57 protein-coding genes, 1 tRNA gene, 3 pseudogenes and 2 riboswitches (1 of these 63 cut by a window edge) are annotated in these 57,671 nt (G+C 26.5%); of the genes and pseudogenes, 10 read left to right on the forward strand and 51 right to left on the reverse strand.

Annotation, left to right across the window (positions count from 1 at the left end; all coding sequences use genetic code 11):
• On the reverse strand, positions 1 to 651 hold the 5' portion of the coding sequence (locus tag NG901_RS09180) for a ferredoxin-like domain-containing protein (RefSeq protein ID WP_252213837.1). The gene continues 216 nt to the left of window position 1, outside the view; only the first 651 of its 867 coding nucleotides appear in the window; its start codon is at positions 649 to 651; its stop codon lies beyond the left edge, outside the window.
• Between the two features lie 241 nt (positions 652 to 892).
• Here NG901_RS09180 and NG901_RS09185 point away from each other — a divergent pair, with 241 nt between their 5' ends.
• Together NG901_RS09185 and NG901_RS09190 are read left to right on the forward strand one after the other, a co-directional pair.
• Positions 893 to 1,534 carry an undecaprenyl diphosphate synthase family protein gene (locus NG901_RS09185; RefSeq protein WP_252213839.1) on the forward strand — a complete coding sequence of 214 codons (642 nt, stop codon included), beginning with the start codon at positions 893 to 895 and terminating at the stop codon, positions 1,532 to 1,534.
• A gap of 147 nt (positions 1,535 to 1,681) precedes the next feature.
• Positions 1,682 to 1,957: a DUF1294 domain-containing protein gene (locus tag NG901_RS09190; RefSeq protein WP_252213841.1), complete on the forward strand. Its 276-nt coding sequence runs from the start codon at positions 1,682 to 1,684 to the stop codon at positions 1,955 to 1,957.
• A 214-nt stretch (positions 1,958 to 2,171) separates the two neighbouring features.
• On the opposite strand, the gene NG901_RS09195 is transcribed toward NG901_RS09190, so the two are convergent.
• Together NG901_RS09195 and metA are read right to left on the reverse strand one after the other, a co-directional pair.
• Positions 2,172 to 3,524, reverse strand: a complete 1,353-nt coding sequence (locus tag NG901_RS09195) for a sodium-dependent transporter (RefSeq protein WP_252213843.1) — start codon at positions 3,522 to 3,524, stop codon at positions 2,172 to 2,174.
• Between the two features lie 357 nt (positions 3,525 to 3,881).
• A complete protein-coding gene (gene metA / locus NG901_RS09200) occupies positions 3,882 to 4,802 on the reverse strand; it encodes a homoserine O-acetyltransferase MetA (RefSeq protein WP_252213845.1) in 921 nt (306 codons plus the stop codon).
• 595 nt (positions 4,803 to 5,397) lie between these two features.
• On the opposite strand from metA, the gene NG901_RS09205 reads away from it, so the two are divergent.
• A complete protein-coding gene (locus NG901_RS09205) occupies positions 5,398 to 6,456 on the forward strand; it encodes a lactonase family protein (RefSeq protein ID WP_252213847.1) in 1,059 nt (352 codons plus the stop codon).
• 303 nt (positions 6,457 to 6,759) lie between these two features.
• Here NG901_RS09205 and yidA read toward each other — a convergent pair whose 3' ends face one another.
• Positions 6,760 to 7,563 carry a sugar-phosphatase gene (gene yidA / locus NG901_RS09210; RefSeq protein ID WP_252213849.1) on the reverse strand — a complete coding sequence of 268 codons (804 nt, stop codon included), beginning with the start codon at positions 7,561 to 7,563 and terminating at the stop codon, positions 6,760 to 6,762.
• Positions 7,564 to 8,038: 475 nt separating this feature from the next.
• On the opposite strand from yidA, the gene ytaF reads away from it, so the two are divergent.
• On the forward strand, positions 8,039 to 8,662 hold the full coding sequence (gene ytaF, locus NG901_RS09215) for a sporulation membrane protein YtaF (RefSeq protein ID WP_252213851.1): 624 nt from the start codon (positions 8,039 to 8,041) through the stop codon (positions 8,660 to 8,662).
• Positions 8,663 to 8,729: 67 nt separating this feature from the next.
• On the opposite strand, the gene NG901_RS09220 is transcribed toward ytaF, so the two are convergent.
• The 24 genes from NG901_RS09220 to NG901_RS09335 all read right to left on the reverse strand — a co-directional run bounded on the left by NG901_RS09220 (position 8,730) and on the right by NG901_RS09335 (position 30,942).
• On the reverse strand, positions 8,730 to 10,235 hold the full coding sequence (locus tag NG901_RS09220; RefSeq protein ID WP_252213853.1) for a cobyric acid synthase: 1,506 nt from the start codon (positions 10,233 to 10,235) through the stop codon (positions 8,730 to 8,732).
• 111 nt (positions 10,236 to 10,346) lie between these two features.
• On the reverse strand, positions 10,347 to 11,423 hold the full coding sequence (cobD, locus tag NG901_RS09225) for a threonine-phosphate decarboxylase CobD (RefSeq protein ID WP_252213855.1): 1,077 nt from the start codon (positions 11,421 to 11,423) through the stop codon (positions 10,347 to 10,349).
• Positions 11,416 to 12,366 (reverse strand): adenosylcobinamide-phosphate synthase CbiB, encoded by a 951-nt coding sequence (gene cbiB / locus NG901_RS09230; RefSeq protein WP_252213857.1) that lies wholly within the window; start codon positions 12,364 to 12,366, stop codon positions 11,416 to 11,418. The genes cobD and cbiB overlap by 8 nt, the downstream gene beginning before the upstream one ends.
• A gap of 35 nt (positions 12,367 to 12,401) precedes the next feature.
• A complete protein-coding gene (locus tag NG901_RS09235) occupies positions 12,402 to 13,010 on the reverse strand; it encodes a histidine phosphatase family protein (RefSeq protein WP_252213859.1) in 609 nt (202 codons plus the stop codon).
• Positions 13,003 to 13,383 (reverse strand): bifunctional adenosylcobinamide kinase/adenosylcobinamide-phosphate guanylyltransferase, encoded by a 381-nt coding sequence (locus NG901_RS09240; RefSeq protein ID WP_252213861.1) that lies wholly within the window; start codon positions 13,381 to 13,383, stop codon positions 13,003 to 13,005. The genes NG901_RS09235 and NG901_RS09240 overlap by 8 nt, the downstream gene beginning before the upstream one ends.
• 257 nt (positions 13,384 to 13,640) lie before the next feature.
• A complete protein-coding gene (locus NG901_RS09245; protein WP_252213863.1) occupies positions 13,641 to 14,399 on the reverse strand; it encodes an adenosylcobinamide-GDP ribazoletransferase in 759 nt (252 codons plus the stop codon).
• A gap of 8 nt (positions 14,400 to 14,407) precedes the next feature.
• Positions 14,408 to 14,962: a bifunctional adenosylcobinamide kinase/adenosylcobinamide-phosphate guanylyltransferase gene (locus NG901_RS09250; protein ID WP_252213865.1), complete on the reverse strand. Its 555-nt coding sequence runs from the start codon at positions 14,960 to 14,962 to the stop codon at positions 14,408 to 14,410.
• Position 14,963: 1 nt separating this feature from the next.
• Positions 14,964 to 15,494, reverse strand: coding sequence for a cob(I)yrinic acid a,c-diamide adenosyltransferase (locus NG901_RS09255; RefSeq protein WP_252213867.1), 531 nt, complete (start codon positions 15,492 to 15,494; stop codon positions 14,964 to 14,966).
• 291 nt (positions 15,495 to 15,785) lie between these two features.
• A complete protein-coding gene (locus tag NG901_RS09260) occupies positions 15,786 to 17,357 on the reverse strand; it encodes an ABC transporter permease/substrate-binding protein (protein ID WP_252213869.1) in 1,572 nt (523 codons plus the stop codon).
• 2 nt (positions 17,358 to 17,359) lie between these two features.
• Entirely contained in the window at positions 17,360 to 18,487 is a 1,128-nt protein-coding gene (locus NG901_RS09265) for an ABC transporter ATP-binding protein (protein ID WP_252213871.1), read from the reverse strand.
• A gap of 105 nt (positions 18,488 to 18,592) precedes the next feature.
• Positions 18,593 to 19,219, reverse strand: a complete 627-nt coding sequence (locus tag NG901_RS09270) for a GntR family transcriptional regulator (protein ID WP_252213873.1) — start codon at positions 19,217 to 19,219, stop codon at positions 18,593 to 18,595.
• 178 nt (positions 19,220 to 19,397) lie between these two features.
• Entirely contained in the window at positions 19,398 to 19,898 is a 501-nt protein-coding gene (locus NG901_RS09275; RefSeq protein WP_252213875.1) for a hypothetical protein, read from the reverse strand.
• Positions 19,899 to 20,074: 176 nt separating this feature from the next.
• Entirely contained in the window at positions 20,075 to 21,163 is a 1,089-nt protein-coding gene (cobT, locus tag NG901_RS09280; protein WP_252213877.1) for a nicotinate-nucleotide--dimethylbenzimidazole phosphoribosyltransferase, read from the reverse strand.
• Between the two features lie 146 nt (positions 21,164 to 21,309).
• Complete coding sequence (locus tag NG901_RS09285) at positions 21,310 to 22,074, reverse strand: cobalt-precorrin-6A reductase (protein ID WP_252213879.1); 765 nt, start codon at positions 22,072 to 22,074, stop codon at positions 21,310 to 21,312.
• On the reverse strand, positions 22,074 to 22,811 hold the full coding sequence (gene cobJ / locus NG901_RS09290; protein ID WP_252213881.1) for a precorrin-3B C(17)-methyltransferase: 738 nt from the start codon (positions 22,809 to 22,811) through the stop codon (positions 22,074 to 22,076). The genes NG901_RS09285 and cobJ overlap by 1 nt, the downstream gene beginning before the upstream one ends.
• 12 nt (positions 22,812 to 22,823) lie before the next feature.
• Positions 22,824 to 23,882: a cobalt-precorrin 5A hydrolase gene (gene cbiG / locus NG901_RS09295; protein WP_252213882.1), complete on the reverse strand. Its 1,059-nt coding sequence runs from the start codon at positions 23,880 to 23,882 to the stop codon at positions 22,824 to 22,826.
• Positions 23,879 to 24,637, reverse strand: a complete 759-nt coding sequence (gene cobM / locus NG901_RS09300; protein WP_252213884.1) for a precorrin-4 C(11)-methyltransferase — start codon at positions 24,635 to 24,637, stop codon at positions 23,879 to 23,881. Before cobM ends, cbiG begins: the two co-directional genes overlap by 4 nt.
• A 36-nt stretch (positions 24,638 to 24,673) precedes the next feature.
• The gene (locus tag NG901_RS09305; protein WP_252213885.1) at positions 24,674 to 25,336 is read right to left on the reverse strand and encodes a cobalt-factor II C(20)-methyltransferase; all 663 of its coding nucleotides are present in this window, start codon (positions 25,334 to 25,336) and stop codon (positions 24,674 to 24,676) included.
• Between the two features lies 1 nt (position 25,337).
• Positions 25,338 to 25,919, reverse strand: coding sequence for a precorrin-6Y C5,15-methyltransferase (decarboxylating) subunit CbiT (cbiT, locus tag NG901_RS09310; protein ID WP_252213887.1), 582 nt, complete (start codon positions 25,917 to 25,919; stop codon positions 25,338 to 25,340).
• A 56-nt stretch (positions 25,920 to 25,975) separates the two neighbouring features.
• A complete protein-coding gene (gene cbiE / locus NG901_RS09315) occupies positions 25,976 to 26,590 on the reverse strand; it encodes a precorrin-6y C5,15-methyltransferase (decarboxylating) subunit CbiE (RefSeq protein ID WP_252213889.1) in 615 nt (204 codons plus the stop codon).
• Positions 26,591 to 26,597: 7 nt separating this feature from the next.
• Complete coding sequence (cbiD, locus tag NG901_RS09320; protein WP_252213891.1) at positions 26,598 to 27,743, reverse strand: cobalt-precorrin-5B (C(1))-methyltransferase CbiD; 1,146 nt, start codon at positions 27,741 to 27,743, stop codon at positions 26,598 to 26,600.
• 119 nt (positions 27,744 to 27,862) lie between these two features.
• Positions 27,863 to 28,486, reverse strand: a complete 624-nt coding sequence (locus tag NG901_RS09325) for a precorrin-8X methylmutase (protein WP_252213893.1) — start codon at positions 28,484 to 28,486, stop codon at positions 27,863 to 27,865.
• A gap of 251 nt (positions 28,487 to 28,737) precedes the next feature.
• The gene (locus tag NG901_RS09330) at positions 28,738 to 30,051 is read right to left on the reverse strand and encodes a cobyrinic acid a,c-diamide synthase CobB (RefSeq protein ID WP_252213895.1); all 1,314 of its coding nucleotides are present in this window, start codon (positions 30,049 to 30,051) and stop codon (positions 28,738 to 28,740) included.
• Positions 30,052 to 30,105: 54 nt separating this feature from the next.
• Positions 30,106 to 30,942 carry a sirohydrochlorin cobaltochelatase gene (locus NG901_RS09335; RefSeq protein WP_252213896.1) on the reverse strand — a complete coding sequence of 279 codons (837 nt, stop codon included), beginning with the start codon at positions 30,940 to 30,942 and terminating at the stop codon, positions 30,106 to 30,108.
• Between the two features lie 370 nt (positions 30,943 to 31,312).
• A riboswitch (cobalamin riboswitch) is annotated at positions 31,313 to 31,478 on the reverse strand.
• Between the two features lie 126 nt (positions 31,479 to 31,604).
• Here NG901_RS09335 and NG901_RS09340 point away from each other — a divergent pair.
• The gene (locus tag NG901_RS09340; protein WP_252213898.1) at positions 31,605 to 32,177 is read left to right on the forward strand and encodes a hypothetical protein; all 573 of its coding nucleotides are present in this window, start codon (positions 31,605 to 31,607) and stop codon (positions 32,175 to 32,177) included.
• Between the two features lie 86 nt (positions 32,178 to 32,263).
• Here the strand turns inward: NG901_RS09340 and NG901_RS09345 are convergent, their stop codons facing one another.
• Entirely contained in the window at positions 32,264 to 33,577 is a 1,314-nt protein-coding gene (locus NG901_RS09345; protein ID WP_252213900.1) for a sodium-dependent transporter, read from the reverse strand.
• A gap of 266 nt (positions 33,578 to 33,843) precedes the next feature.
• Entirely contained in the window at positions 33,844 to 34,008 is a 165-nt protein-coding gene (locus NG901_RS09350; protein WP_252213901.1) for a hypothetical protein, read from the reverse strand.
• Between the two features lie 223 nt (positions 34,009 to 34,231).
• Here NG901_RS09350 and NG901_RS09355 point away from each other — a divergent pair.
• A tRNA-Glu gene (locus tag NG901_RS09355) sits at positions 34,232 to 34,306 on the forward strand.
• Positions 34,307 to 34,566: 260 nt separating this feature from the next.
• On the opposite strand, the gene NG901_RS09360 is transcribed toward NG901_RS09355, so the two are convergent.
• Complete coding sequence (locus NG901_RS09360) at positions 34,567 to 35,013, reverse strand: hypothetical protein (RefSeq protein ID WP_252213903.1); 447 nt, start codon at positions 35,011 to 35,013, stop codon at positions 34,567 to 34,569.
• A 282-nt stretch (positions 35,014 to 35,295) separates the two neighbouring features.
• Here NG901_RS09360 and NG901_RS09365 point away from each other — a divergent pair.
• Positions 35,296 to 35,529: pseudogene (locus NG901_RS09365) on the forward strand (hypothetical protein); the annotation flags it as partial.
• A gap of 56 nt (positions 35,530 to 35,585) precedes the next feature.
• Here the strand turns inward: NG901_RS09365 and NG901_RS09370 are convergent.
• The 3 genes from NG901_RS09370 to NG901_RS09380 are packed head-to-tail and all read right to left on the reverse strand — an operon-like array spanning position 35,586 to position 36,841.
• On the reverse strand, positions 35,586 to 35,774 hold the full coding sequence (locus NG901_RS09370) for a hypothetical protein (protein ID WP_252213904.1): 189 nt from the start codon (positions 35,772 to 35,774) through the stop codon (positions 35,586 to 35,588).
• A gap of 33 nt (positions 35,775 to 35,807) precedes the next feature.
• Positions 35,808 to 36,023: an RpnC/YadD family protein gene (locus NG901_RS09375; RefSeq protein WP_252214026.1), complete on the reverse strand. Its 216-nt coding sequence runs from the start codon at positions 36,021 to 36,023 to the stop codon at positions 35,808 to 35,810.
• Positions 36,024 to 36,034: 11 nt separating this feature from the next.
• The gene (locus NG901_RS09380; protein WP_252213906.1) at positions 36,035 to 36,841 is read right to left on the reverse strand and encodes an RpnC/YadD family protein; all 807 of its coding nucleotides are present in this window, start codon (positions 36,839 to 36,841) and stop codon (positions 36,035 to 36,037) included.
• 535 nt (positions 36,842 to 37,376) lie between these two features.
• Here NG901_RS09380 and NG901_RS09385 point away from each other — a divergent pair.
• The gene (locus NG901_RS09385) at positions 37,377 to 37,589 is read left to right on the forward strand and encodes a hypothetical protein (protein ID WP_252213908.1); all 213 of its coding nucleotides are present in this window, start codon (positions 37,377 to 37,379) and stop codon (positions 37,587 to 37,589) included.
• A gap of 852 nt (positions 37,590 to 38,441) precedes the next feature.
• On the opposite strand, the gene NG901_RS09390 is transcribed toward NG901_RS09385, so the two are convergent.
• From NG901_RS09390 to NG901_RS09405, 4 genes are all read right to left on the reverse strand, one after another.
• On the reverse strand, positions 38,442 to 38,885 hold the full coding sequence (locus tag NG901_RS09390) for a GNAT family N-acetyltransferase (protein ID WP_252213910.1): 444 nt from the start codon (positions 38,883 to 38,885) through the stop codon (positions 38,442 to 38,444).
• A 272-nt stretch (positions 38,886 to 39,157) separates the two neighbouring features.
• Positions 39,158 to 39,457 carry a hypothetical protein gene (locus NG901_RS09395; RefSeq protein WP_252213912.1) on the reverse strand — a complete coding sequence of 100 codons (300 nt, stop codon included), beginning with the start codon at positions 39,455 to 39,457 and terminating at the stop codon, positions 39,158 to 39,160.
• A 57-nt stretch (positions 39,458 to 39,514) separates the two neighbouring features.
• The gene (locus NG901_RS09400) at positions 39,515 to 39,871 is read right to left on the reverse strand and encodes a hypothetical protein (RefSeq protein ID WP_252213913.1); all 357 of its coding nucleotides are present in this window, start codon (positions 39,869 to 39,871) and stop codon (positions 39,515 to 39,517) included.
• Between the two features lie 93 nt (positions 39,872 to 39,964).
• Positions 39,965 to 40,636 carry a hypothetical protein gene (locus NG901_RS09405; protein ID WP_252213915.1) on the reverse strand — a complete coding sequence of 224 codons (672 nt, stop codon included), beginning with the start codon at positions 40,634 to 40,636 and terminating at the stop codon, positions 39,965 to 39,967.
• A 207-nt stretch (positions 40,637 to 40,843) separates the two neighbouring features.
• Between NG901_RS09405 and NG901_RS09410 the strand changes: the two genes are divergently transcribed.
• Positions 40,844 to 40,951, forward strand: a complete 108-nt coding sequence (locus NG901_RS09410; protein WP_252213916.1) for a DUF1659 domain-containing protein — start codon at positions 40,844 to 40,846, stop codon at positions 40,949 to 40,951.
• A gap of 369 nt (positions 40,952 to 41,320) precedes the next feature.
• On the opposite strand, the gene NG901_RS09415 is transcribed toward NG901_RS09410, so the two are convergent.
• The 7 genes and pseudogenes from NG901_RS09415 to NG901_RS09445 form a co-directional block, all read right to left on the reverse strand.
• A complete protein-coding gene (locus NG901_RS09415) occupies positions 41,321 to 42,226 on the reverse strand; it encodes a hypothetical protein (protein ID WP_252213918.1) in 906 nt (301 codons plus the stop codon).
• Positions 42,227 to 42,438: 212 nt separating this feature from the next.
• On the reverse strand, positions 42,439 to 43,713 hold the full coding sequence (locus NG901_RS09420; RefSeq protein ID WP_252213919.1) for a hypothetical protein: 1,275 nt from the start codon (positions 43,711 to 43,713) through the stop codon (positions 42,439 to 42,441).
• Positions 43,694 to 44,680, reverse strand: a complete 987-nt coding sequence (locus tag NG901_RS09425) for an AAA family ATPase (RefSeq protein WP_252213920.1) — start codon at positions 44,678 to 44,680, stop codon at positions 43,694 to 43,696. Before NG901_RS09425 ends, NG901_RS09420 begins: the two co-directional genes overlap by 20 nt.
• Before the next feature lie 29 nt (positions 44,681 to 44,709).
• On the reverse strand, positions 44,710 to 45,813 hold the full coding sequence (locus tag NG901_RS09430; protein ID WP_252213921.1) for a hypothetical protein: 1,104 nt from the start codon (positions 45,811 to 45,813) through the stop codon (positions 44,710 to 44,712).
• Positions 45,814 to 45,863: 50 nt separating this feature from the next.
• Positions 45,864 to 47,711, reverse strand: a complete 1,848-nt coding sequence (locus NG901_RS09435; protein WP_252213922.1) for an AAA family ATPase — start codon at positions 47,709 to 47,711, stop codon at positions 45,864 to 45,866.
• A 396-nt stretch (positions 47,712 to 48,107) separates the two neighbouring features.
• Positions 48,108 to 48,516: pseudogene (locus NG901_RS09440) on the reverse strand (DnaA ATPase domain-containing protein).
• 43 nt (positions 48,517 to 48,559) lie between these two features.
• Positions 48,560 to 48,748, reverse strand: a pseudogene (locus tag NG901_RS09445) (phage replisome organizer N-terminal domain-containing protein); the annotation flags it as partial.
• A 1,060-nt stretch (positions 48,749 to 49,808) separates the two neighbouring features.
• Positions 49,809 to 49,868: riboswitch (Fluoride riboswitch) on the forward strand.
• 148 nt (positions 49,869 to 50,016) lie between these two features.
• Here NG901_RS09445 and NG901_RS09450 point away from each other — a divergent pair.
• Complete coding sequence (locus NG901_RS09450; protein WP_252213924.1) at positions 50,017 to 51,360, forward strand: voltage-gated chloride channel family protein; 1,344 nt, start codon at positions 50,017 to 50,019, stop codon at positions 51,358 to 51,360.
• Positions 51,361 to 51,602: 242 nt separating this feature from the next.
• Here the strand turns inward: NG901_RS09450 and gshAB are convergent, their stop codons facing one another.
• From gshAB to NG901_RS17310, 6 genes are all read right to left on the reverse strand, one after another.
• Entirely contained in the window at positions 51,603 to 53,906 is a 2,304-nt protein-coding gene (gene gshAB / locus NG901_RS09455) for a bifunctional glutamate--cysteine ligase GshA/glutathione synthetase GshB (RefSeq protein ID WP_252214022.1), read from the reverse strand.
• Positions 53,890 to 55,218, reverse strand: a complete 1,329-nt coding sequence (locus tag NG901_RS09460) for an MATE family efflux transporter (RefSeq protein ID WP_252213925.1) — start codon at positions 55,216 to 55,218, stop codon at positions 53,890 to 53,892. Before NG901_RS09460 ends, gshAB begins: the two co-directional genes overlap by 17 nt.
• 19 nt (positions 55,219 to 55,237) lie before the next feature.
• Positions 55,238 to 55,951, reverse strand: a complete 714-nt coding sequence (locus tag NG901_RS09465; RefSeq protein WP_252213926.1) for a gamma-glutamyl-gamma-aminobutyrate hydrolase family protein — start codon at positions 55,949 to 55,951, stop codon at positions 55,238 to 55,240.
• Between the two features lie 201 nt (positions 55,952 to 56,152).
• On the reverse strand, positions 56,153 to 56,437 hold the full coding sequence (locus NG901_RS09470) for an ArsR/SmtB family transcription factor (RefSeq protein ID WP_252213927.1): 285 nt from the start codon (positions 56,435 to 56,437) through the stop codon (positions 56,153 to 56,155).
• A 299-nt stretch (positions 56,438 to 56,736) separates the two neighbouring features.
• Positions 56,737 to 57,255 (reverse strand): STAS domain-containing protein, encoded by a 519-nt coding sequence (locus NG901_RS09475; RefSeq protein WP_252213928.1) that lies wholly within the window; start codon positions 57,253 to 57,255, stop codon positions 56,737 to 56,739.
• Positions 57,255 to 57,464 carry a SulP family inorganic anion transporter gene (locus NG901_RS17310; protein WP_502800129.1) on the reverse strand — a complete coding sequence of 70 codons (210 nt, stop codon included), beginning with the start codon at positions 57,462 to 57,464 and terminating at the stop codon, positions 57,255 to 57,257. The genes NG901_RS09475 and NG901_RS17310 overlap by 1 nt, the downstream gene beginning before the upstream one ends.
• Between the last annotated feature and the right edge of the window lie 207 nt (positions 57,465 to 57,671).

The following is a 57,671-nucleotide window of genomic DNA, read 5'->3' on the forward strand; positions in this document are numbered from 1 at the left end:
ACCTTTTTCTTTTGCAACAGCTGCGCCTAATTTGCATTCTCTTACGCATCCACCACAATTAACACATAAATCTTTATTATGTATTATCTTTTTATCAACTACTTCTAAAGCTTTTTGTCTACAAGCCTTAACACATAGTCCACATCCAATACACTTTTCTAAAACAAACTCAGGTACTGTTCTTCCCATAATACCAATATCATTTATATTAGCCTTTGCACAATTGTTAGCACAACCAACTACTGCTAATTTACATTTATGAGGGGTATCTGTTCCAAAATACTTATCTTCTAATTGTCTACATATTTCTTGTGTATTAATATTTCCATGAAGACATACAGTACCTTTACAAGATACTAATGGTCTAAATTTTTGCCCTGTACCACCATGTCTTAAACCTAACTTCTTTGCTTCTTCAATAACTTTTTCTACATCTTCATCTTTTATCCAAGGCACTTCAATTTGAAGTCTTGTTGTCATTCCGCAATAATCTCTACCATACTTTTTAGAAATAACATTTATATTGTTTAATTCCTCTACTGTAAAATTACCTGCTCTACCTAAAAATCTTACTGCAAAATGTTCTTTGTCATTTTGTAATAAAAAACCTAAAGCTTTTAATTCCTTTTGTCTTTTTGCATTAACTGCCATATATATGTCCTCCCTAGAAATAAATATATTTATTTACGTTAATTTTATATAAATAAAATTTTTAATAAACTCTTCTATACTATCTTAATAAATAAATTAATTATACTCTAATACTTTTTAATATATATTTATCATAACTAAATACCTATATGTGTATTTTTAACTATATTGGATATACTTATATTTATAGATTAATATTTTTAAATCACATTAAAATTTTATTACATTAGGAGATAAAAAAATGAGAATTCCAAAACATATAGGCGTCATTCCAGATGGAAATAGACGTTGGGCTTTAGCTAACGGATTAACAAAAGATAAGGGGTATTCCTTCGGTATAAATCCTGGCCTTGAAGTTTTTAAATTGTGTCAAAAAGAAGGTATATCTGAAGTAACTTTTTATGGATTTACAGTAGATAATACAAAAAGACCTAGTGAGCAAAAAATAGCCTTCACTGACGCTTGCATTGAATCTGTTAAATTACTCACAAAAGAGAATTGTGAAATATTAGTTTTAGGAAATACAGATTCAAAATTATTTCCTAAAGAACTATTACCATTTTCAAAAAGAACTACTTTTGGAACTGGTGGAATTAAAGTTAATTTTTTGATGAACTATGGTTGGGAATGGGATTTAAATATCTTAAAAGAAAATGATTCATCTCATAAGGGGATTATACCTTATATACACTCTAAAGATATTTCCAGAATAGACCTGATTATAAGATGGGGTGGAAGAAGAAGACTTAGTGGTTTTTTGCCGGCTCAATGTGTTTATTCAGATTTTTATGTAATAGACTCATATTGGCCTGCATTTAAAGAGCATGAATTTTATGATGCATTAAATTGGTATAACCATCAAGATGTAACTCTTGGAGGCTAAATCAATTATTAAAACTTATAATATTCATATAAAAACTGATATTTATATAAAAAGCTATTTTATTTAATTGTGAAATAGCTTTTTTTTGAGTTCATACTTATGCTAAGATAAATAATATACTATATTATTTACACTGAGGTGAAAATTATGATTAAAATCTTTATTATATATTTACTATTTATAAATTTCATTGGTTTTTCTATTATGTTTATTGATAAAAATCGTGCAATACACAAAGAATGGCGAATTCCTGAAAAAACTCTAATTGTAATCTCCTTAATTGGTGGTTCTATTGGTATGCTTCATGGAATGTTTACTTTCAGACATAAAACTAAACATTTAAAATTTACACTAGGGGTCCCTACTATTCTAATATTTCAAATTGTATTTATTATATATTTATGTAATTACATTAAAATTTAATTAATTTCTTCTATAAATAAGAATAATTAAGTAGAACCAAATGAATGCTCCACGCTTTTTAGTTCAGAGTGAAGATATGAAAATTGAGAGTTAAAGAATAAAAAAATAAGGCTTTGCAATTATATCAAAGCCTTATTTTTGTTAATATTAAATATTTAACCAGTCGAGCTTAGTTGTGCATATTATAAAACACTACTAAAGCATTGACTTTAATTTAAATAAATGATTTTAAAAATACTACTATAATAAGTATTGGTGATATGTATTTAATAATAAAAATTAAAGCTTTTACTATTGCTTCATTCTTTAATATTCCATTATTACTTAATTGATCTATTAAATACTTTTTATTTATAAAGTATCCAGCTAATAAAATTATCAACAATCCATTTATAGGTAAAAATATCTTAGATACAAGCACATCACATAAATCAAAAAATGATAATCCCAATATTAGTTTATCACCTAAAACACCTTCTGCATTACCTGATAGTGCTGCTAACGATCCAATTCCTAATAATATTATTATATTTAATATTATTGCTCTCTTTCTTTCTATTTTTAATTCTTCTGTAAAAAATGCAATTAAAACTTCTAATAATGATAACATCGCCATTGTAGCTGCCATTGCAGTAAGAGCAAAGAACATAATTACCAAAATCCAACCGCCTGGCATTTTAGCAAATATTAATGGAACTGTATTAAATAATAATCCTGGACCACTACTTGGTTCTAATCCAAATGAAAAAACTGCTGGAAATATAGCAAGGCCTGCTATTAATGATACTAAAGTATCTGATATTGCTACCTTTCCTGCTGTACCAATCAAGTTATTATCATCAGTATAATAACTACTATATGTAATCATTGCTCCACTTCCAACTGATAGCTTAAAAAATGCTAATCCTAATGCTGAAAGTACAACTCCAATATGTACTTTTGAAAAATCAGGTTTAATTAAAAAATTCACACCTTCTATAGCATTTGATAATGTTAAACTTCTAAAAGCACATACTAAAAGAAGTAAAATTAAAACAGGCATTAAGGTTTTTGTTAACTTTTCAATGCCACCCTTAACCCCTAAAACTAATATTATTCCACCAACTGATAATGCAATTAACTGCCAAATAATTGGAGCTATAGGTCCTACACTTGTATTATAAAATATATTACTTGCAGATTCTAATGTTACTCCCTTTAATGACCCTGTTACCGCTTTAAATACATATGAATAAACCCATCCAACAACTACTGTATAGAAAAACAACATAAAATATGTTGCTAGTATTGCAAAAATACCTATAACTTTAAAGCCCTTTTTATCCGTAATCTTTGAAATTGCTCCATATACGTTTCTTCTAGTACCTCTACCTATTACAAATTCACTAATAAGTACAGGTAATCCTACTAAAGCAACACATATTAAATATATAATAATAAATGCTGCTCCACCATTTTCTCCTGTAATATAAGGAAACATCCATATATTACCTAAACCTACAGCGGAACTTAATGTTGCTAAAAAAACTGTTAAACTTGATGAAAATTTCTCTCTCTTCTGTTCCACACTAATCCTCCGTTTACTTTTTATAAATTAGACATTATAAATTAGACATTTGAAAATACTTATCAATGTGTCCTTTTAAAATCATTTATATTCTAACATTAAAAATTATCATTTGTAACATTTTTAGATAAAATACATTATTTTTTTTAATTTTATAAAGAATTGCCGAAAAAAACAAGCTTTTTTATTAATTTAATTAATTTTTTTAAACATCCTTAAATAATACTATTATTATAGTAACGATTTATTCGTTGAAAGTTGATAAGTGATAGTTAAAAATTATGTTTAAAAGTATAATATAGAATTTTTTATTTTTGTGTACATTGAAATAAGCTGTGTTTAAAAACACAGCTCTTATTACTTAGAGATATCATTGATGTTATACGGAGTATTTTGATATACACAATAATTTAACCAATTACCAAATATTATATTAGAACTACCTCTCCATGTAAATTTAGGAGTACTATTTATATCGTTATCTACAAAATAATTTTGTGGTATATCTATATTATCTCCCTTTTCCCTATCTCTCATATATTCTTCTTTTAATGTATTTCTATCATACTCAGGATGACCCATAAAGAATATTTTTCTTCTATCTTTAGTAGCTACAATAAAGATACCCGCCTCTTTGGATTCCGATAAAATTTCCAATTCTGAAATTTTACTTATATCTTCTTTTTTTACTTCTGTATGTCTAGAATGTGGTGCATAAAATATATCATCAAGTCCTCTTGTTAAATCGGCATTTTCATCATTTACCCAATGAGAAAATACTCCAAAAATTTTCTTTTCTAATTTATATTTTGGTATATTATAGTGATAATATAATCCTGCTTGAGCTCCCCAACATATGTGCAATGTTGAAAAAACATTGGATTTACTCCATTCCATTATTTGAGTTAATTCATTCCAATAAGTAATATCCTCAAATGGCATTTGCTCAACAGGTGCCCCAGTTATTATTAAGCCATCAAACTTTTCATCTCTTATATCATCAAAATAAGTATAAAACTTTTCCAAATGTTCTATTGGAGTATTTTGTGAAACATAACTTTTAGTTTGAATAAGCTTAACCTCAACTTGTAATGGTGTATTAGATAAGTGCCTCAATAATTGATTTTCTGCTAAAATTTTTTTTGGCATTAAATTAAGAATTGCAATTTTTAATGGTCTTATATCTTGAGTCTTAGCTCTATTATCATTCATGACAAAAATATTCTCGTTAGATAATACTTTAAATGCTGGTAATTCTGTTGGAATTTTTATAGGCACTAATAAAGCCCCCCTTCTTATTTGTGCTTTTATAAATTCTTTTAAAATTTTTGTTATTTACAAATTATTATACCAAAAAATTAATATTTATCAATAATTATAAAAATTTAATATTTAATTCTTAATATTAAAATAAATTACAATTTTAATAATTTATATTTATTTAAGGCTATGTTTTAAGTGAATGTTGATATTTTAGTATAAGGGCGAACTGGCATTGGAATTCGCTTTTTAGAACTCTTAATGAAGATTTGTACAATTAATTGCTTGTCAGCAATCTTTGATTGGGAGCATGCATTAATTGGACTAAGCTTTATTTTAGTGTTCTTAAAGTAAATTCCTCTGTCCATGAGCTTTATACTACAATATCAACACTGTTTTAAAACATAGCCTTATTTAAAAGTATTAAATTTATAATAATATTTTATTCAGTTTATTTTCATACACATACTTTTATTAATACTTAGATATTTATTTGTAATTATTTTACTAATATATTAATATTCCCAATATTTTTCATCTATTTTTTGGATATTTAATATATTTTATTTATGATATACTTATAATTATATAAACTAAAAGGGGGCACTACTTTATGATAGTAAATAAAGATATAATAATTGGCTTTATAGGAACTCATACAAATAATGATAGTAAAGGAATTTATAAGTTTAGTTTTAATTCATCATCTGGAAAAATAGATAGAATTAATTTAGCTTATGAAATTGATGATCCTAACTATTTAGCAATTGATAAAGAAAGAAATATTTTATATTCTACTTGTAGCATAGAAAAACAATCTGGGGTTTCTTCATTCAAATTTTTTGGAGAAAAAGACTATGTGGATTTAATTAATTATAATGTTGAAGATGGTAAAGAACCTTGTCATGTAAGCATAAGAAAAAATAAGCAACTTTTAATTTCTTCAAATTATAATGAAAATGAGATTAAGGTTTTTAATACTTTAGATGGAATAATTTTAACATCTCACGTAACTGTTAATAATGAAGATTGTGAAAAAGATTTAAACGATGAAAATTCTCATATAAATTGTTCTATCTTCTCACATGATGAAAAATATATTTTATCAGTTGATTCTGGAAAAGATGTTTTAATGTTATATACTTTTAATAATGATAAGTTGGTTGCGAAAAAACATTTAAGTTACTCTTTTCCAAAAAATTCAGCACCTAAACATATAACTTATTCAAAATCAAAACCATTTTATTATGTTTTAGCAGAAAAAAGCTGTGAAATTTTCACTTTAAAATACAACTCAAAAAAAGAAAATCCATTTGAAAAAGTTGAAGTAACTAGCATTTTTCCAAAAGATTATAAAGGAGAAAAATTAGCATCAGCTATACACATACACAAAAACAATAAATTTTTATATACTTCAGATATAAGAAATAACACTATAACTTTATTTTATATAAATGATGATAATGGAAAATTAGAATATGTTGATGTATTTGATTGTAAAGGCGAATGTCCTCGTGACTTCCAAATAGATCCTACTGGAAAGTATTTAATCTGTGGAAATGAACTATCTAACACATTATCTATCTTCTCAATTCAACAATCAAATGGAGCATTAAAATTTATAGGAACGGAAGACGTTCCATCACCAACATGTGTAAAATTCATTGAATAACAAAAAAATCCAACTAATTTTTAGTTGGATTTTTTATTCTTTAGGAAATTATATTATTAAATATGTGTTGATATATGAAATAGGTAAAGTGGCATTGTAATTGGACTTTGGGAATAGTTAATGAGTATTGTCACATTTATTGCTTGTCTCAATTTCATATTGAGAGCAAGCTAAAATGGGACTATAGTCATTTTTAGTATTCCTAAGTTCAATTACTTAGCCCACTTTACTTATGCATATATCAACACGCATATAAAGCAAATTCCTTAGTCCATGAAGCTTTATACTATAATATCAGCATGACTATAAAACAAATTTTTCTATTGCGTAAGCTACTCCATCTTCATCATTACTTTTAGTTATAAATTGTGCATTTTCTTTAACTTCATCAAATCCATTTTCCATAGCAACTCCAAGACCTGCATATTTAACCATTGATAAGTCATTTCCTGCATCCCCCATTGCTATTACCTCTTCTTGTTTTATTCCTAAAGTTTCTGCAAGTCTTTTTAAACCTTCACCTTTATCAACTTCATTGTTCATAAATTCTAAGAAGAAAGGTGTGCTTCTTAACACATTATATTTTTCATAAACTTCTTTAGGTAATTTTTTAATTGCTTCTTCTAATACTTCTTCTGGATCTATAATCATTATTTTTATTATATTTTCAGTGTCATCTATGTTATCAAAATCTACAATACTTATACCAATTCCGTTTATTTCTGCTTCAACTTCTGTATATTGGCTAATTTTAGGTGTTATCAATCCTAATTTTTCAGAAAATGCATGTATATTCACATTTAATTCTTTAGCTATGTTATTAATATATTTTAAATCTTTCCCTTTTAAAACAGTTCTTGATATTATTTCACCAGTTTTTGCATTTTGAGCTACTCCGCCATTAAAACTAAGAACATAATCATTCTCTTTTAATAATTCAAGTTCTTCTAAATATTGTCTTAATCCTTCACTAGGTCTTCCTGAAGCTAAAACTACTTTAACACCTTTTTTTTCAGCTGCTTTTATAGCTTGTTTATTTCTTTCAGAAACCTTTTTATCACTTGTAAGTAATGTTCCATCCATGTCTAATGCTATTAATTTGTACATATTCTTCCTCCAATTTGTTTAAAAATAATACTCTTTTTAATATAAATTATTACCATGTTTTATTTTATCATACTTGATTTATCATTAATAACATAAATGTTTTTAATTTTATTTTAAATAAAGGCTCTGTTTTAAATGTGTGTTGATATATGCAATAGGTAAAGTGGCATTGTAATTGGACTTTGAGAATTCTCAATGAGTATTGTCACATTTACTGCTTGTCTCAATTTTATATTGGGAGCAAGCTAAAATGGGACTATACTCATTTTAGCATTCCTAAGTTCAATTATTCCGCTCACTTTGCTTATGCATATATCAACACTCTGCTAAAACATAGCCTAAATAAAAAATACTAATCTTAGATAAATTTAATCATGTAATATTTATTACATTTCACTCACATTTTGTAACTAATATCGTATTTCTTCATAATATAAAATATATATAAGTATGTATTAGTTATCGAGGTATTACTATGCTTGAATCAATTTTATTAGTATCATCTATCTGTATAGATTCTTTTGTTGCAAGCATTGCTTATGGTACATCTAAAATTAAAATCCCGCCAATATCTGCTTTAATAATAAATTTGGTATCTACATGTACACTAGGTATTTCCTTATTACTTGGAGCTATCGTAAAAAAATTTTTACCAGGTAATCTGCCTATGTTGATAGGATTTGTTCTTTTAATGGGACTGGGTATATATCGTTTATTTGAATGCATATTTAAATCTTATATATCTAAGTGCTCTCAAATAGATACCCCTTTAACATTTAAATTATTTGATTTTAAATTTGTACTTGAGGTTTATGCTGATGAGACAAAAGCTGACTTTGATAAATCAAAAACTTTAAGTCCAAAAGAATCATTTTATCTAGCTCTTGCACTTTCATTAGATAGCTTAGCAGTTGGATTTGGTTCTAGTTTGACAAGTATAAATTATATTCAGGTCATAATTCTTAGTTTCATAATTGGCTTTTTAGCTGTATCAATTGGTGTTATAATTGGTAAAAAATTAGCTGACAATATAAACGTTGAACTCTCCTGGCTATCTGGTGTGCTTCTTATAATACTAGCTATTATAAAATTTCTATAAATCCTATCTATGAAAGAGCTATATCAAAATAATTCATAAAATTATTTTAATACAGCTCTTTTATATTTTAAATACCCATTATTTCTTTTATTTTGTTTACATCTATATTTTCTGAAAACACTTTTGCTAATTTTTCATATTGCTCATTTTTATAATCAGATATCTTATTTAATTCATCATCTTCTGATAAATTAAAATTGTTATTCTTCTTTAATGCATTAATAAATGCATTAGTAAATTCCTCCGAATCAAAAATTCCATGCAAGTAAGTTCCTGCAACAGATCCCTCTTTATCACAAACTCCAATGACTTTTCCTTTAGAATCCTTTATAAATGGTTTTACATTTTTTCCAACTTTACTTATCCCATTGTGTATTTCATATCCTACTAATGATTTATTTTCTATTTCATTAATATCTTTTAAATTTGATACTACTTGAGCCTCAACTTGCTTAGTTACTTTTCTTTCATTAAATCTAGTCTTTATATCAAGTAAACCTAATCCTTCTTCTTGAAAAGTATTTCCTTCTACACCCTGTTGATCAAGAAGTAACTTTCCTAGCATTTGATATCCGCCACAAATTCCCAATACTAATGTGCCATTATCATGCAATTTAATTATCTCATCTGCAAGTTTACTTTCCTTTAAGATTCTCAAATCTTCAATTGTATTTTTAGTTCCTGGTATAATAATCACATCTGGATCTTTTAAATACTTTGTACTTTCTACATACCTTATATTAACTCCATTTATTCTGTTAAGTACATTAAAATCTGTAAAATTAGACATATGAGAAAGTCTTATTATAGCTATATCTATATTTTTTCCTTCAGTAGATTCTTTATTACTTATCTTTTCTGTAACACTATCTTCATCCTCAATATCAAAGTATTCATATGGCATTACTCCAAGAACAGGTATTTTTATTATGTCTTCCAATTGTTTTACACCAGGTTCAAAGTATTCTTTCTTTCCTCTAAACTTGTTTATTATAACACCTTTAACTCTTTGTCTTTCATTTTCTGTTAGCAACTGAAGTGTACCAACTATTGTGGCAAACACTCCACCCCTGTCAATATCAGCAACTAATATAACTGGTGCATCAACACTTTCAGCCATATTCATATTAGCTATATCACTATCTTTTAAATTTATTTCAGCACAGCCTCCAGATCCTTCTAATACTATTAATTCATACTCATTATCTAGTTCATCATATGATTCTTTTACAATACCTTTTAACTTCTTGTTTAGTTCTTTATATTTATAAGGTTCTATATTATCATAAACTTTTCCATTTACTATAACTTGAGTATGTCCTCCACTTGGTTTTAATAATATAGGGTTCATTAAAGCACTAGGTTCTATTTTAGATGCTTCAGCTTGTACGACTTGAGCTCTTCCCATTTCCGCACCATCTTTGGTTACATAGGAATTCAACGAGATATTCATTGCTTTAAAAGGAGCCACTTTAAACTCTTCATTTTTTAGCACTCTACATAGTGCTGCTACTAAAGTACTCTTTCCTACTGAAGATGCTGTACCTAAAAACATTATATTTTTTTTATTCATACTACCCTCCAAAAACATCTTTTGCAGTTTTTAACATAATACTTTAACTGCTTATTTTATTATTAAATATCCATAGTTATCTAAAATCTACTTTTCTATTATTTAAAAATTCTATTCATTATTACCAAGTATATTTTTTATACAAGAAATTAATTTAGTATTATCTTCTCTACTTTTAACTGCTACTCTATAATAATATTCATTTAAACAATCGTAGTTACTACAACTTCTTATTAAAATATTGTGTTTTAGTAGTTCTGATTTTAAATTAATATCTAAATTGCTTTTAAAAAATATAAAATTCACACTAGGCTCATATACCTTTAAGCTTTTAAACGTCTTTAGACTATTATATAGGAAAGCTTTCTCTTTTTCCATATATTGTATTGTTTTTCTCATATAATTTTTATCTTGTAAAGAAACTCTCGTTGCTACATCTGCCAGTGTATTTATATTCCAAGCTGGAGTTATCTTATAAACTTCACTTGTAAAATCCTTATTTGAACATAAACCATATCCTATTCTCAATCCCGGTATAGCAAAAAATTTAGTAAGCGACTTTAGTATAATTAAATTATCAAAAGCCTCTATAGTATTAACCATTGAAAAATCTCCTATTGTAAAATCCATAAAAGATTCATCAATTAAAACTTTACTATTGTTCTCTTTAGACTTTATTAAAATTTTCATTAATAATTCTCTATTCGTTAATACTCCTGTTGGATTATTAGGATTACATATAAAAACCAAGTCAATTTCTTCTGTAATTTTATCTAAAATATCCTCACATATTTTAAAAGAATTATTTTCACTCATTTTATATAATTCAACTTTTGAATTTACACATTCTACAGCTTCTTTATATTCTGAAAAGGTTGGCACAGGTATTAATACTTTTTTAGGATTTAATGCTTTAACTATATTAAATAGCACTTCAGCAGCACCATTACCTAACATTAAATACGATTTATCAATTTGTTCATATTCAGATATTGATTTTTTTAATTCCATGTAACTTATATCAGGATATTTTTTAATATCATCCATTGAATCTATTATAGCTCTCTTTACTTCATTTGACATACCTAAAGGATTAATATTAGATGAAAAATCTATTATATTATTATAATCAATTCCCTTTTGTCTTGCTATTTCTTTTATATTTCCACCATGTCCTATATTAGCCATAGATATGTCCTCCAATAAAAATTAATATGATTGATAATATGTATGATAAAATAGTACTACAATAAAGTACTTTTGACGTTTTATCTACATCCAAAATCTCTATTTCCTTAATACTATCTCCTATAGTTTGTTTTTTGACTAATTTTCCAAAATAATAGTTTGCTCCCCCAAGTTGAATTCCTAATATGCCTGCCATTGCAGCTTCTGGATGAGCGCTATTAGGACTTGAATGATTATATCTATCTCTTTTATATATTTTAAAACTACGTTTATAATCATATCCTAAAATCATAGCTGATAATACTATTAAAATTCCTGTAATTCTTGCTGGAATATAATTAAATACATCATCTAATTTTGCAGAAAAGTATCCAAACTCCATATATTTATCATTTTTATATCCAAACATAGAATCTAAAGTATTTACTGATTTATATGCCATAGCTAATGGTGCGCCTCCAAGTCCTGCATAAAAAATTGGTGCTATAATCCCATCTGACATATTTTCTGCAATTGTCTCTATCACGGCTCTTATAATATCTTGTTTATCTAAATTTTCAGTGTCTCTTCCTACTATAAAGGCTAATTGCTTTCTAGCAGCATTAATATCATCTTTCCTTACTAATGAAATAACCCTATATCCTTCTGTCACTAATCCTTTAGCAGAAATACAGAAATATATTACTACTCCACCTAAAAGTATACCTAAATACTTATTAAAATCACTTACAATCTTTAATATAAAAAAGTTAAATAAAAATGTAGTACTTATAATTATTAACCAAGTAATAAGGCCACCTATCTTTAAATAATTCTTAAATAACTTTCTAGATATTTTTTCTAATTTACTAGCAAAATTTCCAATTATTCTAACGGGATGTATCGGATTTTCTGGATCTCCAATTATTAGATCCAAAATAAATCCAATAGTTAATTCTATCATTCTATAAACCACCCTTAATCTTTTGAATTTTAAAATTACATCTTAAAAATTTCTTTAACACTTGTTATTTCTACATCATTTTCTAGTGATATTATAAGTTTATATCCATCTCCACCTTGTGGTTGCCACTCTATAAAGCTTTTTTTATTGTCATATAATTCTTCTAATAACATTCCTATAGTGCCTCCATGCAAAACAGCTAATGCACTTTTAATATTTTCATTACTCAATTCACATATTAAATTAAAAAAGCCTTTTAATATTCTTTCTTTAAATTCTTTTTTACTCTCCCCATTAGGACATTTAACTTCTCCAACCTCATCCATAATCCATTCTTGATATTTAGGATTTTCTTTTAAATCTTCATAAGATTTTAACTCAAATTCACCAAAATTATATTCACACAATTCTGGTACTAAATAATATTCTTCATTTGGATATAAAATTTCAAAAGTTTCATTAGCTCTCTTTAAACCACTAGTAAAATATTTTTCACATAAAGGATATATATAGTTTTTCTTCTTATCTATAAGATCTATAATACCTTCATCACATAATGAGACATCTGTTTTGCCATAATATAATTTTTCTTTATTACAATATGTCTTTCCGTGTCTAATTAGGTACAATTCAATTTTACTCATCTTTTAATACTTCCTCCAGTCCAAAAAATATTCTACATACCTTATTTGAATTTTGTGATAAAAATTGTAGTACTTTTCCACATTCTTCTCTCCATAATCTATCTTCTCTATTTAAAGGTACGATTCCAGAGCCTATTTCATCGCATACAATTATCTTATCCTGAAGAATATCTAAATTTTCTTTTATTATCTCTAAAGTATCAATTTTTTTTAAAACACAATCTTTTATAAACATATGTAATCCCATTATAACTTTGTATGAAAAATCTAAATTCGAATTATTGCAATAAAATAAATCTTTATTTTCTAAGTTATATTTCTTTTTAACAAATTCATTTTTTCCATTATATGCTCCACCATAAATTAAAATCATATCTCCTATTTCCTTTCATTGATACCTTATATAAGTATTCACATAATGTTAGAACAAAGTGGCTGTACCAACCTTTTTTTAGTTAAGAGTGGATAATTGAAAGTTGAAAGTTTTTGTTGAAAGTCCTAAAGACTTTCTGAAAAAGTATTATATTTGAAAAATTCCATCAAAGAATTTTTTTCCTCAACTCTCCACTCTTCACTCTCAATTCTCAACTCTTATTTACTTTAACTTAGATTTTATCAGCTTTTCATTCTTTAAAAAAATATACATGCTGAAAACAGTCCTACTAATTCTCCAACAACAAGAGAAAATCCTGCTACATCACCAGATATTCCACCAAATTCATTAATGCATTTTTTCACACATAAGCTTATAGCCACTGCAACAATTAGTAAAATTGCTATTCCAGTATATCCAAGTATAATTCCAAACAATATACATACCAAGACTAACTCTAATATTAAAATAACCTTGTCTTTAATGTTTGTCCCTTTTGTAAAATAGCTTCCTAATGTACTTTCTTTAATTGTAATTATAGTAATAAAAAAATATGCTACTATATTTCTACTTATTATAGGTAAAAATATCAATATATATGGATTTTTATTATATTCTAAAAATGAATAAACTGCACCAAATTGTATAAAAAATAAAATAATAACAGATATAACTGAAAATGCTCCTGTTGTAGAATCTTTTAATATTCTTAATTTTTCTTCTTTATCTCTTCTTGATAAAATAGCATCACATACATCCATAAATCCATCTAAATGTAACATTCCAGTAATTATGAATGGTATTATCATTATTAATGCACTTTTTAAAACTATAGATATATTTAAATAATTTATTAATTTATATCCTAGAAACCATACGCATCCTACAATAAGGCCTATAATTGGATAACACTTCATCATGTTTTTAGCTCCATCTTCATCCCATTCTACATATGGCATTGGAATTATAGTAAACATACTTAAAGACATCATAAACCCTTTAAATAAATTTTTCATCTCTTTATTTATCCCTTCTTAGCTAATTCACTTAATAAATTATTTCCTTTATGTACTTTTACATTACTAAAGCTACATTCAATAACTGTATCACATATCTTAGCTAGTTCTTTATTTATTTTACCAAGTTCTCTCTTATAATTTTCACTTATCTCATCATATTCTATAGAATCATTAAATATGTAGTCTGATATAATTACAACATTTTTAACAGTATCTATTATTTCTTTAATATTACTTATTATTTTTAATGAAGGACATTTTATTATATCATTTTTTATAAACATTTCATTAGTTAAAAGTGAAGTTATACTATCAATTAAGATTGTATCTTTTTCATTTATATATTTTATTGTTTCATTTAAATCTCTAAATTGTTCTAAAGTAACAAAACCTAATCCAAATCTGCTAATAATATGTTTTTCTATTCTTTTTTTATCTTCATCATCATAAGGACTCATAGTAGCTATATATATAACCTTATCTTTATTTAAAGATAAAGCTATTTTTTCACCTGTGTTAGATTTGCCACTTTTAGATCCCCCTATTATTAAACAATTCATATTACTTTTCTATTCCTATTCTTGATTTAATACCTTTTTTATAAGGATGTTTTATTGCTTGAATTTCAGAAACATAATCTGCAAGTTCTATTAATTTTTCATTTGGATTTCTTCCTGTTAATACTACTTCAAGACCTTTAGGTTTACTCTTTAAAAAATCTATAACAATATTTAAAGGTATCAATTCTAAATTAGTGGCTGCAATAATTTCATCTAATATAAGAATATCAAAATTTTCTTCTATAGCTTTTAAAGTTAAATCTTTAAACCTTTTTTCATGTTCTAATTTTGTGTGTTTTTGTTCTTCCTCTGTCATAAATTTAAAAAACTTTTTAACAGGTTCTCCCTTTACTATTTGAAAATTTTGTCCAATTTTATCTATAGAAATTAATTCACCTGTATTATTATCTTTTAAAAACTGAGTAAGAAGTACTTTTTTATCTCTTCCTGCACCTCTCATACCGAGCCCCATAGCTGCTGTAGTTTTTCCTTTTCCATCTCCACAATAAATATGTATCAGTCCTAAATCCATTCTCTTCATTCCTCACTTTTTGTTATAAGTTTTAAGTACTTTATAATTTTAAGTTTTCTATATAATGAAAAGTTCTTATATCTAAAATAGTCTTTTAATAGAATTACCTAACTTTTAACTATACTCACTTAGCATTTATATATTAGATATCTTATCATTATATTATATAAATTATATGTATTAAATTCAAAATAATTATAACATAAGCCAATGATATATTAATTAATATCATTGGCTTATTTATCTTTTCCTTAATCATATTATTTTATTATATATGTCTTTATAAAAATTTTATAGCAAATTATTTTCTTTTAAAAACTCTATTGCAACATCTTTTGGATCTTTTCTTAACTCATCTACTTGATAATTTAAATCTATCATTACTTCATTAGTTAATAAAGGTGCTATCTCTTCAACTATAGGAGTTATTTCTGGATATTTTTCTAATGTTTCTCCTTTAACTAGTGGTATAGCATAGTATGGTGGAAAGAACTTTTTATCATCTTTTAAGACAGCTAAATCAAATTTCTTTAATAATCCATCAGTTAAAAATGCATCTATAACATCACTTTCATTATTCATTAATGCTGTATATTTGGGACTTCCATCAATTCCAATTTCATCTTTAAAGTTAAAATTATATGTTCTTTTTAATCCAATAATTCCATCTTCTCTATTAAGAAATTCTAGACTTGGAGATATTGTTAACTCATCTCCTACTTTTGCAATATCACTTATTGTTTTTAAATTATATTTTTCAGCAGTATCTTTCTTAACTGCTAAAGTGTAAGTATTATTAAATCCCATTTGGTTTAATACTTCAATATTAAACTTATCTTTAAAATCAGTTTTAACTGTGTCATAAACCTTTTCTACATCAGATATAGGTGTATATTTTAATGTATCTCCATAGCATGTACCACTATAATCCACATACATATCAATATCGCCACTTTTTAACGCAGAAAAACAAATTTGTGTGCCTCCAAGAGCACTTTTACGTTTAACAGAAATATCTGTATTTTTCTCTATAGCTTCAGAAAAAATATTACAAAGTATCTCTTGTTCTGTGTAATCCTTACTTCCAATTGTAATGGTCTTACCATTGCTTTTAGCTGATATATTAGTTACTATAAATATTCCTAATATTATACAAGCTGTAAGTGCAAGAATACTTTTTTGTCTTTTATTCTTTTTTACTTTGGAAATTCCTTGTTTAGAATTTCCCTTTTGAATACTTACAGGTGTAACTAAATTTTCAATTAATCCAAATAAAAAATCAACTGCTAATGCTAATATACACGCTGGAATTGCACCTGCTAAAATTTGATAATTATTAACTGTTCTTATTCCTGAAAATACTAAATATCCTAGTCCCCCTCCACCAATGAAGGCAGCCATTGTCATAAGACCCACTGCTGTAACAGCAGATATTCTAACCCCTGACATAATAACAGGTAAAGCTAACGGTAATTGAACTTTTACTAAAATTTGAAACTTTGTAAGTCCAATTCCTCTAGCTGCCTCTAGTGTCAGTGGATTTATACTTTTAATTCCTGTATTTGTATTCTTTATTATTGGCAAAAGTGAATATAAAACAACCATTACAATGGCTGGTGTTGTTCCTATCCCTAAAAACGGTATTGCAATCCCTAAAAGTGCCATGCTAGGAATTGCCTGAATTATATTAGCTATTGCTATAACAGGCTTGTTCATTTTCTTTATATAACTTATACATATACCTAATGGCATTGCAATTATAATTGCTAATCCTACAGATACTGAAGTAAGTTTTATATGCTCAATCAATAACATAAAAATTTGAGATTTAGCTTCCATTAAATAATTTAAAAATCCCATCATTTTTATTCCACCTCCTCAGTATCTAAAAATTGCTCACTTAGCGTTGTAACTAAGCTACTTTTCGTTATTATACCTTTTAAGCATCCACACTCATCAACAACTGGTAATCTTGATATTTTATTTTCTTTAACAAGTTCCAATATATCTATAATTGTATCCTCTGGAAATGCCTTTATAAAATCAGAATTCATTATATTTTCTACTGGTATACTTCTATCCATATTATTTTGTATTTGTTTAGCTGTAACAATTCCTAAAAGATGATTAAATTTATCAATTACCATTAAGCTATCAACTTTTGAACTCCTCATCTTTTCCATACACTTTAGTAATGATATATTTTTATAACAGGTAATAGGATTATCAATCATTATATCTTTTACCTTTATAAATTCTGGTGAAGACCATATTCTGTTTTTTCCAATAAATTCACTTACAAAATCATTGCATGGATTTTTAAGTATGTTTTCTGGAGTATCATATTGAATTATTCTTCCTCCATTCATTATACAAATTTTATCTGCTATTCTTATAGCTTCATCCATATCATGTGTAACAAAAACAATAGTTTTTCTTAATTTAGATTGTAAATCAATTAATTCATCTTGAAGCTGTAAACGTGTTATAGGATCTAATGCACTAAAAGGTTCATCCATTAATATTATTTCTGGATTTGTTGCAAATGCTCTTGCAACACCAATTCTTTGTTGCTGACCACCACTAAGTTCTGTTGGATAACGATCTAAATATTCCTCAGCATTCAATCCTACCATATCCATTAATTCATAAGTTTTCTTTTCAATATTAGCTTTTTTTACTTTTTCTAGACGCGGGATTATTTCAATATTTTCTCTAATAGTCATATGAGGAAACAATCCTGTTTGTTGAATAACATATCCCATATTTCGTCTTAATTTTATGACATCCTTGAATCCAATATTTTCACCATCAATTAAAATTTTACCTGAAGATGGTTTAATAAGGCTATTTATCATCTTTAAAGTGGTAGTTTTACCACAACCGCTTTCACCAATAATACTTACTAATTCTCCTTTATCTATTTTAAAAGATACATCCTTTAAAACAGTTTGATTTTTAAAAACTTTACTCACATTTTTAAATTCTATCACTGAAAAACCTCCTCTTTTTGCAAAGTAACAACTTTATTGTATCATAAAGTTGTTACTTTTGGCAAAAAAATAAAGACAACAGAATAATTGTCTTTATTAAAATCCTTATGGATACATAAAATTTTGTACTCTTTCATAACAGTCTTCATCACCCACGAAATAAAATATATCTCCTTCTCTAAAAATTGCATATGGCCCTGGAGACATCACTAAAGACTCCCCTCTCTTTATTGCAATTATAGTTGCAAAAGTATTATGCCAAAAATTAATTTCAGATATATTTTTTCCTATATATGGCGTATTTTTATTAATATTTATTTCAAATGGTATGAATGGATTTATAGATTTAAACCTATCTGTTTTATCTATTAAATCTAATAAATGTTCTTTGAGATATTTATTTTCTTGTGTTTGACGTTCTATACTTCCTAATATTTCTTTTTTTAAGTCATTCACTGTTTGAATATCTTCATATTGCTTTACAAATTTAATTGCATTTTGACATGATTTTATTGTAACTCCACTACCCTTAGCTGTATCTACAATTTCCATATCAGATAAAATACAAATAGCTCGTCTAGCCGTTTCTGATGAAACACTATATTGAGCTGCTAATGCTGAACGTGCATATATTTTTTCTCCAACTTTATAATGTCCATTTGCTATTTTTGAAGCAATATCTGCTGCTATTTGTTGATATACAGGGCTTACTATTTTTAAACTTCTTTTCATTTCCATATCCTCTTATTAAGTGTATTTAGCTATTAAATACACTTAATAAGAGATGTTGTATTTAATAACTTTTCAACATGTATTCTACCATAATAAATTTATTTATTCTATTTATAAAAGTATTTTGATTTATATTTTAATAATTTTTTAAAATTACATATCATAATATAACCTTATATTATGGAATAAATGTATAACGACTAATTAAAGCAGCAATAAATATCAATAAACTAGATATAAAACTATCATATGCTCTTGTAATTTCTTTTTTATCTTTGCTTGTAGATGATATTTTTTGAAATTGTTCCCAATTAATACATAAGAAAACTGCCGATGCATAAATATTTAACATGTTTGCATTCTTAGGATTGTCAGTTTTATCAAGAAGATTTTCAGCATAATTAGTACCATTTATTTTATCTATTAGTTTAGCTCTTTGCCAAAAAAGGAAATCCATATTTTGGAGTATAGCTATAATAATAACGAATAGTGCATTTATTGATAGATTAATAATCTTTAATTGTTCTAACAATTCAGGAATGTTAATATCTGAAGTTGTATCCTCAGTTTGATTTGTACTTGAATCATTATTATTTTCGTTATATTCATTTGTATGTTTAAATTTAATGTCAGATTTATTTATATTATTGGAATTTGTTTTCTTATTATTTCTGATCATTATCTCACCCACATTTAAATACTATTAATCCATTAGAATTTAATAATTAATCTATATTTTAAATGAATGATGATATTTTAAAACACAGACATCAATTAAATTTGGTACTATATTATTTAATGTATGTTTAAGTAATAAAAATGATTTTATTACTTAAACATATTTTTACACATATTTTAATTTAGTTTTCTTAACTCATCTAAATAACTATCATTAATTTTAGCTTCTTCAAATGTAGCCATATTATTCATCACAGCACATGAAGAGTCCATTATAGAAAAAGCTAAAGGACAACCACTTCCTTCGCCAAGTCCCATATCTAAATTTAATATAGCCTCTAATTCAAGTTCCTTCATTGCAATCTTAAAACCAATTTCTTTTGAATCATGAGAAGTAAACATATATTCTTTAGTTTTATGATTTAATCTAAATGCTACAAGTGCTGCAACTACTGATATAAATCCATCAATTACAACAGGTATTTTATAGTATGCCGCTCCTAAAAATACTCCCACCATTGCTGCTATATCAAATCCGCCAACTTTAGATAGTATATCTATAGGATCATCTTTTTTAGGCTTATTTATCTCTATTGATTTTTTTACTACCTCTATTTTCTTTTTATAAGCATTCTCTAAAAGTCCTCCTCCATAGCCTACAACATCTTCTACTTTGCAACCCGTTAATGATGATAAAACAGCACTACTTGTTGAAGTATTACCTATTCCCATCTCTCCAACTCCAAGTATTTTATAGCCTTCTTCTTTTGCATTTTTCACTGCTTCAATTCCAACTAATATTGCCTTAATAGCTTCTTCATAAGTCATTGCATTTCCTTTAGCTATATTATTAGTTGATTTCCTTATCTTCCTATTTAAAACTGATGAATGAGTAAAATCACTATTTATTCCTACATCAATGACTTTTAAATCTGTATTATTAGCCTTAGCAATTACTCCAACTCCTGTTAATCCTTTAGTAAAGTTAATTGTTTGGGCTAATGTCACATATTGTGGTGTAGATGCAACACCTTCTTCAACTACACCATTATCGGAACACATTATAATTATAGCTCTTTTATCCAAAGTATTTTTTATATATCCTGTTATTCCTGAAAGCCTTATTGACATTTCTTCCAGCTTTCCTAAACTATTTAATGGTTTTGCAAGAGAATTCATTCGTTCCTTTGCTTTTTCCATAACATTTTTATCTACACTATCTATATTCCTTATAATTTGTCTAAGAATTTCTTCCTTACTCTTCATAACTTTCCCCCCAATTTATTATAATGTTTCTTATAATTTACCATTCATTATTTTATTTATAATAAAATACAATGAGTTCCTATCTTCACTATAGATAATCTCTATTTGAAGCTAAGAACTCTAATTATATAGTAAAAACATAGCTTTTATTTTAATTCATTTACTAAAAAAGAAATCAAACTTTCTTCATCATTAAATTCTAATTCATATTTAAATTTTGGTTTTTCTATAACTATTAACTTTATATTATATTTCTGTACTGCTTTAAATTTTTCTAGTACGCCACCTTGCAAACCACTATCTTTTGTTATAATACCTTTAATATCATATTGCTTAATAAATGCTTCTTCTAATTGTGCTGATATTGGCCCTTGCATGCCAATTATATCTTTAATCTTAACTCCACCATCTATCATTTTTTTTAACACTTCATAAGATGGCAAAACCCTATGAATTATCCTATGATTAAAATCTAGATGTAAAAACTTAGAAAAGTTATTGCTACCTGTTGAATTTAATATATTTCCATTTAAATTACTGATTGCATCAATAGCTTCTTCATAGTTTTTAACTCTTATGATTTCACCAGCGTTTATATTCTCTAATGCACCTAATCTCTCATATCTTATATATTTTACATTAAGCTTCTCAGAACATTTCAATGCTGTTTTAGTAACTTCCTGTGCATAAGGATGTGATGCATCAACTAAAATATTTATACTATTTTCCTGAATCCAATTTAACATTTCTTCTTCATTTAATGGCTTTGTATTTAAACTTTTAATATCAAGTTCTTTTAAAAGTTCTCCACCGTATCTTGTTGCTGTACTAACTGCAATATCATTTGTATATTTGTTAATTAAAGATACTATATTTTTTCCTTCAGAAGTTCCTAATATAAAACCAATCATTACTTTGCTACATCTCTTTTCTTAGATGCATATCCTCTAGGTGTTATAAAACATCCATTTTTAATAAAACTTTTTGAGTTTCCTATAATAACAATAGACATCATATCAACAATTTCATAATCAAAATCTTTAAGTTCAACTAATGTATAGCTTTCATCATCTCTTAAAGCATTTCTGACTACTGCAATTGGTGTATTATCTTGTCTAAATTCTCTTATTATATCAATACATTCTTTTAAGTATTTATCTCTACCCTTACTTCTAGGATTATAAAGAGAAATTACAAAATCACCTTCCGCTGCTAAACTCACTCTTTTTTTAATATCTTCATAAGGCGTCATTAAATCACTTAAGCTTATATTACAGTTATCATGCATAAGAGGAGCTCCAACTACTGACCCTGCCGAACTTGAAGCTGTTATTCCCGGTATTACTTCAACGTCCTCATCACTTCTCATTTCAAGAATTAAACCAGCCATTCCATAAATTCCTGAATCTCCAGTACTTATTAATGCTACATTCTTGTCTTTTGAAAGTTCTAAAGCCTCTTTGCATCTAGCTTCTTCACCCATCATTCCAGTTGAATAAATTTCTTTATCCTTAACTAGATCTTTTACCATATCTATATATTTTGTATATCCTACAATTATATCGCTTTCTTCAATAGCTTTTTTAGCTCTTATACTCATATTGTCTATTGAACCTGGACCTATTCCTATAACTCTAAGTACTCCCAAAGTCTTTTCCTCCTAAAATTCATCTTTATTTATTCCGATGCATAACGTAATTCCATTATCTTTTATCTTATTTATTAGTATTTCAGCACCCTCTAGATATACACAAGGCTCACATACAGAAGTTACACCTACACTTTTTAATACAAAATTGCTACTTTCAAACTTATGTTGAACTTTTCTTATTTCATCACCTGAAAATGTATTAAAATCGCACTCTAATTTATTACTTAAATCAATTATTGCTTTTTCATCTTTTTTTACATCAATAGATACAATTTTCTTTACAGCCTTAATTTCTAAATTATTAAGTAAAAGATGTTTTCTCACACACTCTTCTAACTTTTCACTAGGTGTATCTCTTCTACAACCTATTCCAAGTATTAAATCCTTCTTTATTAACCTTAATATTTTTGAATAATCTAAATCTGGATTTTCTATTATCTTATTTGTTATCCATATAGAATTTTCTTCTAAGCTGTTTAGGTTTTTATATCCTTTATTAATATTTATCTTTTCATAATCATCTTTTAAACCAATAATTTTTTCATTCACTAAAATAGCTGATATATATTTAGCTTTTTTTAAATCCTCTATAATAAGATTGTTTTGCTTTGCTAATATATCAGGTGCTACTATTCCTAAATTATCAGTAGCTGTAGTTATTATAGGTATATTATTTAATATTTTAGATACCTCTAATGTTAGTTCATTTCCACCACCTAAATGACCTGATAATAAACTTATAGTATACTTATTAGCTAAATCTACAACCACAACACCTGGATCTTTATCTTTACTCTTAATAAATTGAGCTATGGCCCTTACTGCAATGCCAGTTGATGATATAAATATAATTTTATCGGAATATCCAACTGCATCTTTTGTTACATCATATAAATTGAATCTATCTGTTTTAAATATATTATTAACCAGTTTTACTTCACTATTGTTGTATAACTTTTTTGTATCTAGATTAGATTCTTCTTTTATGTATAAATTACATCCTAACTCTTCTTTAAGAGTATAAGCAATGCCCTTCCCCTTAGGTGATGGACATATTATACTTATCATTTTTGTGCCTCTGCATTTCTAAACATATGAGAGAAATTTTTATCATATAATAAACTTTTTTCAAATTCATTGCCTATAAAATCTCCCACTAATATTTGAGCACATTTAGTTATATTATTTTCCTTTACCTTCTCAACTATGTCATCTAGTGTTCCCATTAATATTCTTTCGTCATCCCAAGTTGCTCTTTCAACAACTGCTATTGGCACGTTCTTCTTATATCCTCTTCTTAACTTATCAACAACCTTATCAATCATAGATACTGATAAGAATATAGCCATAGAAGCACCTATTGATGCTAAAGCTTCAAGATCTTCTGTTTCAGGTACTGGTGTTCTTCCTTCAACTCTTGTTAAAATAACAGTTTGTGTAACACTTGGAAGTGTAAATTCTTTTTTTATTGATGATGCTGCTGCTGTAAATGAACTTACTCCTGGAACAACTTCATAATTTATATTTTCCTTATCAAGTTCAACCATTTGTTCTCTTATAGCACCATATATTGATGGATCTCCAGTATGTAATCTAACTATCACACTATTTTCACTTTCTTCTGTCTTAATTACTTCAATAACATCATCTAAAGTCATAGATGCTGAATTATAAAACTTAGCATCTTTTTTGCAGTATTTTAAATGCTCCTTTGATACTAAAGATCCTGCATATATAACAACATCTGCTTTTTCTAAAATATCTCTTCCTCTAACTGTAATTAAATCTACTGCTCCTGGTCCTGCTCCTATAAAATAAACCATATTTTACCTCTTTTCTTAATATTTGAATGTGCCTTATTATCTGCTTGCTATAACTAATGACATATAATCACAAAGCTTTAATATTTCTTCTCTGTCTTTTAATATAGTTTCTCCTTCTCTTCCAACTCTACTAATATAAGTATAGTCAAATCCCTTTTCTTCTAATACATCTAGAACCTCTTCTTCGTGCTTGTACATCTTCATAATTACTATGTATTTTTCATCTGTTATTTCTTTTATCTTGCTTGCAGGTAATATAACTAATTTTTCATCTCCAATTACTAATGTTCTATCTATTAAACTTGCTGCTGCACAAAATGAAGTTATTCCTGGTAGTGTCTTTACTTCAAATCCATGTTCTTTTACATGACTTAACATATGAATATAAGTACTATATACATATGGATCTCCAATAGTTAAGAATGCAACATTTTTACCTTCTGCTAATTTCTTTTCAATAAAGTCATAAGCTTCTCTTGATTTTTTTAATCTATCTTTTCCCCCCATAGGAAAATGCATAATTGCAACTTCAGCATCTTCTCTAACATATTCTCTTGCAGTTTCAAATGCGATACTTTCTCCACCTTCTGTAGCTGTTGGTGCAACTATAACATCACACATATTTATAGTTTTTGCTCCCTTTACTGTTATAAGTTCCTTATCCCCTGGTCCTACACCTATTCCATATAATACTGCCATTTTATTCTTCTTCTCCTCTTCTACATTTAATTATATATATTGGGTTAAGAGATATCATCATTAATGTATCTCCTTTATTTTTACTTACATTAACCATAGAAACTTCTACTTTATAATTTAATGATTTCATCTTTTCTATAGCTTTATAAGCATTATCTAAAGTGATAAAATTCATAACAATTGTTCCATCACTACTTAAAAGTTCATTACAAATTCTTATTATTTCCTCTAACTCTCCTGAACTTCCACCTATAAATATAGAATCAAACTCTAGTTCTTCATCAACTAATGTATATAATGCATTAGTTCCCTTTTTATTTAAAACCATAACGTTTTTACATTGAAATTTTTCCACATTACTTTTTGTAATATTATAAGCTTCCTCTTCTTTTTCTATAGCTAAAACTTTTCCGTGTTTCGCAATCTTAGATGCTTGAACTGTAATACTTCCAGTTCCACTTCCTATATCTAATACAAATGAGTCTTCTTTTAAATCCATCTTACTTATTGAAAGAACTCTGATCTCCTCCTTTGTCATTGGACATTTGCCTCTAATAAATTCATCATCTTTTATAAATATCATAATATAACACCTTTACTCTCTATTAATTACTTCGTCCGCCTTTGCTTATACATATATCAACACTTTGTTAAAACATGGCTAATTATTAAAATACTCAGTTCACTAAATTGTTTATTTATAAACTCTTCAGGTTTTCCTATATTTATAATTTCGTCCTCATAAGAAAGATTTTGACCTATAATTACATTACAATCAATAGATTTAGAATATAAAATTTCACATAATTTACTTGGATTGTTTTCTTTATCAGTGAGCCATACAGTCATATTATTTTCTTTTACAGTATTTAAAAACTCTTCATTTCTTCCATGTAAACTCCCTAAATGCGCATTATTCCAAGGTAATTTAACCTTTGAAGATAAGTACTGAAAAGAACTTATTCCTGGTATTACTTCAAAATTATTAGTGATATTGTTTTTTAAATAATTTACTATTCCATAAAACATTGGATCACCTGAAGCTACTAATGAAATATTAAAATTTTTATTTTCTTCTAATATTCTTTCTAAATCTTTTAAACCCTTTAAATAAATTTTTTTAGTATCAATAAAATCAAGAGAATCTACTGCTCTTTTAAACCCTATAATTACATCTGAACTTTTTAATACATTTGTTGCTTTTCCTACAATATAATCTTTATGTCCTGGACCAATTCCAACTACAAATAACATCTCTTTATCACTCCAAACATGAACTCCAAAGTAAGATTGGATTTGATGCTCCATAATACATGATTGCATCTATATTTAATTCATCATAAACATAATTTTTCATACTCTTTAATATTTTTTCACCTATATTTTCATATAATTTTTCATAGCCTTCACCTAATAATTTCACAGCACCTTCACAAGTTTTTTCATTTAAAACTTTATTTACTAAAGAAATGTCGTATCCTAAAAGTGCTAATTCTAAGGCTAATACTTCAAGCCTTACTCCACATACTCTACTATGGGTATTAAAACATCCATAAGCTATCTTGCTCATCTTTCCTATATGACCAACTATAACTATATTTTTAACATTACAAGAAACACAACATTCTAATGCAAATCCTATGAAATTTGAACATATAATAATTTCTTCTTCTTTGTAACCTAATCTCTTACAATAATTCTCACCTAAATTCCCAAAAGTAAGTATCAGATTTTTAAATTTTAAAGACTTTTGATTTATTTCTAATTTTATAGAAGCTTTTAATGCATCTTCCGACATAGGGTATACTATTCCAGATGTACCTAATATAGATATTCCCCCTTCTATTCCAAGCCTTGGATTAAAAGTTTTTTTACCTATCTCAATGCCTTGAGGAACAGAAATTATCACTTTTACATATTGATTTTTTGGTAAAATGCTCCCGACCTCTTTTATAATCATTTCTCTTGGAACTGGATTTATAGCTGGTTCACCCTTTGCTACAAATAGTCCATCTTTTGTAACTCTTCCAACACCAATTCCACCATCTAAGAAAATAGTCTTACTTTCATTACTTATTAACTTTTTAGATAATTCTTCTGCTTCTTCTTTACTTATTTTTTCTGCTCTTGCTTGTATCTCGAGTCCCATTGTAATGTCTTTATCATCACCACTAAATTTTAATATAGTGCACTGTACAAAGTTTTCACCTATAACTACATCATCAATAGGCATTTCAACTTTTATACCCTTGGGAGTGTCTATTTCTATTTCATTTAACTCTTCTTCATCGTCTAATATGTTAAAAAGTAACATTGTTGCTGCTTTAGAAGCTCCTGTAGCACATGATCCTGTTGTGTACCCACATCTCAACTTATTCATTCCACTTTCAATATACATTTCAAACATAGAAACTTACCTCCTAATTTCGGTACATGAAATGCACTTACTCATTTATATTTTCCCATAACAAGTCAAAAAAGCTAATTCCAAAAGCCAATGCTAATGGAGTATAAATATGACCGACCCTATCTTTTAACAATCATATACAAAAGTGCATTTACAATTGCAGCTCCAACTGTACTTCCACCTTTTCTTCCCTTTACTCTTATATAAGGAATTCCTAGTTCATCTAAATTTTCCTTACTTTCAGCTGCTCCAACAAAGCCTACTGGAACTGCTATTACAAGCTTTGGATTTGCTTTCTTTTCTTTTATAAGTTCTTTTAGTTTAAATAATGCAGTAGGTGCATTTCCAAATACAAATATATCTACATTATCACTGCAAGCTTTTTCAACAGCAGCCATACTTCTAGTAATTCCTTTTTCCTTTGCTTCCTTATGAACATCTGGTTCATTTACATAACAAATTACCTTACTATTTGTTTTAGCTAACGCCATCTTGTTTATTCCATTTAAAGCCATATTAGTATCTGTATATATCGTAGCCCCTTTAGATAACACCTCTTTTCCTACACTTATAGCATCATCACTTATTTCAACTAAATCTTTATATTCAAAATCAGCAGTTGTATGTATAACTCTTTTAACTATTAAAAGTTCTTCATCTGTAAAAGAATGCTTACCTAACTCCTCACCTATTATCTCAAAACTCTTTTCTTCAATCCCCATAGGATTCTTCAAATAATCCATACGCTCTCCTTCTCTTCTTATAAAATTGATTTAATTTATAGTTTATTTAAATTTAAGTTAATATATACACTAGGTAAAGTGGCATTGTAATTGGACTTTGAGAATACTTAATGAGTATTGTCACATTTACTGCTTGTCTCAATTTTATATTGAGAACAAGCTAAAATGGGACTATAGTTATTTTAGTATTCCTAAGTTCAATTACTCAGTCCACTTTACTTATGTATATATTAACACTTCATTAAATTTATTTATCTATTTATTAAACTTTCTATTAATTTAATATTTCCCAAGAAATTAATGTGTGCATATCCTGCTAATGTATTATTTTTTAAATATCCACACTGCCAAGTTATCTTTTCTCCATCATATTGTGTTTTTTCAACATTATATATTTTATTTTCATTTAAATTAACATCTGACTTATGAAATTCATGAGCATTTATTTTAACTTTTTGCCCAAAATATTTTTCATCTATATTTACTGTACAATATCCAAATCTTTTAAGACCTTTAGTCATTTCACTTTTTCCATTAAAGAATCCAACCATATTATATCCATCAATTTCTTTTGTTAAATACATAAGACCACCACATTCTGCATAACATTTTAGTCCAGAATCTAATGCATTTTTTATGCTTTTTCTCATAGATATATTACTTTCTAATTCTTCTTTAAAAACTTCTGGATATCCTCCTCCTATGTATAAAAAATCTAAGTTATCTGGTAATTTCTCATCATTCATAGGACTAAAATATGTTATATTTCCAATAGATTTTAAAAGTTCTATATTATCTTTATAGTAAAAACTAAATGCTTTATCCAATGCTATTGCAATATTTAGATTCTTATTCTCTATACTAATCTCTATTTTATTATTGCTATCACAATTAATTTCTAACATACTCTCTAAAATCCCATCTAAATCAACATGTTCATTTATTAGTTTACTACATAATGATAACTTATCTTGTAAATCATCTATTTCCATGCTTTGCACTAGACCTAAATGCCTGCTAGAAATTTTTAATTCTTCATTTTTAGGAATATATCCAAATACTTTTGTACTGCAATTTTCTTCTATAGCATATTTTAAAAGTTTATAATATTTTTCACTTACACAATTTAATACAACACCAATAATATTAGCATTTCTATAGTTCTTAAGACCGTTTATTTCTGCACATAGTGTTGAACTCTGTCCTTTAGGTGAAAGTACTAAAATTATAGGCATATTTCCTAATGTATTAGAGATATCATAAGTTGAAAATTTTGTTGTTACTCCTACACCATCGTATAATCCCATTACACCTTCAATTATTCCGATGTCACCATTTCCTTTAAAGTAACTTCTTCTAACTCCATCTTTCCCCATTAAAAATGTATCAAGATTTCTAGATTCTACTCCTGTAGCTTCTTTATGAAAAGCTGTATCTATGTAATCAGGGCCTACCTTATAACCTTGTACACTTAAACTTCTATCTTTAAATGCTTTCATAAGACCTAAAGTAAAAGTTGTTTTTCCTCCACCACTGCAATTAGACGAAATAATTATAGATTTCATATTATTCACTCCTTTCTTGATTTAATTATGATAAATAAAATGAATATATCCAAACTACACTAAAGCGCAGTGTAATTTTTTCGTACTTCCTACATTTAAATATCTGTCTTCTATAAGATCATAAATTCTTGAAATATAAAGATTTGTAAATTCATCTATTTCACCTAATCCATGAATATATGCTTCAGCATTTATACCTTCATTTAAGAACATACTTTTCCAAGAATCTTCTTCTTCTGATGCCATATCATTTTTAACATGATCCCCTGCAACCACCATTAATGGAACTAAAGTAACATTATTAATATTTTTTCTTTTTACTCTCTTTAATACTGTTTCAAAAGTAGGATACCCCTCTACAGTTCCAACAAAAACATTATCATATCCTTCGTCAACTAAAACACTTTGAAGACAACCATATACAGAATTACAGCAATGTGGAGTTCCGTGACCAAATAATATAGTACATTCATTTTTCTTTAACAAAGTTTCTATGCTATTTATAAACAATGTATAATCTTGTGGTGCATCCTCTATGCCTTGATAATAAAATATTGGTCTACCAAGTTTAAGAGAAGAAAATTTATCTTTATACATCTTAGCAACACCTTTTATATAATCAAATTCCTCACCTGGAATTATATGTAATGGTTGAATTATTACTTCTTTAAATCCTTTTTTATATAAATCTTCTAATGCCTCTTCAGGTGTAGCTATATCTATGTTATGAACATTTTTTAATTTTTTTATTATTTTATGTGCTGTAAAAGCTCTAAATATTTCATAATCTTTAAATTCATATTTTATTTTATTTTCTATTCTTTCAATAGAATTTTCTAATGCATCTAAATGACTCGTCCCAAAACTAACTACTAAAATTGCTTTTTTCATATTTCTTTCTCCACTCTACTAATTTATTTTTTTTATAATAAAACACAATTATTTTCTCAAAATAAAAAATATCCCTACTAAAATAATATACATTAGTAAGGACCTACTTAAACACATAACAAACTAAAAAAATAATTTTTTATTTTCTTTTAACTTGCTATTGTCCCTCCCTCCGAAAGATAGCATGAATTTTAGGCAGGTCTCCTGACTCAGGGGTCATCCTAAAAATTCTTTTCCTTCCCAAGTAAAAATTTCAGTGGATATTAGTCACATTCAAATAAATAACTAGTCAGTATGATAGTTTATTTTGTGAACTACTTCTTCCTTGGATTCTGCTAATAGCACAACTATTAGCAGAACTAAGTCATTGTATTTCACAAAATATCCGTCGCATCTTTGACTTGTTATTTATTTTCATATTCCTTAAAGAATTAGTCACCCTTTACAGTAGCGGGGGCTGTAGTGGATTTTAACCACTTTCCCTATTAATCTTAAGCAATTTAAATGCCTATAGAACCTAAAAAACAAATATTTTATTATGGATAAATTATAAGGTACTACTTACTTTTATTCAACTAAAAATTATATCCAAAACTTTTAATGTTCACTAAATGTATTAATTGAATACTATATTATAGGTATAATTACATAGGAGAGGTAAAATGGATTTTAATAATTTTGATTTTAACAATTTTAGCTTTAATGATTTTATTAACTATATTCAAAATAGTGGAAACACCTCAAATTGTGATTGGAATTGTAAGAATGAACAATGTAATTCAAATACAGAATCCAATAGTACAAGCACAAATTGTAATGATATTCCTGGTGGATTTCAAGATTTAGCTCCACAACTTTTTACATTGATAGCTCAAATACTAGGTTTGGTTATGGCTGGTAATTTGCCCTTTAACTTACAAAATGCAATTGGAAATTGGTTTGAATTATTAGGACAGGTTATACTAACTTTTAATTCTCAACAACAATATTTCCAAGGAGGACCTGGTAGGTACTATAATATAAAATATAAAAATGTAGCCAATCCTTTCTGTCCAAATCCACCTACTCATACTGATACTAATCAAACTGGTGATTCCTATGAATCTTCTTCAACTAATACCTCTAATAATCAGAGTAATAAATCATCAAATAAATACGAATCTGAAATTAAGAATCTAAAAAATAGCATTGAAGAGTTAAGAAAAGAAATAGCTGCATTAAAAAATAATGAATAAAAAAAGTCACCTTTAAATAACATATATATTATCAAGGTAACTTTTTTTATTTTATATTTTTTAAGATTATATAGATAAAATGTTATTTAACCAATTCCACCATATATAACACCAAGAATTATTATAATTATTGTTGCTGGAACAAATATGTATTTACCAAATTTAATAAATCCAATTCCCAATTTGTATTTTGCACCTTTATTTACTTCATCTAATGCTTTTTTATTATCAACTATATAATAGAAAATAAATGCCGTTACTACTGCTCCTATTGGTGATAATATTATTGTTATGAAGTTTGTAAAATTATTAAATAATTCTCCATTAAGGCCTAGTGGAATTGCAAAAATAAATGCTACACTAGCTATAATTATTGTTGCTTTTTTTCTACTCCACTTAGTTACACTTAAAGCAGCCTCTACTGGTCCTTCAAGCATTGCTATTGATGAAGAAATTGACGCAAATATTATACTTAAAAAGAATAATGCACTTAATAAACTGCCTAACGGCATTGTTTGAAATATACTTGGTACTGTAACAAACATTAATGCAGGCCCTGCTGTAGGGTTTAGTCCTAATGCAAAAACTGCTGGCATAATCATAAATGCTGCTAATAATGCCGATAAAGTATCAAATGCTGCTGTATTTATAGCACAGTTCGGTATATCAAATTTATCATCAGCGTAACTTCCGCATGCTACCATACAACATCCAGTTATAGATACTGTGAAAAACGCTTGTCCCATAGCCATAACCCATGTACTTGGTTTTAATAAATATGCCCAATCAGGTTTTAATAGATACTGAACTCCTTCAACTGAATTAGGTAAACTTAAAGACTTGATTATTAAAACTATAAAAATAATAAATAATAACGGAATAATTATTTTATTAATCTTTTCAATCCCCTTTGTAACACCAAAACTTACTATTATAAGTGTTATTAAAACAGCCAATGCATGCCATACTATTACACTAGGCCCATTAGTAAAGTTTGCAAAATATGTTTCAGTATTTATTGATGATATTTCTCCAGTTAAACTTATAAAAAAGTACTTTAAAACCCATCCAATTACCACAGTGTAGAACATGAATATTCCTGTTAATCCAATAGTAGGAATTATAGATATTATCTTTTCACCTTTTATATTCTTATCTTTAAAAGCTTGTCTTATTCCTCCTAATGATCCTTGTTTGTACATTCTTCCAAATGCAAACTCTCCCATTAATCCAACTACTCCTAAAATAATAACAAAAAGAAAATATGGGATTAAAAATGCTGCCCCACCATTTTCACCCAGCTTATAAGGAAACATCCATACATTTCCTAAACCTATTGCTGCTCCAATACAAGATAGTATAAATCCTAATCTACTTGAAAAGCCCTCTCTTTTACTCACTATATTCCTCCTCAACTTGTTAAATTTCAACATTTAAATTAACATACATTAACTATTATATGGAAAAAATATTATTATGTAAACAAAATATGTGATTTTTTTATTTTTTTCATTATACAGTTAAATATTTTAACACTTTATCATATTTAAAGTAATTATTTTTAAAACAGTATTCGACTAATTTATGCGTAAAAGTAAAAAAAAAGTGTTAATATTAATTTTTATTTATTAATATTAACACCATTTTCTTCTATAATTTAATAAAATTAATTTCCAGCTCTGTTATAATGCTGACTTGAAAAACCTTCTCTTTTTACAGATTTATGTTTTGCATTAGGATTATGATTATGACCTTCTTCTGTTATTGGAGTTTGATAATTACATTTTTCCATTCTTGCTGTTTTATTATCTGGTTGACTATCTTTAGGCATTAAAATCCCTCCTAACATTCAATTTATAATTAGTCTAAATTTAGTATGTCCAACATAATTTTATTTATTATAAGTATGTTAATTAATTACTTTTACAATTTAAGATACTAGTTCCTATTTAGGTTAATTTTAGATTTTAATTTTATAATTTTTGTAAAATAAATTTATTTACAGGAAATATTGACATAAAAAAAATAAAGGCGTATAATCAAACTTGTTGTGAGGCCCATTGGTCAAGCGGTTAAGACGCCACCCTCTCACGGTGGAATCATGGGTTCGATTCCCGTATGGGTCACCATTTTATAAAGAATGACTTAAACACTAGGTTTAAGCCATTCTTTTTTTGTGCTTGTATATTGAGTTTTTTATATTTTACACCATTTTTACACCATAGTTTTTCATTATATATTATCAATTTATTTTTTCTATTAAAAGATGTGTGCTACTCTACTTCTTTTAATAGAAAGACTAGTGCTTTAAGAAAAATTTATATATATATTAGTATGAGTATGTAAATTAACCCTAAAGGTACTTTTTACCTTTAGGGTTTTGTTTTTTTTACTCTAATAATCTTCCTTCTAAATATGACCATTTTAAATAATCTGGATTACTATAATAAACTGATGAATTAAAGTCTGAAATTTCATCACTTATAAATGAATTAAATACTTCAAATAAAACATCTGCTAAATTAGCTTTTTCTGAAATTATGCTTAATATTAATCTTTGATATACTTTTCCTATAGATTGAACACTTGGAACATTGTATTTACATAATCCAACTGTATCAAAGTTACCTTCTTGTATATTAAAATACTCTATTATTTCATCTGAAACTTGCTCAAATGATAGACAATGATTAACCTGAGCAATATCTAATTGCCTAGCTAATTCTTTCCTACCTAATATTTCAACAATTGTTGATCTTCTATTTTTGCTTTTTCTACTTATAAATTCTATAAGACAGCATACATAAAACAAATCATTTTTTTGAGTATCATTCATTAATAATTTCACCTCTTTCAAACTTAAGGCAATCAAGAGCTTTTAATATCTTAAATGCATGAAATTCTCTATTCTATTATTTATTTTATCATATCTTTTAAGAACTGTAATTATACTTTGATTTAATAATATGCATGTAAATAAACCTCTAAGATTGATATCCTACCTTTAATGATTTTTACTTTAAATTACTAATTATATAACCTATTTATTTAACAATTTTATTTTCAATTGTTAAATAGAAAATAAACAATAATTTTATTAAATAATAATACTTCTACTTCATCAAATACTACCTTATTTGATAATAGAAAAACTCCTATAACTAATGGAGCTGCCCCTCCAATTGATGGAGAAGCTGCTAATATAAAAAGAAGTTATACTCTTCGTAAATCTACAGTAAGAAAAATAAATGAACTAAAAAGTATACACACAGATATAAATGTTTGTGTAAGCACTATTGTTGATATTGCTATAGCATATTACCATGAATATATAACAAATAATGTTCAATAATTCTATAACTTAATAATAACCCCAGTTTCAGAGTCTATTAAATTATACAAAACTATTTACAATTCCATAGCCATTCTTATTTCTTCTATTTCCACAATAGGTAACTCAGTTAATTCATTTATAAGTTTATTACTTATGCCTTTTTTAATAGCTTTTTTAGTAACTTCAATACTCTTATTCTTTCTCCCTTGAAGAATTCCTAGTTTTCTACCTTCTTCAATTAAACTTCTTCCTAGTTCAGTCATTTTAATCTCCAAATTTAATTAATCTTATTACAATTAATTATTACTAATTGCTTTTCTTATTATTTCTATTTTCTCAATAGATAAATCTGTCAATTCACTTATTACTTCATTACTCATACCTTTTTTAATAGCTATTTTCGCAGTTTCTATTGCCTTTTCTAGTTTACCCTCTGACTTGCCTTTTTCTCTTCCCTTTTCTATACCTTTTTCAATTCCTTCTTCAATTAAGCTCTTACCTAATTCAGTCATAATTTTTTCTCCTAATTACTATACTTAAGAGTTTTCCTTATTGCCTCAATTTCCTCATTTGATAATCCTGTTAAATTACTAATTATAATATTATCTAATCCCTGTTTAATAGCATTTTTAACAATCTCGATAGTCTTTTTATTTTCACCTTCAATAATGCCTTCTGACTTACCTTTTTCCATACCCTCTTCAATCAAGCTCTTACCTAATTCAGTCATCTTAATCTCCTCCCTTACTTTCTCTAAATCTTTACCACTTAAAAACTTATTTGCAAAAGCATACAGAATTGACTCAACATCATATCTATAATTCTTATCAATATCCTTAACAACTCTTATTGCATTTACTATCTTATCACCCTTACTAAGTTTTCCACCCATTATCGGTGTAAAAGTTAATGCTATAATATCTTGCTTACTAAGTTCTTCTCCTGATTTCATTTTATCTATTATATCATTAAAGATTTTATCTCCATCTTTATTAGACATTGAAATAGCATTAACTCTATATGAATTAATTCCACTTTCATATCCATTTAAAGGTTTTTTAATATCTCCTGAATAAACTACATAAGTTACAACATCTTTTCCCGTTTGCATATTTAACAATGCTTCATATGTTCTAAATCTTCTTAAATCAGTAACACCCTTATTAGTTGTTTGGAACTCAAAATGTATATACGTATCATCTTCCATTAAGAAAGTATAATCCATAAACATATTCTTGATTTCAAGTACCACAATCTCAGTAGATCCTGTGCCCTTAACTTTTTTATCTATTCCAAAGAACTTTAATCCATCTTCTGCAAATATATCCATAGCTCTCTTTAAGTGAGAATCAAAATCTATGATTTTGTTCTTCGAACTTACCCAGTGAACGTATGTGAATCGGGCTTCCTTTTATCATATCTTCATAATTAGTAGCTCTCATCATTTCACCCCTTTAACTGTAAAATAATATTCCTAGCATATAACACTTTTAATATATATGTTCTAATTAAGTTATTACATTTATACTTTTTATATAATTTTCATATAAAATTATATCTTTAATTAACAATATCTAGTTAGAAGCATATATATCATAAATTTGTTGTTACTTCAATTATAACCTATAATATTTATTTTATAAACTCTATAAAATAATCACCTTATAAACATATATTCTCTATGTAGGAGGTGATTTTTTTATGGATATTAATGAATTAATAAGTCTTAAATGTATAAAATTATTTCCAATTATGTTATTTGCTATACATATCACAAAATAAATACTATAATTTATAAGTAAATATATTTAAATACAGTATATTTATGTTAAATAAAGACACTACTATGAAAAGAGGGTAAGATATTGTTAAAAAAATTACATATTAAACTTGTAGCTACTTTCGATAAATTCTATAGTATGTTTTTTCTATATATATTATTTGGATTTCTTATATCTATTTCTTCAATTGGAAAAAATACTTTAGGACATAAATTAGAGATAATCTGTGGAATTATATGTATGATATCTGGAATAGTTGGATTAATAAAGTCATATAAAACTAAAAGAAAATCCTAAATTAAAAACTTAATTACTTAATTTTAAGGACAAGCCTTAGGTATGTTTGACCTAGCTACAAAAGTTTATAAAAAATTAATACTGTCAATCTGCTCCTTAGTCCTAGCCCTTGACATTATTAACTTTTTTTATGATATAATTTTGCTTTTCAAACTACAGATATATAGAAAATAATATATTAGTCGGGGGCATATTTAGAAGATATAAACACCCTAGAAATTCGTTAAATTTAGTAATAAAAGTATAAAATCAATTTATTTAAAATCATAAAGAATATTGCTAAATAAAATATAAAATTGTATTTAATAAAAATACTATCTTATCTACTAATTCATCTATAAAATAAGAGAACATCTAAAAATATAATAGGCATAGGTTAAACCTAATGGACTAGCATTTTGCCTGTCAATTAGTTAGCTACATAGGAATATAACAATTTGGAGATAGAATATCCATAAATGAAGTATGAGTGGCTTTGATATTCTATCTCCTGGTTGTTTTATTCCACTATTAATATCATGTTTAATTCCAACTAAGTTTACAATTAAGGATTTTTTTATTTTTAGTAAATGTATCTTAAAAGAACAAAAAGGCATGTACATTTAGGTAAACAAAATTTCCCGAAATGTACTAGCCTCTTTAAGCTTGTATCATTTACGGGATAACGGCTTGTTTGCAGAAAGTAGGCTTGCCTTTATATAAGATGGTTTTTATTTAAAAAGATTATTAGAAAAATATTTCTTTAATCAACTTATCTTAGTATTTAGAATAAAATAAATATCTCATCAACAAATTGAAATTTACTTCGCATTATATTAAAATTACAAACCAACTATAACAAATTTTTTATCTTTATTTTTTATATAACATATCTATATGTGGAATATTATCCTCTAGATATTCTTCCGAAACTGCTTTAAAGCCAAGACTACTATAAAAATTAAGTAAATATGCTTGTGCTTGAATTTTAATAGTATCTTCATTTAAATTATTTTCTACAAACTCAATGGCTTTTAACATCATTCCTCTTGAAATTCCTTTACCACGATAATTTTTCTTAACGGCTACTCTTCCTATTGATATTTCATCGTAAGAAACCCCCTTTTCCAAAATTCTTAAGTATGCAACTACTTCTCCATTTTCTTCAGAAAATAAATGATACGAATTTAAATCTTTATTATCACAGTCAAGATATGCACACTCCTGCTCAACAACAAATACTTCATTTCTTAATGCTAAAATTTTGTATATTTCTTCGACATTAAGTTCCTTAAATTTTTTAATCTTCCAATTCATTAAATTACCTCCATCTACATTAAATATTATGTCTTAATATAATACTTAAACTCCTCTAATAAACATAAAAGCACTGAATCTAATTCCTCCTTAAAAAGGCCCTAATGGAATGAGACTCAGTGCTTTGTAATATTCTTACCCGGGGATAAGAATAAGCATCGTATTATTTAATTATTAAATATGATAGCATGTATCTAACTTTTACGCAATAGTAGATTCAAACCAGTCAGCAAATTACTATTTATAATACCCAACCTTAAATTAGAATTTATCTATCTCCAATATTTAAAAGCATAACCGTCTTCTGGTTCTCCAATTTCGTATCCGAGTGATTCTGTCAATTTATGTTTAAGACTACTATACCATTCATTCCAAATATAATCTGGCATAATACCTGCGATTTGAATTCCACTAGGCTCAACAGAAGCCCATAAATCAACATCTTTCCCAATCCATTTTACTTCGTTATCATTTCCTGCCCAGTATGGCATAGATTTATAAACTTCATTTATTTTATGCCATATTTCTTCAGGTGCAGAATAATGAATGTTTAAATTTATATCTTTATACATAATTTATCCTTTCATCAAATTACTATTTTAACTGTTATACAGCAAATTGGAATTTACTTACCATATCTTTATGGTTTCGGTAAAGACTTCTTGTCCATTTTTCTTTGCTATGACAGTTAACAAACAAGGAATAAAACTATTCCCTCTATACTTTGGTTTGCACTCATAACCATTAACCTTTTCCTGTTCTAGCAAATCTTCAATCATATCATCATATCTGTCCTTTAATGTAACTACTACTGGTGGTACATATAATGTATTTTCAAAAACTGGCTCACCATTAAAACGTAATGGCATCAAATAAAGAGGTACAAGAATCTTTTTTTCATATAATTCTTGAACTTTTTTATTAGAATCAATTTTCGAAAAATCTAGTTTATTTATATATTTTTTTAAAAAATTAAATAATTTCATTTGTTAGTCTCCTTTACAAATTTGGAATTTGTGTTATCTTAATACTTCTATTTCAAATCCATATTCACGCAATATAATATTATCATCTATTTATCATTTATCTATATTTTCAGGGAATAATTTCCACACATGAGAAATCCCTGTTTTAATCTTATGTGTATCATTGAATATGCATTTATATTCATCTAAATTAATAAAATCTGTAATCACTATTTTTAATTCATCTAAAGTTGATATATCATCACAATAAGCACTAACTCCACTAAACTCCACTTCTCCTTCAAAAGAAAATGGAACATCTTCACCATATTCATCATCCCAATACACATTTGCAGTTCCTGTCCATCGAACTAGAAACCTATTTCCATTTCTTTTTAAGAATTTAATTGTTCCACTAGTTACATCTTCATGTTCAAAAACATACAATGTTCCTGCTTCTTCACCGTTTGCATTATATTGAGAATCCCATTTTAAAGAAAGTCCTTCTATATCTTTCCATGATTTTATATCAAGCCTAAAACCATTGTTATGATACAAACGAGGCGAAACCGATTCATAATAAATTTCTTCATCATCTTCTGAGTCTTCCAATTCTTCATTATCTAATTCTGTTACAAAATCTCCTGCATTCATATCTATTTCTATAGACCAGTAGAATTCTGCCAGTCCAGTACTCTGCATTCTTTTACTCATGGCAGAATCCATAAAACTCCCACCAAATGTCGCATTCTCCACATCAAACTTTAATTTTCCCAACTTAAACATATTTTTCCTCCACAAATTACTATTTTTCTGTTGGTTAATTATATCATATTTTGTAAATACACCCTTATAAATTTTTTAAGAGAATTTTAGTAATGACTACAACTTTACATATTATAAAAATATTTATAATTAATTTTCTTATAACCTTGTAATTTTTAATTCTAAAACATATATCCTATGTGAAATCAAATTAAAGGGGTTAAACTAATGGCTATAAACAAACTTGTAAAGGACACTATCATGAGCATTGAAATTCAAAAAGGTGTTGATAAGAATGGTGATCCAGTATTTACAAAAAGAACTTTTCTAGTGTAAAAGAAGATGTTAATGCAGATCAAGTTAAAACATTAATGAACCTTATAATCTAAAAAGAAGTCTTTTTCATTAATGGTGGATTATTAAAAGCAATTGATTCTGCTCAAATAACACACAGAGCAATCACAAAATTTGATTTAAAATAATCTTTCTCTCATAATAAAAAACTCTTTCTTTTATAAGATAAACACCCATGCATAATTATTTATACATGGGTGTTTTGTTAGTTAACTCTGTTTACTCCTAGTATCTAAAACTTATATTTACTATACTATCATTTAAAGTTAAACTTCATATTTTATGAATAATGGATAGCTTTACATTATATATTTAGCTATAATATAATTCTTCATCACATTGCCTTCCATCTCAAAGCACTTTACCAAAAAAACCCTTATAGCTTTCATATACATTTTCGCCAAATAAAATTGACTCACACGTTATCGGTTCTCCATTAAGAATATGCCATCGCCAATCACCTTTACCATCATATAAATCATTACCTTTAAGGTTACCTACTATTATATCAACATTTACCGTTCCATCTGTAAAATTTATAAGCGCTTTACGCATTTCTTCTACCTTCTGCAATGCTTCTTTTTCCACTTCAACCTTTTTTTCAGCATCATATAAACGGTCATCAAGTGAAATATGTATAGATAAATAAACTGGACATATGTCAAAAGCTTTCTCCATAGTAAAATTAGTAAAATTAATGCACCCCTCCGGTGTCTCCAGTTTTTCCCTATATGCATTTACCTGTTTTTCCATAGCTTCATATTTATCATTATCCGTATAACCTGTACTGTCTGCCAAATTGCAATAAGTATAGCTACTTGCATTTACTATTGGTATATCTATAAAATACTTGTTCATAAACTGTTCTTGATAATATTTACCAATATATTCTTTCAGGTAACTCTCTATCTGATGTTTCAAAGTAGCGCTATTGTTCAGCAGAAACTCTTGTTCACTCCCGTTAACATCTGTATATTTTATAGTCCACTGAATATATTTGATATCGTGCTTATCAATATCTTCATTAATATCACCGGCTTGGTGATATATTTCAGTTTCTTCGACAACTTCATAATCACTTCCAAACATCGCAGCCAGAGCTTTCTGGTACAATTCAATATAGTTTTCTGAATATATGTGTACATTATCTTCCACCGTATAATGGATGCCTGTAGAACTTCTTTCCGATTTATTACAACTCGTTAACAATCCTAATGTAATAAGCATTATAAAACAAAGTATAATATTCTTTTTCATATTTAATCTACCTTTCTATAAAATTATTTTATAGAACTTTATAAGTAACAATTATGAACTAAGTATTTATTTTCAATTACTTATTATAAATAATTTCTCCTAATTATTCTAAGTATATGAATAATGGGAAGTTCAACAACATCAATTAACTAAAGCAATTTCCAATATCAACCCATTTCAAAAATGTAAAAGTTATCTATCTGTTTATTTTATCATCTTAATCCTAACTCTTCACAAATATCCTTTGTTAATTTTGATAAAGGTCTTTTACCTAATTCAGCAGAATCTATATAATTAGAAACAACCATCTGTAAAACTTCCTCTCTACTATTGAATAGTTCAGGGTATTGTGCATACAGTTCATCTATTCTGCTCTCATTATATATTATAGCTTTTTTAATAATTTCTCTTATATAATCTTTATGAGAGTTATATAAATCTTCAAGATGAAATATATTTTTAGACTTATATATCTTCTTTCCAATTTCACTTTCAGAATATTTTATATCAATTTCTATTTTGAAGTTATTAGAATTACCTAGCAAATAACTTATATCATATGCATCCTCTTCTTTTAATAGTTCTTTCTCATCCTTTTTTATATCCTCATTTGTATAAAAATCTGTTTTAAATTTAGCTTCATCTCCAAACTCTTCTTCATATGGATAAATATAACCTCCCTCGTAGAAATCTTCATCCCCTTTGAATCTTGAATTACATATTTGGCAGCTTGGAATAAAATTATATAGAGATAGTGCTAAAAAAGGATACTTAGACTTAGGATAAAAATGATCAAGATCAGCAGTACTTTTGCGCTTGTTTGTATCATCAAAATAATTATTTATATATTCTCTATTGCAATAAGGACACACCGAAATTCCCATCATAAATAGCAATTCATGCCTATTCCACTGAATTTCATTGCTTAGTTTTATTCCTTTTTTTCCAAAGCATCCTTCATAATTGAATATTTTTTCTAAGCTCTGTTTAATTTCATGTATTTCATTATATGTATCTCCAAAAACACTTCCTCTTACTATTTTTTCTCGTTCTGCTTTAGATTCTATTTTCTCACCAGCTGTTTTAGTTAATTCATCAAAAATTTCTTTTTCTTCTTCATTAAGTTTATCAATTAATTTCTCTAGACTTTTTTTTATTTTTTCTACTTTTTTATTCTTATTATATATAAATTTATTTATTAATTCATATATAATTTCTTCACCTTGTTTAAAAATAATTTCCCTATACTTTTCTATAATCTCGTCTAATATTTCTTTGTTTCCTACTGCTAATTCAAATAATTTTTCTTCATCTACCTGATCTTGTTCACTTAAAAATAATTCATTAAATAGTAGATATTTTTTACTATTTTTATCTAACGGCATTTCTTTTTGAATTTCACGTTGTACTTTTTTTAGAAAAAATTCCTTATGATATTCTTTTATTACATTCCAATTTTTAATGTCATTACATCTTATTAATATCATCTTTTACATCTACCTTATCTTTTAATTGTCTGATTTTTTCATTCAATAATCTCATAATATTTTCAATATCATTTAAACCTTCATCTTTTAGAATCTGTTCTAATTCAGCTTTTTCTTTTTGCAATTCCATAATTTCTTCTTTTAAATCTTTTTCATCTTCAGAAAAAGTTTTAAGAAATAATTCTTCAAGTTTTCTTTTAATTAAAGGTTCTCCAATGATATCTATAATATATTTAATTTCTATTTTACGTTCTGACAAATTAGGTTCTGAAAATACAGATGGAATATCCTCTGAATTTTTATCCTTCCATTTTTTATATTCCATCATATACTTTATACTTTCTTGAATCTTCTTTCTTGAAAATTCACCAACAGTAGCTTTAATAAAAAATTCATTGGCTAAAATTGTATGAATATTATTTGCAAATGTTTTTCCTACGTTCCTCATTCTTTTTACTATACATCTTTTTTCATTATTTTCATTTAAAGTACTCTCTAATAATATTAAATTATTGCTAGGTACATCTGAAACCATAAAAGGGGAATGGGTTGAAATAATGATTTGATACTTAGTTTCTACATTTTCTAATCTCTTAAGATTATCTAATAAAATTGGTATGAATTTTCGAGCCCATTCTGGATGAAATGATCTATCCGGTTCATCTAATAATAAAATAACAGTATCTCCATATCTCACATGAGGATTTTTTAAACTTTCTCTTATTTTTGCAAAAACATTTAAAAATTGATGTTCGCCTTCACTTAGATTCTTAAATATAACTTTTATATTATTGTCCAAATTATTTTTATCATTATGCATTATATATGTATCTAGAATATTTGCTAAATTTATTAATTCTAATTCTTCACCATGATTTAGCGGAATTTTTATATTTTTACTTGTAAAGTAATCCTCATTAATCTTTTCTAAAGCCTCTATAAATTCTTCTATTGAGTAATAAAACATGTTCTCATTGCCAAGTTGAATATATTCTTCTATCTTATCATTAATTTTTTAATTATTTCCAATAAATACCTTACTTGATTTTCATATAAATCTTTATTTTCCATACTTAAATATAGACTATCAATTATTTTTTGAATTTCAATTATTATATCGTCATTTTCGTTTTTGTTATCTCCCCTGTTTCTTAATACTCCTTCATTAAAGGATTCATATATATAATTTTCTAGAAAATCTAATATAAATCTTTGTTTTATATCTTTTGAATCTATTAAGGTTGATTCATTTATATTTTCATCTAATCTATTAACTTTTCTAAATATACTTTTAACCGGCTTTTTAGGAAGTTTTAAATCTAACTTTTTTTCATCTTCTGCATAATAATTAAATTTAGTTTCAATTACTATCTTTACAGCAGTATTAAAGAAATCCACTTCATATCCCCTATGTTCAATAATCAATTTTTTTTGATTTATCACAAGAAAATTTAGAAAATTATATTTTTCTTTAATTCCAATATTACTTCCGTAAAATCTATTTACCAAAGTTGTATAATCATTTTGTTTATAAACTGAAAGATCTGAATATCTATCACTAATTGACTTATCAAATCTATCCCTTATATTTACATATATAATTTTTTCATTTATTGCTTTTCCATTATTATCACTTTCATTCTGCATATATCCTATATAGTTATACATAAGAGTGTCCTTATTTATCTTATCCATAACAATACTATATGGTTCCCTTATTGGATATTTGTCCTCTAATGGTAAATTACTAACCATACCTTTGATTAAATCTATTCCACATCCCTCAATTGCGAAAACATCATTTTTAATATGATATAATAAAAAGTATTTATCTCTATATTTATTATAATTCCTTATTCTATCATCCATTTTCATTCCTAATAAATCTAGAGTTGTTGATTTTCCAGCACCATTTTTCCCTATTATTAATGATAGATTTTCTACATTGTTTCCAAAGAAATTCTTTACATAATCTACTTTCTTTATTGAGATTTTTCTATTTTTTTTATTATATTTAACATCAAATTTTTGCGTAAATAAAAATTCTTGTTCTTCTAGTAATTCTGAAAACTTTTCAACATATGCATAAATTAACTCCATCTTAATTTTACCTACTTTCAAATAATACTTGTCTAATTTATCACAATTACTTACTCTAATCCTTTTTCTTTTATTATTTTTTCTAATTCCCTAACTTTTTTTGATAGCTCCTCAATTTTATTATTTATTTCAGTATGTTCAAATTTCTTACTATACATATCTTCAAGTTTTCTTTTTATTACAGGTTCACCTATATTATTAATTATGTAGCTAATTTCTTTTTTTCTATCTTCTGATACTTTCTTTATATCTCCACTTAAATCTTTAGCCACATCTTTTATTCTTTTATTTGCAAACTCACCAATTGTTGAATCCATAAAAAAACTATGCTTAAGTAGCATATGAATATTAGATCCAAAAGTATTAATGACTGCATTATCAACGTATAATTCTCCATTATCATCTTTACTTAAATAAAGTATATCTTCTTTAGGTATATCTGATAACATAAATGGAGAATGAGTAGCAAATATTATTTGAAATTTTGAGTCACGAAATTGTTTTTCCAAAAAATCTAATATATCTGTAAATAATCTTCTTGACCATTCTGGATGCATATGAACATCAGGTTCATCCAGAATTAAAATTATGTTCTTAAATTTTTCTATATTATTTTGTTTAAAACATTTATATATGGTAGAAAATAACTTGAACCTTTCCTTCAATCCATCAGAAATATTATCATAGTATATTTCTATTTTAGTATTTATAAATTCTAGGCTAACATCCTTGCTACTATCTGCAAGTTCTAAAAATTCATATACGTATTGGCTTAATATTGTATCATTTAAAATTGATGATATACTTATACTAAATTTAAAAGTATTTAAAAAATTTTTATCTTCTACTTTCATTATTATTTTTTCTAATATTTCTAAAAATTGCTTGTAGCAAACATCTACATCTATATCATTTTCTTTATGATTTTTCATTAATATTGTTCTAATTTCAATAATTTTTTCTTTTATTATTTCGTAATTTTGTAATAGTTTGTCTATATCTCCTTGACATTGATTTACGACTGATTTTAGTATTTCTCGTTGTCCTTTAGTACTATCACCCTTGGGAAAGTGCATTCTATTTAATGTAGTTTCAAAAAACCTTAACATATAAACCTTTTTATATAAGTATCGTTCCTTATCACAATCATGCTCATAATAAAATTTTTCATCTGAAAAAACTTTAGGTAAAAATGTAATTTCATATTCATCCCATCTATTATAATCATTCATAACTTCAAAATTTAGTAATATATCATTATTTTTAAAGTTTTCACCATTCTTAATATCTTTTAAATATAAAAATTGATATAATGCTCCTGAATTTTTATAATCAAGTCCAAATCTAGGTATACTAGAATAATTACAATTTGCATATGGATGCATCATTTTATTTATAGTTTCTTTAATCATAATATATTCAATATCATTTAACATTTCATGTTCATTAATAACTTCAGTAATTTTTCCTTTATAATATTTTAAAATAAGAGTGCTAGGCTGAAATTTGCACTGTATTGCTCTTTCAACCTGTCCATAATCATCTTGTATAGCTATTTTATTACATTCTAAAAGATAACTATCATTATCTTTATCATAATATATTAAAATAAAACTTGAATCTTTAAACGATGTCAGCAACTCTCCAAAACAAGAAAGAAAATTACTCTTTCCCACACTATTTTTACCAACTATGGCTGTTACATTTGCTATATTATTTCCATATATATTTAATTTCTTAGTATTTCTTTTTATATTAATTTTTTTAATACAGTTATATACACTCTCACAATTTTCTTCTTCTATATTTTCTAGTTCAACAGTAAAATCATTTGATAATTTAAATCCGCGTTTTTCTATATTTCTATATTTTTCAATCCATACATATATGAGTTCCACTATTATATCTCCCAATATTATAAAAATTTATGTTAATAATTTCTTTCACCACAATTGTTACTTTTTAATCTTAATATATCTAAGTTCAAAAAAATAATATGGAATAGAAATTTTACTTTATTTTTAGCCAATCAAACTATTTTTTATAAATTATTTCATTTACTCAAACTTCCCATTATAGACATTATCTCTATATAATCTTACATTTTCATCCTTATTATACTATATTAATCCAATATTTTACTACTAAATTCCAAATACTTTCCCATAATTATCATATCAACTTCCTACAAAAAAAATAAAACCCACCACATACAACTTCAAAAAGTCATATATAGCAGATCCTAAATACATCACTATTCTATTAAACATTCTCTTCCAAACACTAACTAATCCTTACCTTAATCTATAATTGTTCTCTTGCCTCTTCTCTATTTCCACAACATAATCTTTACACATTTCATAAAGTCTAGATTCTATTCCCTCATCAATAAGTAAAACATCACATGTTTGATATTTTGAAAGCATTTTGGTATAGTATTTATCATCAATCATATTTTTTTATCTTTGTTAAAACATCTCTATATAACACATATACCACTTTAATTTTTTTATCAAGAAGATTAATTCCAAGAGCTACGGAAAGATGTGTTTTGCCACTACCTACTTGGCCACAAAATAAAATACTATTTTGTCTATGATTTCTTATATTTTTAAAATCATTATAAAATGCTATTGCTACCTCTTTAGCAAACTCTGAGCTTTTATTCCAAACTTCAAAATTAGAAAAAGTTTGTGTACTCATTTCTGTATTAATACCAGATAATTTCCAATCATTCTTTAAATAACTTTTTAGCTCTAGTTTTATTTTGGATCCTTACCTTTTTCATACCCTCAATATTTTGATGCTTTTCCCAATTTGTAATTTTAATAAGATTGTCCTCACCTACTTCTATCATCCCAAAATCTCTTAATATTTTTAGGGCAAGCCTAATAGAAGTAAGTGATCTACAAAATATTGTGGACAATATTTCTTTCTTACTTTAGATGATGTTTCTAAAAAATTATCTATTAGCAAACCAACACTTCAAAGATATGAAAGTTTAGTAATATCATATAATCATTTTGTGTTTTATTAAGATTCAACTAAGGCACATGAAAATAAATAATATGCCCAAAATTGTAATGGATAGTTTTTGACTGTGCCCAAAGTACATATTATCAAAATATTTCATACTTATTTTTTCCTATATATACTAAATATTATAAACAAGTTTTGAAAATTAATATAGTAGTCTATTCTACATTACTTTATAGTTATTATATTCCCTTTTTATTCTTTAGGTTTACTGTCTTTGATATTTAATAAAAATTATAATTTACATCTATCCATAATACTCAACTATCTCTAAAGGCACATTTTATAAGCAAATTCTTAAGTTCTTAAATTCTAAAATTTATTTATTCTTTAATTCTAATATTCTTTTCTTCTTAAAAATTTTAGATCAATTATATTAGTTTTGTGTAACATATTTTAATTAAATTCATATATTATTAGTATAACAAATGATAATTATGAACAAAGGGGTAATTGATTATGAGAAATTGTTGTAACTGCTGTTGTAATTGCTGTAGATGTAGAAATCGTTGTAGATCTGGATTTAATAATGCATGGTTCTTATTGCCATTCTTATTCTTCTAAAATATTTTAACAATAATTTTATTCTAAAATTATTATTGTGCTATAAATATAATGAAGATAAATTCTTTAATAATATTGAATTAAAATCAACTAATTATATTATATAAAAATGGACCTAAAAGATAAATTTACTTACTCTTTTAGGTCTTAATTTTTCGTTTAAATTTTGTTTTAACCCAAGAAAATAATAAAATACAAATCTAATATAAAAACTTTCTCTACTCCATGTAATTTCTTTCTCAAATACATATATCCTATATTAAATAAAAATTAAAAATAATAATTTCGAAGTAATCTCTAGTGATAACGTTTAATTTATAAACATATTATATCTAATTTAAGTTCTTAGAATTCACTAACTATTGTTAAAACATACTAATCATATTATTATATTTATATATTTAGGTGATGGAGTTCGCCTTTAACTGCGTAATGCTAATGACTCCTACAAAAAACGGGTATACTGTCTTTTGTAGGAGTCTTTTTATTCTTTAGAAATTATATTATTAAAGAATTTATGGCTAACTGCGTAAAAAATCGACGACTCCACAATCGCCTTAATAATTAATTATTAAAAATATAAAAAAGGAGAAAAGAGATTGTATGAACAAAGATAATTCTAAAAAAAAGAATACAATTGTATTTCTTAAAAATCCAAACTTAAGCACACTTCTTGGAATGTCATTTTTAAAGTGGATTTTTATAGGTACAATCGTTGGCTGTTTAACTGGAGTAGCTGGTGCTTTATTTTTAAACAGCTTAGAACTTGCTACAACTTTAAGAAACAATAATTCTTGGTTATTATTTCTTCTACCCTTTGGAGGTGCTTTTGTCAGTTTTCTATATTCTAAATATGGTAAATCCTCTTCAAAAGGTAATAATTTAATTATAGATAAAATTAATACTAGTAATGGAGATATTCCTATGCGTATGGCATCTTTAGTTTTTCTAGGTACTTTTGTAACCCATCTTTTTGGTGGTTCTGCTGGCAGAGAAGGTACTGGTGTGCAAATTGGTTCTAGTATATCTGAAGGCGTTGGACGTTTATTAAAATTAGACAAGGTAGATACTAAAATTATTTTAATGTGTGGAATTAGTAGTGGATTTAGTTCTGTCTTCGGTACTCCTCTTGCTGGAACTATATTTGGATTAGAAGTAGCTGCACTTGGAACAATGAGCTATCAAGCGTTAATCCCATGCTTTACATCAGCTTTTATAGGAAATATTGTAACTACAGCATTTGGTGTTCATCATTCACATTATAATATATTAGAAGTTCCTACTATTACATATGTTGTAGTATTAAAAATTATAATTGCTGCAATTTTATTTGGATTAGTTAGTAAATTATTTAGCGAATTAACACATAAATTAAAAGACATATTTTCTTCTAGATTTGAAAATGCTGCAATTAAAAGCATGATTGGTGGATTTATAATAATTATATTAACATATTTAATAGGAACAAGAGATTATCTTGGACTTAGTCTACCTTTAATAAATAATTCATTTACTGAACAAGTTAGTCCTTTTGCATTTTTTAACAAACTTATATTTACTTCATTTACCCTAGGTACTGGGTTTCAAGGTGGAGAAGTCACACCTTTATTTGTAATAGGTTCAACATTTGGTAATGCTTTATCAAATATACTTCATATTTCTCCATCCTTTTTAGCAGCATTAGGTCTTATTGGCGTATTTTCTGGTGCTACCAACGCGCCTATAACATCATTTATTTTAGGGTTAGAGCTATTTGGTGCTCAAGGAATTGAATTTATGTTTATGACATGTGCTATAAGTTATTTATTTTCTGGTCATTCAGGTATATATATTTCTCAAAAAATTGGTACAAGTAAAAGCACGTTAATTAAGGTTCCTAAAGAATCTACATTAGCCTATTATAGAAAACCTAAAAATGAAGAAACTCCAACTAAGGTATTAGACTAGTTCACCATTCCTATAATCCAGAGAGTGTAACATGGTGTGTAAATCTAATGTGCAAGAAAAAAATAATTATGTAATTAATAAATAATAAATTAAAACTGAAGTAATTTATTTATAACAATTACTTCAGTTAAAACTTATAGTCTCATTTTAGCTTATTCCCAATATAAAAATGTTATAAGCAGCAAATAATGCCACTTTACCTACTGTATATATCAACACACATTAAAAACAGAGCCATATTTTTATATTAGTTCTAATAATTTTAATATTTCATTAGCTATTTTTCTTTCTTTACCAATATAAGGATATGAATGTATATGAATTGCAGGATTAAAGTTTAGTTCTATTATTCCATAGTCAGATGTTTCATCCTTATAATCTTTAATAATCATATCAACTCCACATATATTAGCACCAATTGCCTTTGAAGAATTTACTGCTATCTTTTTGAATCTTTCTGGAATATCATTAGTATAATCTATACTGTCCCCACCTGTACTTATGTTAGAATTTTCTCTTAAATAAATCACTTCATCTTTATTAGGTATATAATTTATATCTATATTGCTTTGCTTTAAAAATAACTCTACATTTTCATCTATTTGTATTTTTTCTAATGGAGTTATGTAACCTTTTCCTCTAAGTGGACTTAAATTTTTATCTTTAATCAATTCAGATATATTTTTAACTCCATCACCAACAACATTAGCTGGTACCCTGTGAAGTATACCTGCGACTTTATCTCCTATTACTAAAAATCTATACTCTTTTCCTTGTATAAACTCTTCAATTAGAACTGTATTATCATATTTAAATGCTATTTCTAATGCTTTGATTATATCTTCTTTTTTACCACCACTAGGGAAAATACTTATACCAATACCAAAATTCGTAGATTTAGGTTTTATTACTGCAGGAATATTAATAAATTTTTCTAATTCACTTATAGCATCTTTAATTGAATTAAACTCCATTCCCATTGGTACTCTAATCCCTGCTTTTCTTAGAACTTTTTTAGTAACTACCTTGTTTTCCATCATTAAAACAGATATGTAATTATCTTTAGATGTTTTAGTTGCTTGTTTTACATACTCAACTTTATCACCCTTTTTTAGTACTATAAAATTTTCACTTCTATCAATAATGTTTGTCTTTATTCCCCTCTTTATTGATTCCTTCATTAATATTTGTGTAGATAATTCTAAATCTTCATATCCAACTAATTTAAATCTGTTTTTATAAGCATCTTCTTTGTATTTCTTAGCTAAATTAATATGTGCATTAACATAGCCTTCTTCTTTAACCTTATCAATAATTTTGTAAGTATATGTTAATTTATAATCTTTAACCTTATCAATCATTGAATCTATTAAACTATCTTTTCCTAAAGATAATTCTTTATTTATTTCTTTAATTTGATTCAAAATATTCAATGCCCATTTTTCTTTAGAAATTACTTCACCATTTTTCTTTAGCTCAACATTATTTTGACCATATCTTGCTATTACCTTCTGATTATCGTATGCCTCTTCTTGCCAATTATCATATGATTCTTCTTCACTTATCAGTAAAAATAAATTAAACATTTGAAGAAAATGTAAGTCCTCAAGACTAATACCGCATTTATCAAATGGATTAATATCAATACTTCTATATTCTAAATAGTTAATTCCTTCATCTAATAATGAATTAAACAAATTATAATTATCTTTTGCCTTTAACCTTATAGAACTATATAGTTCCTTATGACTTTCAATTAAACCATCTTTTATAAATCCATTAATGCTTTCAACATAGCTATTAACTGAAGAATAGTTAGGAAATAACTCTATATTATTTTTATATCCACATTCACTATTTCTATATGACATTGCTCCATCATTAGAAAAAGCTCCTTGTGAAATCTTCTGAAGAGTTTTTACACATTCTCCAGTATAACTCTCATGAACTATACCAGTTGCTCCCAAAAGATATAATAGTAACCACCTATAACGAAGATAATTTCTTGTTACCTTTAAATATATATTATCTTTAAAACTTCTATAATTTCTTTCTTTACTAGTACTATCATATAGTTTCTTTATCATATCTTCATTAAATGAAAAATTGTAATGCACTCCAGATATTAATTGCTTTTTTCCACCATACTTTTCAATTAAATTCTCTCTATATTTCCTTGCTTCTTCACCCTTAGGAGATTTATTAAAACTTGCAATTGGTATTAATTTATCATCTGGTATTATGCAAGGCATAGATTGTGGCCAAATGTATTCATCCTTAATTTCAAGTGCAACAATATCATAAAGATTATTCAGAAAATTGTATGTTTCTTCACAAGTACCAAACACTGGTGTAATTAATTCAATTTGACTTTCTGAAAAATCAGTTGTTATATATGGATTAAGCATCTTATCTCCAAATATTTCTGGATGCTTTTTTAATGATAAATTTCCATATCTATCTACTCTTAATCCTTCCCTTTCTATTCCTACATTTCCTTTTAACAATTTACTACCTTTAAATAACTTTTTAAAAATTTCCAATATATTTATACCCCTTTCGTACTTGTATTATATATAAAATATAAGAAACTATTCCCTTGAAAATACTTGATAATGCTATACTCCACCAAATTCCATTTACTCCAATAAATTTAATCAAAATTAATGCCATAGGAATTCTTAATACCGTAAAAACTATACTAATGTATGCAGATATTTTAGGCTTTCCTATCCCTGTAAATAAGCCATTTGATACCATTTCAACTGTACTAAATATCTGTGAAACCGCCACTATTTGTAAATATAAACTAGCTATTAGAATAGTAACTTCATCTCTAATAAATATCTTTACTAATATACCTGGTATAAATGTGAATGCTAAAGCTGTTACTGTAGAATATATAATGCCTATTTTTAATGAACTCCTATATCCCTTAATAATTCTATGGAACTTCTTAGCCCCATAATTTTGACCTGCAAAACTTGCTATTGCTCCATTCAATCCCCCTATAACCATAAATGTTATAGATTCTATTTGAAGACCGATTTTCTGAGCTGCAATAGCATCAGAACCAAATATTGCTATAATTCTTGCAAGAATTATATTTACTAAAGTAAATAATATTCTTTGAAAGGACATTGGAAATCCTAACTTTATTATTTCTATTACTTTATCTTTTTCTATACCAATTTTAAAATCAAACTCAAATATGCCTTTACCCTTAACCTTAAATATTACAAACATAACAAAATTAGAAATTAGTGTTGCTATTGCTGCACCTATGACTCCTGTATCTAAGATATATATAAAAATAGGATCTAGTATTATATTTATAAGAACACCTAAAGCACTTATTTTTAATGCACTTTTATTATTGCCAAAACTATTTAGTATTCTAGTATATAAAATATTAAAAAAAGTAAAAAACATCATAGGGGCACTTATTGCTAAATACATATATGCATTAACTTCTACATCTGTATTATTTAGCTGTAAAAACCCAATAAATTGTCTGCCTAAAAATATTAAAGATAAAGCATAAATTATCCCTAATGCTAAATTTATTAAAATGCTAGCATTTATATAACTTTTTACGTCCTTATCATTTTTCTCTCCAATTGCATGAGATACCTTTATTCCTGTACCAATTACCACTAATGCATTTATAGAATATCCTAAACCTATAAAAAAACTTGAAGATCCTATACTTGCTACTGCATTACTTCCAAGTCCACCAACCCATATCATATCTATTAAGTTATATGCAAACTGCAACAATGAACTTCCCATTATAGGGATTGCTAATGTTAATATTACTTTTGCTACTTTTCCTTCAGTTAAATCAATTTTTTTCATTTTACCTCGCTCTTCTTTTCTAAGCATTTTTTATAAAATCTTTAAATAATTCAATCATATTAAATTGATCCCCTCTCATTTCTTCTGGATGCCATTGAACTCCTAAAACATATGAGCCTTCCTCTTTTTCAATTGCTTCTACTACTCCATCAGATGCCCATGCAATAGATCTAAATCCACTTGCAACTTCTCTTATCATCTGATGATGAAAAGAATTTACATATATATTATCCCCAAATATTTTATTTAAAGAAGATTTATTATTAATATTTATTGAATGTATTGGATGTCTTGGATCTGTATTTTGCCAATGCTCATTATTTATATTAGGCACATATTTCACATCTTGATATAAAGTTCCCCCAAAAGCTATATTAATTAATTGCATACCTCTGCATATACCTAAAACTGGTTTTTCTAATGATATAAATTCCTTTAATAAATCTATTTCAAACTGATCTCGCTCTGGAGATAATTCATCAATTTCACCACAAGGTTCCTCACCATATAAAAAAGGTGATATATCACTTCCTCCAGTTAAAACTAGACCATCTAATTTTCTTGCTAAATCTGAAATATATTTTGTTTCTGTAATTGGTATTATAATTGGAATACCTCCAGCATCTGATATAGCTTTTACATATACATCTCCAACTATAACTCTCTTTTGTATCTTTCCTTTTGGATATTCTAATTCTACTAAATTCCCTGATATTCCTATAAGCTTATCCATCTTAACCACCTGATTTTAATTCTCCCTTTCAACATAGCTACTACTTTATAATATATCAATTTTTTTTGATTTGTTGACTAAAATTTTTTATTACTAGCTAGCTCTATAACATTATTATACATTAACGCCTAGAACATATCAAGTTTTTTTGATATGTGTTTTCACGCCCCCAATATTTTTTTGATTTTATACAAAATTTTATTACTTAACAATATCATTCATAACCTCTTTAGATAAATACTTTTCTAATTCCTCTTTATTAATACTATAGTGATTCCACTTACCACATCTCTCCATAGTTATAAGATTAGAATCTAGTAACATTTTTAAATGATATGACAATTTTGATTGAGGTATGTCAAAATGTTCAACCAAAGAACATACGCACATGCTATCTTTTTCACTTAATTTTTTAATTATATTTAATCTTGTGATATCAGATAAAGATTTAAATACACTTTCATACTTATTCATATCTATCTTCATTAATAACTCGCCTCACATAATTTAATAATTTAATTTCTATTTTAATGTTAACACTCTAAAATGTAAATATACTTTTTTTATTCTTTAGGTTTTATTTCTTAATCTTCAAACAAAAATATAACCTAAGTTATCCTCATATTATTTATAAATACAAACTCTTAAAAAATAAAAAAGGGAGTTATCAAAATAAATTATTATATAAAAATATTTATTTAATAACTCCCAATATATTATAAATTATTAAGTTTTTAAATAAAATTTTACTATGAAAAGTCACTTGTATCCTTAATCTATAAAATTTAATGATCACTAACCATATCAAATTTTCCTGCTTTATTATGAACAGACATTCTATCTATTAATTCTAAACATTGAGTACTCATTCCCATTAAATTAGTCTTAATTCCATTCTTATGGAATTTAATCACTACTTTATCTATACTATCAACTGCTGATTCATCCCAAATTCTAACTTTTGAAAGATCTATATCCACAGTTTCTACATCATCTATAAAATCAAAACTATTAATAAATTTTAAGGTAGATGCAAAAAATAGCTGTCCTTGCACTAAATATACTGTTTTTTTATCTTCATTTATTTTTTTAATACTAATTTCAGATATCTTAGCTGCAAAGAATATAGAACTTAAAATTATTCCTATAATAACTCCATAAGCTAAATTATGTGTTAATAATACTGTTATAACTGTTGATATCATTACAAATGTATCTGATTTAGGTACTTTCCTTATTCGCTTTATTGACTCCCAGTTAAAAGTGCTTATTGATACAACAACCATAACTGCTCCTAATGCCACTACTGGTATTTTTTTACTAAGCTCGCTAATACTAATGCCATAGCACCAGCGGCAGCTGATATCATACCTGTTCTACCACCTAAAATTGATATAACTAAAGAAATGCAAAAAGATGCATACACTCCAACCATAGGATCAACTCCTGCTACTATAGAAAACCCTATTGCTTCAGGTATTAATGCCATACATACAACAATCCCTGCAAGGATATCACCTCTAACGTTTGAAAACCACTCTGCTTTTTAATTTTTATTCAAATTTTTATACACCTCACATTTAATTTTTCTCTTGTAAAAACTTATTTTTATTTTGTGCAAGAATCATTTTAACATATATCGTCCCAAAAAGGAACTATTTTAAGACTAATTTTATTTTATTAAAACTATGATATAATAAAATAAATTCTTTAAATATCA

The sequence above is a fragment of the Clostridium sp. CMCC3677 genome, from assembly GCF_023845585.1.
GTDB lineage: Bacteria > Bacillota > Clostridia > Clostridiales > Clostridiaceae > Clostridium > Clostridium aquiflavi.

Excerpts from the sequence above, each read along its gene's own strand:
- NG901_RS09185 (WP_252213839.1), top strand. The coding sequence starts at position 893 with ATGAGAATTCCAAAACATATAGGCGTCATTCCAGATGGAAATAGACGT.
- NG901_RS09190 (WP_252213841.1), top strand. The coding sequence starts at position 1,682 with ATGATTAAAATCTTTATTATATATTTACTATTTATAAATTTCATTGGT.
- NG901_RS09205 (WP_252213847.1), top strand. The coding sequence starts at position 5,398 with ATGATAGTAAATAAAGATATAATAATTGGCTTTATAGGAACTCATACA.
- yidA (WP_252213849.1), bottom strand. The coding sequence starts at position 7,563 with ATGTACAAATTAATAGCATTAGACATGGATGGAACATTACTTACAAGT.
- ytaF (WP_252213851.1), top strand. The coding sequence starts at position 8,039 with ATGCTTGAATCAATTTTATTAGTATCATCTATCTGTATAGATTCTTTT.
- NG901_RS09220 (WP_252213853.1), bottom strand. The coding sequence starts at position 10,235 with ATGAATAAAAAAAATATAATGTTTTTAGGTACAGCATCTTCAGTAGGA.
- cobD (WP_252213855.1), bottom strand. The coding sequence starts at position 11,423 with ATGGCTAATATAGGACATGGTGGAAATATAAAAGAAATAGCAAGACAA.
- cbiB (WP_252213857.1), bottom strand. The coding sequence starts at position 12,366 with ATGATAGAATTAACTATTGGATTTATTTTGGATCTAATAATTGGAGAT.
- NG901_RS09235 (WP_252213859.1), bottom strand. The coding sequence starts at position 13,010 with ATGAGTAAAATTGAATTGTACCTAATTAGACACGGAAAGACATATTGT.
- NG901_RS09240 (WP_252213861.1), bottom strand. The coding sequence starts at position 13,383 with ATGATTTTAATTTATGGTGGAGCATATAATGGAAAAAATGAATTTGTT.
- NG901_RS09245 (WP_252213863.1), bottom strand. The coding sequence starts at position 14,399 with ATGAAAAATTTATTTAAAGGGTTTATGATGTCTTTAAGTATGTTTACT.
- NG901_RS09250 (WP_252213865.1), bottom strand. The coding sequence starts at position 14,962 with ATGAATTGTTTAATAATAGGGGGATCTAAAAGTGGCAAATCTAACACA.
- NG901_RS09255 (WP_252213867.1), bottom strand. The coding sequence starts at position 15,494 with ATGGATTTAGGACTGATACATATTTATTGTGGAGATGGAAAAGGAAAA.
- NG901_RS09260 (WP_252213869.1), bottom strand. The coding sequence starts at position 17,357 with ATGATGGGATTTTTAAATTATTTAATGGAAGCTAAATCTCAAATTTTT.
- NG901_RS09270 (WP_252213873.1), bottom strand. The coding sequence starts at position 19,219 with ATGAAAAGAAGTTTAAAAATAGTAAGCCCTGTATATCAACAAATAGCA.
- NG901_RS09275 (WP_252213875.1), bottom strand. The coding sequence starts at position 19,898 with ATGATCAGAAATAATAAGAAAACAAATTCCAATAATATAAATAAATCT.
- cobT (WP_252213877.1), bottom strand. The coding sequence starts at position 21,163 with ATGAAGAGTAAGGAAGAAATTCTTAGACAAATTATAAGGAATATAGAT.
- NG901_RS09285 (WP_252213879.1), bottom strand. The coding sequence starts at position 22,074 with ATGATTGGTTTTATATTAGGAACTTCTGAAGGAAAAAATATAGTATCT.
- cbiG (WP_252213882.1), bottom strand. The coding sequence starts at position 23,882 with ATGATAAGTATAATATGTCCATCACCTAAGGGGAAGGGCATTGCTTAT.
- cobM (WP_252213884.1), bottom strand. The coding sequence starts at position 24,637 with ATGGTTTATTTTATAGGAGCAGGACCAGGAGCAGTAGATTTAATTACA.
- NG901_RS09305 (WP_252213885.1), bottom strand. The coding sequence starts at position 25,336 with ATGGCAGTATTATATGGAATAGGTGTAGGACCAGGGGATAAGGAACTT.
- cbiT (WP_252213887.1), bottom strand. The coding sequence starts at position 25,919 with ATGATATTTATAAAAGATGATGAATTTATTAGAGGCAAATGTCCAATG.
- cbiE (WP_252213889.1), bottom strand. The coding sequence starts at position 26,590 with ATGTTATTTGTAGTTGGAATTGGTCCAGGACATAAAGATTATATTGTA.
- cbiD (WP_252213891.1), bottom strand. The coding sequence starts at position 27,743 with ATGTTTGAAATGTATATTGAAAGTGGAATGAATAAGTTGAGATGTGGG.
- NG901_RS09325 (WP_252213893.1), bottom strand. The coding sequence starts at position 28,486 with ATGGATTATTTGAAGAATCCTATGGGGATTGAAGAAAAGAGTTTTGAG.
- NG901_RS09330 (WP_252213895.1), bottom strand. The coding sequence starts at position 30,051 with ATGAAATCTATAATTATTTCGTCTAATTGCAGTGGTGGAGGAAAAACA.
- NG901_RS09335 (WP_252213896.1), bottom strand. The coding sequence starts at position 30,942 with ATGAAAAAAGCAATTTTAGTAGTTAGTTTTGGGACGAGTCATTTAGAT.
- NG901_RS09340 (WP_252213898.1), top strand. The coding sequence starts at position 31,605 with ATGGATTTTAATAATTTTGATTTTAACAATTTTAGCTTTAATGATTTT.
- NG901_RS09350 (WP_252213901.1), bottom strand. The coding sequence starts at position 34,008 with ATGCCTAAAGATAGTCAACCAGATAATAAAACAGCAAGAATGGAAAAA.
- NG901_RS09360 (WP_252213903.1), bottom strand. The coding sequence starts at position 35,013 with ATGAATGATACTCAAAAAAATGATTTGTTTTATGTATGCTGTCTTATA.
- NG901_RS09370 (WP_252213904.1), bottom strand. The coding sequence starts at position 35,774 with ATGACTGAACTAGGAAGAAGTTTAATTGAAGAAGGTAGAAAACTAGGA.
- NG901_RS09375 (WP_252214026.1), bottom strand. The coding sequence starts at position 36,023 with ATGACTGAATTAGGTAAGAGCTTAATTGAAGAAGGAATTGAAAAAGGT.
- NG901_RS09380 (WP_252213906.1), bottom strand. The coding sequence starts at position 36,841 with ATGGATATATTTGCAGAAGATGGATTAAAGTTCTTTGGAATAGATAAA.
- NG901_RS09390 (WP_252213910.1), bottom strand. The coding sequence starts at position 38,885 with ATGAATTGGAAGATTAAAAAATTTAAGGAACTTAATGTCGAAGAAATA.
- NG901_RS09395 (WP_252213912.1), bottom strand. The coding sequence starts at position 39,457 with ATGTATAAAGATATAAATTTAAACATTCATTATTCTGCACCTGAAGAA.
- NG901_RS09400 (WP_252213913.1), bottom strand. The coding sequence starts at position 39,871 with ATGAAATTATTTAATTTTTTAAAAAAATATATAAATAAACTAGATTTT.
- NG901_RS09405 (WP_252213915.1), bottom strand. The coding sequence starts at position 40,636 with ATGTTTAAGTTGGGAAAATTAAAGTTTGATGTGGAGAATGCGACATTT.
- NG901_RS09410 (WP_252213916.1), top strand. The coding sequence starts at position 40,844 with ATGGCTATAAACAAACTTGTAAAGGACACTATCATGAGCATTGAAATT.
- NG901_RS09415 (WP_252213918.1), bottom strand. The coding sequence starts at position 42,226 with ATGAAAAAGAATATTATACTTTGTTTTATAATGCTTATTACATTAGGA.
- NG901_RS09420 (WP_252213919.1), bottom strand. The coding sequence starts at position 43,713 with ATGATATTAATAAGATGTAATGACATTAAAAATTGGAATGTAATAAAA.
- NG901_RS09425 (WP_252213920.1), bottom strand. The coding sequence starts at position 44,680 with ATGTTTTATTACTCAATAGAAGAATTTATAGAGGCTTTAGAAAAGATT.
- NG901_RS09430 (WP_252213921.1), bottom strand. The coding sequence starts at position 45,813 with ATGGAGTTAATTTATGCATATGTTGAAAAGTTTTCAGAATTACTAGAA.
- NG901_RS09450 (WP_252213924.1), top strand. The coding sequence starts at position 50,017 with ATGAACAAAGATAATTCTAAAAAAAAGAATACAATTGTATTTCTTAAA.
- NG901_RS09460 (WP_252213925.1), bottom strand. The coding sequence starts at position 55,218 with ATGAAAAAAATTGATTTAACTGAAGGAAAAGTAGCAAAAGTAATATTA.
- NG901_RS09465 (WP_252213926.1), bottom strand. The coding sequence starts at position 55,951 with ATGGATAAGCTTATAGGAATATCAGGGAATTTAGTAGAATTAGAATAT.
- NG901_RS09470 (WP_252213927.1), bottom strand. The coding sequence starts at position 56,437 with ATGAAGATAGATATGAATAAGTATGAAAGTGTATTTAAATCTTTATCT.